Consider the following 57,671-nt stretch of genomic DNA (forward strand, 5'->3'; position numbering starts at 1 on the left):
ATGATGGAGGGCTCCTTAGCTGTGGATGCCCAGGGACGACCCGGAGGAACAAGGCCCGGAACAAGCAGAACGCCCCGGGCCTTGTCGGCCCGGGGCGCCTGGGAAGTCGCTTGTCAGTTGCTCAAGCAGCACGACCATGGCAGCCGGCGGGCCGGATGCCATAGGTAAAGACGAAGGTCGGGTGCTTGCGCATGGCGCTCAGTATGCCTTCCGGCCCGGTGCGGGGCCAGCCGGGCGGCCGGGTGATTCGGATGGTGAGACGAAGAGCGGTCCGGCGCCGCCGGTAGAATCAACAAACAGAACCCCTCCCTGCACGCCGGAAGGCCGCCGTAGTGTCCTCAGCGCCCACCGCTGCCGCGCCAGACAACGACAGCCCGGACGTCGTCCTCGTTGTCGACTTCGGCGCCCAGTACGCCCAGCTCATCGCCCGCCGAGTCCGCGAGGCCCGGGTCTACAGCGAGATCGTCCCGTCCACCATGCCGGTCTCGGAGATGCTGGCGAAGAAGCCGGCCGCGATCATCCTCTCCGGTGGTCCCTCATCCGTGTACGAGGAGGGCGCCCCCAAGCTCGACCGCGCGCTCTTCGAGGCGGGCGTGCCCGTCTTCGGCATGTGCTACGGCTTCCAGCTGATGGCGCAGAGCCTCGGCGGCACCGTCGACAACTCCGGCGCCCGTGAGTACGGCCGTACCGCGCTGCACGTCAGCAAGCCCGGCTCCACCCTCTTCGAAGGCACCCCGGCCGAGCAGCCGGTGTGGATGTCGCACGGCGACGCCTGCTCCGCCGCGCCCGAGGGCTTCGCCGTCACCGCGTCGACCGACGTCGTCCCGGTCGCGGCGTTCGAGAACGACGAGAAGAAGCTGTACGGCGTGCAGTACCACCCCGAGGTGATGCACTCGACGCACGGCCAGCAGGTCCTGGAGCACTTCCTCTACCGGGGCGCGGGCATCGAGCCCACCTGGACCACCGGGAACGTCATCGAGGAGCAGGTCGCCGCGATCCGCGAGCAGGTCGGCACCAAGCGCGCCATCTGCGGGCTGTCCGGTGGCGTGGACTCGGCCGTCGCCGCCGCCCTCGTACAGAAGGCCATCGGCTCCCAGCTGACCTGCGTGTACGTCGACCACGGCCTGATGCGCCAGGGCGAGACCGAGCAGGTCGAGAAGGACTTCGTCGCCGCGACCGGTGTCTCGCTGAAGGTCGTCGACGCACAGGAGCGCTTCCTGAACGCGCTCGCCGGGGTGTCCGACCCCGAGCGGAAGCGCAAGATCATCGGCCGGGAGTTCATCCGGGTCTTCGAGCAGGCGCAGGCCGAGATCGTCGCCGAGGCGGGCGCGCACGGCGGGCAGCCCGTGCAGTTCCTGGTGCAGGGCACGCTCTACCCCGATGTGGTGGAGTCCGGTGGCGGTTCCGGAACCGCGAACATCAAGTCGCACCACAACGTCGGCGGCCTCCCCGAAGACCTTGAGTTCGAGCTGATCGAGCCGCTGCGCAAGCTTTTCAAGGACGAGGTCCGGATGGTCGGCCAGGAGCTGGGCCTCCCGGAGGAGATCGTCCACCGCCAGCCCTTCCCTGGCCCCGGCCTCGGCATCCGTATCGTCGGCGAGGTCACCAAGGAGCGCCTGGACCTGCTGCGCGAGGCCGACGCCATCGCCCGTGAGGAGCTCACGGCGGCCGGTCTCGACCGCGAGATCTGGCAGTGCCCGGTGGTCCTGCTCGCCGACGTCCGCTCGGTCGGCGTCCAGGGCGACGGCCGCACCTACGGCCACCCGATCGTGCTCCGTCCGGTCTCGTCCGAGGACGCCATGACGGCGGACTGGACCCGGATGCCGTACGAGGTGCTGGCCAAGATCTCCACCCGCATCACCAACGAGGTCGCCGACGTCAACCGCGTCGTCCTCGACGTGACCTCGAAGCCCCCGGGCACCATCGAGTGGGAGTGAGCCTCCCCGCGAGTCAACGCCGGCGCCGTCGCTCATTCGTTTGAGCGGCGGCGTCGCCGTTCGCGGTGGGTAGTCTGATCGCACGGACCAGACTCACGGCCATGGGAGCACTCATGAGCGCAGAGATCTCGCGCCACTGGCCGGTGCCGCCGCGCGACGGCTACACCGTGGACGACCTGCTGACCCTGCCCGATCTCCCGCCGCACACCGAGCTGATCGACGGGAGCCTGGTCTTCGTGAGTCCGCAGCGCTATTTCCACAGCCTCGCGACCGACCTGCTGGTGCACGGACTGCGGAGCACTGCGCCTCCCGAGCTGAAGGTCGTTCGGGAGATGACCGTGGTGCTCGACAAGCGCAACGGCCCCGAGCCGGATGTGGCGGTCGTCCGTGCCGCTGCGGCGCGGAACCGTACGCAGACGTACTTCCAGGTGCGGGATGTGCTGCTGGCGGTCGAGGTGGTCTCCCCGGACTCCGAGGCCCGCGACACGGACACCAAGCCCCACAAGTACGCCGGTGCCGGGATCCCCTACTTCTGGCGGGTCGAGATGGCCGGTGAGGACGAGCAGCCGGTGATCCATGTGTATGAGCTCGACAGGGAGTCGCGCGTCTACGTACTCACCGGCACCTTCCGCGATCGGCTCAAGGTCTCCGTGCCCTTCGACATCGACATCGACCTCAGCGGGATCGACCGGCTCTGATCCTCAAGGTACGTGGCTTCTCTGGTCAGTTGGGGAGCACGGCGCTACCTTCCGCCGCATGGACGAGATCCCGGCGAAGGCCCCCGCGCCTGTTTCCGTGCCCGCTCCCGTACCCGTCGACCAGCTGCGGTTCGCCATGCCGCCCGTACACGAGTCCATCGCCGACGAGCGGGCGCACCGGAAGCAGCGGCTCGCCGGGGCGCTGCGGGTGTTCGCCGGACTCGGATACGAGGAGGGGGTGTCCGGGCACATCACCGCGTGCGATCCCGAGTTCGACGACTGCTACTGGGTGAACCCCTTCGGGGAGCCGTTCGCCACGATGACCGCGGGCAAGCTGGTCCTGGTCAACGGGGAAGGGCAGGTCGTCGAGGGCGCCCAGCGCGTCAACCAGGCGGCGTTCGCCGTTCACGCGGAGGTGCACCGGGCGCGGCCGGGGATCGTGGCCGTAGCGCACACGCACTCCGTGCACGGGCGGGCGCTGGCCGGGCTCGGGGAGCTCATCGAACCCATCACCCAGGAAGCCTGTGCCTTCTATCAGGACCATGCCCTGTACGACGCCTACACGGGGGTGAGCGTGAACGCCGCCGAGGGGCGCAGCATCGCCGCCGCACTCGGCGATCGCAAGGGCGTCATCCTGCGCAACCACGGTCTGCTGACCGTCGGGGACTCCGTCGACGCCGCCGCCTGGTGGTTCATTGCCATGGAGCGCTGCGCCCAGGTGCAGCTCGCGGCCCGGTCGGCCGGGAAGCCGGTGCTCATCGCACACCGGGACGCCGTGGCCACCCGCGAGCAGCTGGGCGGGGATCTCGTCGCATGGATCAGCTATCAGCCGCTGTGGCGCCAGGTCGTGGGCGCCGCACCCGAACTCATGTCGTAGTACGTCAATTTGATCGTGAGGCAATCACCCTCGCATTCCCCGCGTATCGTCTTGTAAGGCCCGTCCGACGACCGCCCGTACGGCACAATTCCTTGTAAATACAAGGCGGTTGCTCAGCTCTGGTGGAAGGGTGCGTCGCTGTGGCGGTGCAAGAGGCGGGACACAGCGTGCACGGCGGCGGTTGCACCTGCGGGGACTGTCCCCATGGCGCACGAGAGGGGCACCGGCGTGCGGTCGCCGAGTTCGGCGCGCGCCGGGACGAGCTCGCTTCGGGGCGGGGGCTGCCCGCGCAGATCGCCTACTCCGAAGGGGCATCCCGCCAGTGGATCTCGGATGAGCTGACCGCGTCGGCCCGTGCCGTCGCCGAGCGCAGCAGGGCGGCGGGAGCGGCCTGGCTGCACCGCGTCTGGTGGCGCACACTGCTCGCGGTGTGGGGCTGTGCCGGTCTGTCGCTGACCGTGCTCGCGGTGACCGCCATCGGTACCGGCTGGGGTCCGACGCGTACCGCGGCGCTCGCCGCCGCGCTCTCCGCCGCTGTCCTGCTCACCGGCGCCGCATGGCTGCACCGTGCTCATGGCGGGCTGCTCGCCCCGGTGGTAGGCGAGGACAACCGGCTGTCCACCTCGCGGGTGGTCGCCGCGGCCTGGGCGTTGTTCGCCGCCTCAAGTGTGCTGTTCCTGGCCTTCCGGCTGGCTGTGGCGGGGGTGTCGCCGGACGCGCCGGGGGGTGGGCCGGGCGGCGGACCCGGTGGCGGATCCGGGCTTGCCCGGGGTGCCGCCCTCCTGGTCGTGGTGGCCGTCGTCTGCCTGATCGCCGTGGTCGTACGCCGGGTCGTCACCGTGCGCATCCTCACCCAGCGGGTGCAGAAGGTGCAGGCCGACCATCCGCGTACTGCCGATCTGCTGTGCGACGACGGCGGGCGCGGCAGTTTCACGGACACCCAGTACGTCCTCGTCGGCGCGGCGAGTCTGAGCTACGCCGCCGTCGTCCTCGTCCGGGACCCCGGAGGACTGCCGCGGCTCCCCTGGAGCGTGACCGCCCTGGCGCTGGTCTCCGCGTTCGTCTATCTGGCCGGGAAGTACGCCGAGGGCTCGCGGCCCGTCGTCCTCTCGGTGGTCCGTGCCCGTGAACCGGGCGACCTGGACGGCCCGATCAGGACCGGGGACGACATCGAGATCCGAGGGGCGGGCTTCGTCCCCCCGGGCGCGGGCACCCCGGACCGGCTGGCCCGCATGACGGTCCGCATCGGCCCCGTCCATGTGCATGTCCCGCTCGTCCCCGTGGCCGGGGGCTTCACCAACCCCACCGACGCCGGCATCAGGGTTCCGGTCCCGGTCGATGTCGAACCAGGCCGGGTCGACGTACAGGTGGTGACCGCGGCGGGCGCCGAGTCCAATCGCGTGAGCATCGACGTCACGGACTGAACCCCGCTGAGCCATATGGCCGTCAGCTGCGTAGTCATATCTGCGGATCGTGGGAAGAATCGTTCCAGCCGGGTACGACGCGGAGGCGACGATGGCGCATATGGACCGGACGACGACGATGGCAACATACGGACTGATCGACGAGCGGCGGGACGACGACGACGGCTGGAAGGGCACCGCGCAGCGGTACGCGCTGCTGCCCCTGAGGCTCTTCCTCGGCGTCACCTTCATCTACGCCGGGCTCGACAAGCTCCTGGACCAGGCATTCCTCTCGGCGAGCGGCACCGGCTCGATCGGCGAGCTCATGAGGTCGGTGCGGGGCTCCTCGGCAATCCCGGGCCTGGTGGATCTTGCCCTGAAGAACCCCTCGGGCTTCGGCTACGCCATCGCCATCGGCGAACTCGCCGTCGGCATCGGCACCCTGGTCGGACTGCTGGCGCGGCTCGCCGCGTTCGGAGGTGCGCTGATCTCGCTGAGCCTGTGGCTGACGGTGAGTTGGCAGACGTCGCCGTACTACTACGGCAACGACCTGATCTATCTGATGGCCTGGCTGCCGCTTGTGCTGGCCGGCGCCTCGGTGCTCTCCGCCGACGCGGCCATCGCGGAACGGCGCCGCCTGAGCCGGTAGTGCGCCAGAGCCACCGCACCGGCGAGGAACAGACCCCCGAAGACCAGCGGCAGAGCCACGAACCACGGGACTTTCCAGGCACCCGCCACCTCACCGAGATACGCCGCGGCGGCCGACATGGCAGCCGCACCGGCGATCAGCCGGGCGGGCCTGAACTCATGGAGCAGCACGGGTGACCTCCACCAGACCGAGCCCGACCTGAAGGTCGAGCGTGAGCGTCCCGGCCGGTGCTGCCTTCTCGCCCGGCCTCTTGCCTGTGTCTCCGGACGGGGAGAGCGTGACCGTGCGCCGCTGGTCCGGGCCCACGTCCACGCGCTCCCGCTGGTCGCCTGACAGCCGGACCGCGCCGAGACCGGTCTCGGCGGCGATCTTCACCGTGGCGTCCTGGGGCACGATCACCCTCAGCCGGCCCGCACCCACCTCCACCTCGGTGTGCACGGCCGACTTCGCCGGGATCTCGAGACCGCTCATATCGAGCCGGGCGTCACCGGTGCCGAGCTCATAGCGGGGGGCGACCGCCGCGACGGCAGTCGGCTGCCACTCGGTCCGCGTCCACCGGGTGCCGATCTCCTCGGGCAGCACCGCGGAGCCTGCCAGCAGCAGGGCGGTGACCATCGTCAGCAGGACCGTGCCGCCGCCCGTACGCCCGAGGAAACTACTGATCACCAGGCCCAGGCCGAACACCGCGAGGGCGCAGGCGAAGCCGGTCTCCAGGCTGGTGCCGAGCGGCTGCCCGTGCCAGCTCAGCCCGGCACCGAGACCGCCCGCGAGCAGCGCGAGCAGGAAGACGAGCCCCCCGATGCCACGCGGCCCGCGTGGGCGCGCGGTGGCCGGGACCGGGCCCGGGAACCCGCCCGGTATCCACTCCTGCGCCCGGCCGCGGTCCCCGCGCGCACCCGGATGCCGTGGCGCGGCCGAGGCCCAGGCACCGACCACCGCGTCGGGCGGTCCCCACAGATAGCCCGTGGCCACCGGGCCCGTCGAACCGTCCTTGACGATCGGATCACGCCACCACGAAGGCCCGCCCGGCACCGGCGGGGCCTTGGTCTCCGGCGGTGCCTCCTTGACGGCTTGCGCCGTCGCGGGGTCGAGCGGGCCGCCATCGGACGCGGCCAGGCTGCGACGCTGCGACCAGAACGCGGCGGCCGTCACGGCGATGGACAGCAGCGCGGCGAAGCCGAGCGTGCTGCCGTTGCCGAGCATCGACAGGAACAGTGCGCAGCCGAGCAGGGCCATCACCACGGCGATCAGCGCCGCGCCGTCGACCCGTCCCGACAGCGCACGGCGGGCCTCGTTCTCCTCCTCGCCCTCCAGCGGGATGAGCAGCCAGGCGAACCCGTAGAAGATCAGACCGACACCGCCCATCACCGCGAGCACCGCGATGACGATCCGGAAGATCACCGGGTCGATGTCGCAGTACCGCCCGAGCCCACCGCAGACACCGGCCACGACTTTCTGCCGCGGGGTCCGGCGAAGCTGGGGCTGCTGCTCCCGCGGTGGCGCTGGGGGCGGAGCGGTCGGCTGTGTCATGACTCCATGGTGACCGGCCCCGGCGCCCGGCGGCAGCCGTCCCGACCCTGGCCCGTCCCTGATATTCCCCTTCCGGGGTCCGGGGGTCAGGGTCGGTCTCAGGGGCGGCCCTGATGCCCGCGGCGGGACGGACGTGTGACCATCGGGGCATGTCAGCCGCAGCAGCCCGCCTGCCGGAAGCCGAAGAACCGCCCGTCCGCAAGCTGTACCGCAGCGCCGACGGGCGGTGGCTCGGCGGTGTGGCGCGTGGCCTCGCCGGCCATCTCGGGCTGCCGGTGGTCTGGGTCCGGCTGATCTTCTTCTGCCTCTTCATGGCCGACGGGCTGGGCGCGCTGCTGTACGCGGTGTTCTGGATCGTGGTGCCGCTCGGCGTCGGCGGCCGGTCCGCCGACCCGAAGCCGGTCTTCGAGACCACCGCCGACGGCAGACGGCGGCTGCGCAAGCCGGACAAGGGCCAGCTGTTCGCACTGTTCGGCCTGCTGATCGGGGCCGCCTCGTTCGTCGCCAACGTCGATCTGGGCGGCCCCGTCAACCGCTATGTCTGGCCGGTACTGCTGATAGGCACCGGCCTCGTCCTGGTGTGGCGCCAGGCGGACAACGCACGCCGGGCCCGGTGGACCGGCGACGGCACACGCCGCCGGCTGTTCCAGCTGGCGCGCGGTCTCGCCGGGGTCGCCCTGGTCGGCATGGGCCTGACCGTGTTCGTCGTCGTCCGGGGTTCGGCCGCCCAGTTCGGCAATGTCATGACGGCCGCGATCGCCGTGATCGTCGGGGTCGGTCTGCTGGTGGGCCCCTGGCTCGTTCGGATGACCCAGGACCTGTCCGAAGAACGTCTGATGCGTATCCGCGCCCAGGAGCGGGCCGAGGTCGCCGCCCATGTGCACGACTCCGTCCTGCACACGCTCACCCTCATACAGCGGCACGCGGACGACGCCGGCGAGGTGCGCAGGCTGGCCCGCGCCCAGGAGCGCGAGCTGCGGAACTGGCTCTACCGCCCGGAGGGCACGGGCAAGGAGGCGGACGAGGAGCCGGCCACCGTGTCCGACGCGGTGAAGAAGGCCGCCGCCGAGGTGGAGGACAAGCACGGTGTCCCGCTGGAGGTGGTGGTCGTCGGCGACTGCCCGCTCGACGAGCGGCTGGTGGCGCAGATGCAGGCCGCGCGTGAGGCGATGGTCAATGCCGCGAAGTACGGTGGCGAGGGCGGCCCGGTGCAGGTGTACGCGGAGGTCGAGGGCCGTACCGTGTTCGTCTCCGTACGGGACAGGGGGCCCGGCTTCGACCCTGACGCGGTTCCCGAGGACCGGATGGGCGTAAGAGAATCGATCATCGGGCGTATGCAACGCAACGGCGGCACCGCGCGGCTGCGCTCCGTGCCGGGCGGGGGCACCGAGGTGGAGCTCGAGATGGAACGCGGGACGGAGACCCGTGAGGGGACTCCACACGGCACTTCCCAAGGCACTTCCTCAGGACAGTGAGAGGCGGACGGACGAATGACCGAGCAGACCGACGGGGGCGAGCAGGGCGCGGAGCGTCGCGTACGGGTCGTGCTTGTCGACGACCACCGTATGTTCCGGGCCGGGGTGCAGGCCGAGATCGGCCGCACGGAGGCGACGGGAGTCGAGGTGGTCGGTGAGGCCGCCGACGTCGACCAAGCGGTCACCGTGATCACTGCGACCCGCCCGGAGGTCGTGCTGCTCGACGTGCACCTCCCGGGCGGCGGCGGGGTGGAGGTGCTGCGCCGCTGCGCGGGGCTGATGGGCGGGGAACGACCCGTGCGCTTCCTCGCGCTCTCGGTGTCGGACGCGGCCGAGGACGTGATCGGCGTGATCCGCGGCGGTGCCCGCGGCTATGTCACCAAGACGATCACCGGCAGCGATCTGGTCGACTCGGTCTTCCGGGTCCAGGACGGGGACGCGGTGTTCTCACCGCGGCTGGCGGGCTTCGTGCTGGACGCGTTCGCCTCGACCGACGCCCCTCCGGTGGACGAGGACCTCGACCGGCTCACCCAGCGGGAGCGGGAGGTACTGCGGCTGATCGCGCGCGGATACGCGTACAAGGAGATCGCCAAGCAGCTCTTCATCTCCGTGAAGACGGTCGAGTCGCATGTCTCGGCGGTGCTCAGGAAGCTCCAGCTGTCGAACCGGCACGAGCTGACGAGGTGGGCCACGGCACGCCGGCTGGTGTGACCGTGTGCGGCGGGCCGTTGCTGCGGATTCTGTTATGCAACCGCCGCACCGGGATGGCAACCAGAGCGTCCCGGTTTCCCTCTGACTGACCGTGATGAGCTTGACCGGGACGCCCTTCTTCATGGCCACGATCGTGCTGGCCGTGGTCGCCTTACTGCTGCCACTGGCTCTCTGGAGCCGGGTGCGCGGACCCGCACTGCTGCGCGGAGCCACCCGGCTGCTGATGCTCGGCTTCGCACAGGTGACCGCGCTGCTCGTGGTCTTCGTGGGCGTGAACAACAGCAACGGTCTCTACGGAAGCTGGGACGATCTGCTCGGCACCGGCGAGCACGTGAGGGCCGCCGAGGATCTCGGGCGGGACGGTATGGGCGGCACGCGGTTCGCCGATCTGCCGGCGTCCAAGCAGGCCTTCAAGCCCGCCGACGACCCCAACATCGGACCGGGCGTGCTGGTGACGGAGTTCACCGGCCAGGTCTCGGGCGCGGGGGGCGAGGTGTTCGTCTGGCTGCCGCCGCAGTACCACGACCCCGCTTACCGCAAGACGCGGTTCCCGGTCGTGGAGCTGCTGCCGGGCTACCCGGGTGCCTCACGGGCCTGGTTCACCTCACTCAGGGTCCAGGAGCAGCTCAAGCCCATGATGGAGCGCGGCGAGGTGGCTCCGTTCATCATGGTGGCCCCACGTACCACCCTGCTCCAGGGAATGGACACGGGCTGTGCGAACGTGCCGGGCAAGGTCAACGCGGACAGCTGGATCAGCGTCGACGTCCGCAAGGCGGTCATGGACAGCTTCCGCGCCTCGCAGCGCCCGGACGGCTGGGCCGTCGCCGGCTACTCGGCCGGCGGCCACTGCGCGGCCAAGCTCGCCATCGCCCACCCCGACCGCTACCGCGCCGGGGTCAGCCTGTCCGGCTACAACGACCCGGCCGCCGAGAAGGCGTCCATCACGGCCTTCGACCCCGAGCTTCGCCGGGCCAACAACCCGCTCGCCATCCTGGAGTCCGCACCCAGGGCCCCGCACACCTCGCTCTACGTCTCAGGGGCGAAGGGCGACGGCCTCGAAGCGGGCCTCGCCCTGCGTGCCGCGGCAAAGGGCCCGACGCACGTCGCGGTCGTCGAGGTCATGGGCCCTCATGACACCGAGGGCTGGAAGCGCCAGGTCCCGGATGTCTTCCGCTGGCTGACCAGCAAGCTCTCCGTCGAGGGGGCGCCGCGTATGACGGCGGCCGCGCGCTGAGGACTTCAGGGATGTGCGTCAGGCGAGGACAGAGCGTCGACGACCCGCGCAGGGCTGCGTCACACCACCCGCGTCGCGGTCACCCGGGTCGCGGTCACACCACCCGGGTCGCGCCGGCAAACGGCATCTGGTCGATGGGCGCGACCCGTACTGGTGCGCCCGGCCGCGGGGCGTGGATCATCTGTCCGTTGCCGATGTAGAGCCCCACGTGTGAGATGCCGGAGTAGAAGAACACCAGGTCGCCGGGTGCGAGTTGGGAGCGCGGTACGCGGCGTCCGGCGTCGATCTGGGTGTAGGTGGTCCGGGGCAGGGCGACCCCGGCCGACCGCCAGGCGGCCTGGGTGAGACCCGAGCAGTCGTAGGCCGTCGGCCCGGTCGCGCCCCAGACATACGGCCTTCCGAGTGCGCCGTAGGCATACGCGATGGCCTGTGCCGCACGGGGATTGGGGGCATCGGCGGCGGTGCCACCGGGGGCACCGCCGCGCGCGGTGTCGCGATCGGCCCGCCCGGGGGCTGTGCCGTCCTGGCTCGCGTAGCCGGCCCGCCCGGCGGGCGTCATCCGGGCCAGGACGGACCGGGCGGCGGTGAGCTTCTCGCGTACGGCCGTGCGGTGCCTGGCGAGCTCCTCCTGGCGTGCCGTCAGCTCGTCCAGCGTTCCGGCGGCTTCGCTCCGGAGCTGGGCCAGCTCCCGTGACTGCTTGCGGATCCCGGCCAGGGTGGCGGCCTGCCGGGCGCCAGCCCGCTCGGTGAACTCGGCGCCTGCCAGATAGCCGTCAGGGTCGGAGCTGAGCGCGAGCTGCACGGCCGGGTCGAGACCGCCCGCACGGTACTGCGCGGTGGCGATCGAACCGAGCGCGTTGCGGGAGGCGTTGAGCCGTTCCGTGCGACGGGCGGCCTCGTCACGCAACCCGTCGAGCGCCGTGCGGGCCTCCGCAGCCGCCTCCTTCGCGCCGTTGTACCGCTCGGTGGCCTCCTCCGCCTCCCGGTACAGGGTGTCGGCCTTCGCCCTCAGCTGCTCGGGTGTGGCGCCGGGCTCGGCGTGCCCGGCGCCCTCGAAGAGAGTGCCCGTCGCGGCACCCGCCAGCGCGACGGTGAGAGCGGTGCGGGCGGCAGTGCCGCCCAGGGTGCGCTGCTTGGGTCTGCGGTGCGCTGCCACGAGGGCGAGTCCTTCCGGTGTCCGGCAGGTCGTTCCGTGTGGTTCCGGCGGCGGTCCGCCCAGGGGAAGCGGCCCGCCGCCGGATCCTTCGGCGTGGCGGTCGATTCTGCTGACCGGTATGAAGTCGGCAGGTCGATCGCCTGGGGGAGGACGCTAGACCGACGCGGTGCGCCGCTGGGACGGAATGACCGATATTGGCGGAAGTCGCCCCGCTCGGGTCGGTTTCCGACCGGAGAGCTAGGCTCCGGTGCCATGGACGTACTCATCAATGTCTTCGTCGCGCTGCACATCATCGGTATCGCCGCGCTGCTCGGCGGTTTCCTGACCCAGATGAAGGCCATGGGCGCCGGGACGGCGCGCTTCACTCCGCCGATGCTGCACGGTGCGCTGACGATGCTGGTCACGGGTGTGGCGCTGGTGGGGCTCAACGAGGCGGACGGCCAGGCCGTGAACAACCTCAAGGTCGGCGTCAAGCTGGCGGTGCTGGTGGTGATCCTCGGCCTCGTCTACGTCAAGCGGGACGAGGAGACGGTGGACAAGGCGGTGTTCGGTGTCGTGGGCGGCCTGACCATCGCCAACATCTTCATCGCGACGCTCTGGACCTGACCGAGCGCGTATTTCCAGCCAACTATTGGCCAGGAGTATCGGCCCCTAGGCCTCTCCCTTCACATTCACCTCACAGGAAACTCCCAGCATGAGCATGGCGTTTGCGCACGCCGGCCTCGAACCGGCCCGGAAACTGGCCCCGTAAGGGGGCTCCGGGTACGGAAATCGCCCCTTGTCGCAACGGATCGAACTGCGACTATGGTGAGCGCCGCGCGCGGACGAGGGTCTTGACCGACTCAGCCGTGGCGCGCGTGCACATCACTGGCGGCCGGGGGGGAACAACGCCGCCACGGGGGAGAGGTAAAACGTTCATGCCGCCATATCGGCATCAGCAGCTTCGGCATTGGCAGCGGCTCACGGTGCGTACCGCAGCGGTCGGCGCGACCATCCATTGCTCCCGTCTCCACGCCGGGACGGCCGGCTGACCAGCGCTTGGCGCCACGCCACCGCTCTCTCTTCCGGCGGCCACCCCCGCCTGCCCACGCTCGCTGTGAAGGATGCCCCTTTTGCGATTCAGACCGGGGTTGTTCAGCCCCAGATCACGCTCATCCACCACTCTCACCACCGCCATCACATCCGCGGCCGCGCTGGCCGTTCTCGGCGGTCTGGCCGTGCGGCCGGACGCGGTCAGCGGCAACGCCGAACCGCGCATGACCACGGTGGGCAACGACTACGACTGGTACGTGGAGACTCCCTCGGAGGAGCTGCGGCAGGACCAGTGTCTGATGTCCGACGTACTGCGCCTGGGCGGCACGTCGATGTCCGCGACCGCGCAGGACGGTCTCAACCAGTCGCAGGAGAAGCTGCATGAGCTGGCCAACCGCCAGCACTGGGAGGACACCCCGCTCGCCCAGGCGTTCGAGAAGGACCGTGACGCCGCGGACAAGGAGCTGGATGTCCTCCACGCGCAGCGGGGCACCTGGCAGAAGCCGCTGGACGGGCTGGAGACTCCCGCCGGGTTCACGGTGGCAGGGTTCCACTGGCCTCCGGGGTCACCTGGCGACGGCCAGCAGGACTTCTACAGTCAGACCGGTCTGACGAAGTGGGTCGCCGACCGGTTCTGGAAGAGCGAATCCGACTTCTACGTGGACCCCACGCCGAGGGCTGACGAGGCGACGGTGAAGGCCGTCAAGGACCTCGGCGGGCCGCTGTACGGCAAGGACCCGGTGGCCGCCGGCAACCCCAACTGGAACCGGGACCTTTCCGAGCACGACGGGTTCGAGCATCTGACTGCTTGGTCCCTGGAGCCGACGGGGGCGGACAACGCCCGGATCTTCCTCGGCTCAGGCGGCTTCCCCCGCACGGCGCCGCAGCCGGGCACGGCCGAGTACCGGGTCGCGGTGGAGGACCTGAAGACACGGTTCGCGTCGTGCGCGTGGCGTGACCCCATGGATCCGAACAAGGTCCTGGGTGACCTGTCGGTCACGGCCGGGCAGGAGTGGCAGAAGGAGGTCGCCTCCCAGGCGATCCAGCGCAACCAGATCCTGACCGCCAACAAGGACGCCACCAAGTCCCTGGCCGCAGGTGCGAAGACGCTGGGTGACCTGCTGGGCCACTCCTGGATCGCCGACCGTCTGGCCCGCTGGCAGGACTACTGGTCCGCGGGCGGCGTGGGCTGGATCGGCGACAGCTATGTGGCGATCGAGGTACCCGGTGCCAAGGGCAGCTGCCTGGACGTCCAGGGCGGCGGCAAGACCAACGGCACGGCGGTTCAGATCTACACCTGCAACGGCGGTGCCGCGCAGCAGTGGACGATCGAGGGCAGCGAGGACGACCTCCACCTCCGTAATGTCGGCTCGCAGAAGTGCCTGGACGTGGCGGGGAACGCGTCGGCGAACGGCACGAAGATCCAGATCTCGGACTGCTACAAGTCCAAGGGCCAGTCGTGGAAGGGCGATGTCCGCGCCTCCTCGCCGCTGAAGAGTGTGTCCACGGGCAAGTGCCTGGATCTGAGCGCGTTCACGAAGAGCACGGACGCGCGGCTGTGGGACTGCAAGGACGCCAGTGCGCAGAAGTTCCTGATCAAGCCGACGGGTCACAAGGGCACGGACAGTCTGTCCTATCCGGACAAGGCGCAGTTCGACAAGGCGAAGAAGGGTGTCACTGACACGCAGGCGGCGGCGAAGAAGCAGCTGGCCGCGCTGAAGGTGCAGTTGGAGAGCGCCAAGAAGTCGGGCACCGCGTCGGACGCGGCCGAGCAGGCGGCGTACGGGATCGCGGATGCGGCGGGTGCGCCGCGGGGTCGTGGTCTGCTGGTGGGTCAGCAGAAGGCGCAGGTCACCAAGGGTATCGTGGCCGCGTTGACGGCGATGGTGAAGGCGGGTGAGACCGCTGAGGCGGCCACCCGTGCTTCGGCGAGTGACAGCGACACGATCGCGCAGCGGGCTTTGGCGCAGGCCGCGCAGGTCAATGCGGAGTTCCGTAAGGAGGCCGCGCACAAGGCCGAGTTGCAGGCGAAGGCGGCGGCGGATGCGGCGAAGCTGCACCGGGACAACGCGAAGAAGGACAAGGAGACGGCGGAGGCGAAGCTTGTCGTCGCGCTGAAGGCGGAGGCGGACGCGAAGGCGGCGGCTGCTGACGCGCACGCCAAGCGGCTTGCGGCCGAGGCCGAGGAGAAGACGGCCAAGGCGGAGAAGGAGACCGCCGCTGCCAAGCAGGCCGAAGCCAACCAGCACAAGAAGACCGCGCAGGCCGAGGCGGCGAACGCGCAGGACGCCAAGGAGAAGGCGGAGGCCGCCGAGTCGACCGCGGTCGCGCGGAAGAACGACGCGGTCAAGGCCCGTGACAACGCCCGCGATCTGAACGAGGACGCGTGGGACGCGGCGCAGAAGGCGGACTCCGCCCGGGCCAAGGCCGACGCCAAGGAGGCGTTCGCCGAGGCTCATGAGTCCGACTCCAGCGCGCAGGAGTCCCGGGCGGCGGCCAACGCCGCGGACGGGTACGCGGATGACGCCGAAGCGGCTGCCGGCCGGGCCCGTACGGCGGCGGATGCCGCGTCCCAGGCGGCGGCCGAGGCGGACGCCGCGGCCACCCGCGCCGAGGCGGCGGCCAAGCGGGCGCGTTCGAACGCGGACGCCGCCCAGGCCGCCAAGCTGCGCGCCGACGCCGCGGTGAAGACCGCGACCAGCGCCGTGGCCGATGCCATCGACGCCTCCCAGCACGCGATGGCGGAGGCAAAGACGGCCGTCGCGCTCGCCGACGAGGCGGAGAAGCTGGCGAAGACCGCCAAGTCCGAGGCGGACGCGGCGAGCAAGGAGGCCGTCAAGGCACTGGAGGCTTCGGCGAAGGCCGCGGGCTTCGCCCATGTCACCGCGCAGGCCGCGGTCGACGCGGGCAACGCCGCCGCCCAGGTCGCCAAGCCCGCCAACGACGCGATCCAGCGCGGGTCCCCGTATGTCACCAGTGACTCCGCGGCCAGTCTGGTCGTGCTGACGGGGCAGGCGTCGAAGTCGATCGCCGACCAGCAGAGGGCCGTCGCCGACGCCCACGCCAAGAACGCGCTGGCCGAGGCCGCAGCCGCGAAGAACCTCGCCGACCAGGCCACGGGCGATGCGAAGATCGCCTACCAGTACGCGGCCAACGCCGCCGGCCACGCCGCGAACGCCCGCACCTACTCCAAGGAGGCCCTGGGCTACGCGGCCGATGCCGCAAAGGCAGCGTCGGCAGCATCGGCGTCACTTGCCCGCACGGTGGAGTACGACCGCCAGGCGACCGCGGACGCGGCTGCCGCCGACCAGGCGGCCGGACGCGCCGAGGGCTACGCCAAGGAAGCCCGGGAGTCCGCCGACCAGGCCGCACTCGACGCCCAGGCCGCACGCGAGGCCGCAGCCGCGGCCGAGCAGGCCGCCAAGGACGCCCGCGCCGCCGCCACCCGCGCCGACGCAGCCGCCACCGAAGCCGAACAGGCCGCCAAGGACGCACTCAAGTACGCCCAGCAGGCCCAGAAGGCAGTGGAGGAAGCGGCCCGCAACGCCGCGAACAAGCAGATCTCGACCGGCGCCGGCACCGGAGTCGGCGGCACCTGGTACGTCGTCAACGAAGACACCATCGAGATCACCGACGCCAAACAGCACAACCCCTGCGTGATCACCGTCGGGTTCGAAGGCTGCACCACCACGTTCACGGTCACCTTCAGCGCCGTGGTCGACTTCTTCCTCTGCGCCAACCCCGACGCGATGGCCAGTGGCAGGGCCTGCCCGCGCCAGGACACCCTGCTCATCGAGAGCAAGCGCATCCCAGGGATGAAGCAGGAAGTCACCCGGTACTTCTCGAAACTGGAACTCATCGAGATGACCCTGGCCTACCAGGTCATCAAGGCGGTCCTGGTCCAGGACTTCGTCGACTGCTGGCACGGCAGCGCCAGCGGCTGCGCCTGGGCGCTGAGCAACTTCATCCCCGGCAAGGCGTTCGGCAAGGTCTTCGAAGGGATCCGGGCCCTGGACGCCGCCATGAAGACCGGCGTCGGAGTCCGTGATGCGTTCCACGCGCTCAAGGTCCTCGACCTCGACCCCGGGACCATCGCCAAGCTCAACAGCACCATCAACGCCTACGAGGACCTGTACACCGCCTGCAAGACGAACAGCTTCCCCGGCACCACCCAGGTGCTGATGGCGGACGGCTCACACCGGCCCATCAGCCAGGTCGGCGTGGGCGACCTCGTCAGGGCCACGGACCCGGCTTCCGGCCGGCTGCGGGCCCGGCAGGTCACCGACACCTTCAAGCACGACACCCAGCGACTGGTGGACATCACCGTTGCCGACGGGGGGAAGCTCGCCAGCACCGCCGGCCACAAGTTCTACGTGGCGGATCGCGGGTGGACGCTGGTCTCCGACCTGCGCGTCGGTGATCGCCTGCGCACCCCGGACGGCTCCGTCCGTCCGGTGACGGCACTCCACGACCGCTCGGGCCTGGCTCCGCGCACGGTCTACGACCTCACCGTCGACGACCTGCACACGTTCTTCGTGCGCACGACGGGAGAGCGCCCCGACGACGTTCTCGTGCACAACTGCAAGGTGGCCTTGGGGTGGCAGAATAAGGGGAAGCTCGACGAATGGGCCGGGCTTCCCGAGAACAAGTTCCAGACCTTCTCCAACGCGTCCCCGAGGGACTTCGCCCGGATCGCGGAAATGGCCATCGCCGACCCGAACGTGGCGCTCCACGTCAACATGACGGGACTGAACGAACTCGGTGGCTTCATGAAGGCCGCCCAGCGCGGCCTGAACGCCGGTGAGGCCGGACATGCCACGGACTACGAGATGTCCATGATCGCGAGGGCCGTCATCAACGGTCAGCGCCCGTGGAGCTCGATCAAGTTCTACTCCCCGTCGGGTCCAGGAGGAGCCATGAAGCTGGATCCCCCGACGGACATGCCGGACCTTTCGGTGCTGAAGGGAGATCTTGGCCCCGTGAAGGGTTCGGTCATCGGATCCTGCCACTGCTGAGGAATCGAGTATGGGAACCGATCAGAAGGACCTGTACCCGGACGTGACCGCGTCGGGTGGCCTTGGACCAGCCATGAAGGAGGCAGCGGAACTGCGCGGATGCGACATCGGGCTCTCACCCTGGGACGTCGACGCGATCAGCGTCGAGACGGCGAGGGGGGTCGTGTCAGTCGATCCCGTGGCCGATGAGCGACTGTTCCGGATGCGCGTCCACATTCCCGGGTTCACCTGGCAGCTCGGCTCGACGGACGATCTCGGATTGCTCGCGGAGGCGGTCGCCGCATGGCGGGAGGGTGTGCCGCTCGAAGAACTGGCGGCGAGGTTCACGTTCATGGAGCTCGACGAGTTCGCCAGGGCGCTCGACAGCGGGGAGCCCACTTCCTCGCAGTGGTCCGACCTCCTGTCGTCCGATTCCCACCGAGGACAGTGGAACCTTCTGCGTCGCCTCCATGCGGATGACGTGCTGCGGAACATGTTCCCGACTGTCTCGCACGGGGCCGTCCGGCTGCGGGTGGATCCGTTGGACGGAACGAGCCGTCAGGTCCTGGTGCACGAGCTGGACGAGGAGCGCCATGAGGTCATGCGCGTGGGGGTGCCCGGGGCCACGTGGACCGAGGTGCCGACCGGCGATCTGATCGCCTGTCTGCGAGCTGCCTTGAACAGGGAGTGATCCCGGCAGCCCGGTGAAGCCGAACCCCGCCAGGTCGTCCCTGGCGGGGTTCTTCGCGCTCATGCGTTCGGCCCGCACGCAGCGGCCAGGTCACCCCGATCGACGGGGCCGCGGCGCCGCTCGCCGTGCCGGGGAACGCCGTGCCGGGCCGGATCCCGCTCAGGCCGGGCGCACGCTCCCGTAGATCGGCATGTAGTAGATCGATTCCTCGCGGACGTTCGCGCCCGGCTTCGGGGCGTGGATCATCTGCCCGTTGCCGATGTAGATCCCGACGTGGCTGATGTCGTCGTAGAAGAACACGAGGTCGCCGGGGACGAGGTCCTTCGCCGCGACCCGCTGTCCCACCTCGACCTGGTCCCAGGTGGTGCGGGGCAGATCGACACCGGCCGCGCGCCAAGCGGCCTGGGTGAGGCCGGAGCAGTCGTAGGAGCTGGGTCCGGTCGCGCCCCAGACGTAGGGCTTGCCGATCTGGCTGCGGGCGAAGGACAGCACCTGCTGCGCCTTGGCGGCGTACGAGCCGGCGGAGGTGCCCGCGCCGGTCCCCGTGCCCTGCTGCTCCTGCTGTGCCCGGCGTTGGGCCTCGGCCTCCGCTCTGGCCTCTGCCTCGGCCCTGGCCTTCGCCTCCGCCTTGCGGTGTGCCTCTTGCTCCCGCTGACGCTCCAGTTCCGCGAGCCGTGCCTTCTCCTCCGCCGTCAGCTTCGACAGCAGCTCCCGTGCCTCGGCGAGCTTGCGCTGCACCGTCTCCTTGGTGGTGCGCAGCGATGCCTGTGAGTCGCTGAGCTTCTCCAGGCTCCTGGTCGCCTCCACGCGCTGCTCCGCTGCCGCAGACCGCTGCTCCTCGAAGTCGGTGACGGCTTCACGCTGTTCTTCGGACAGCCGGTCCATCAGGCGCGTCTGGTCGAAGTACTCCTGCGGGCTGTCCGCGAGGAGCAGCGCGGCGGTCGGTGTGACCGTTCCGGTGCGGTACTGGGCGGCGGCGTACGAGCCGAGTGCGCGACGGGCTTCGTTCAGGGACTCCGTGCGCTCCGCGGCGTTGTCGAGGAGCTGGTCCACCTCGCGGCGCTGCTGCGTCGTTTCCTCTTTGGCGCGGTCGTACTGCTGGGTCGCGGTTCCGGCCTGGCGATAGAGGTCGTCGACCTTCTTCTGGACCTCTTCGACACTGGGCTGCGGTTCGGCCCGGGCGCTCTGCGTGGACAGCAGGGTGACGCCCGCGATGGCTGCCGTCGTGAACCCGACGGCGGGATTCTTCGTACGTGTACCCGTAAGGGCACGCGCCTTGCGATGCGATGCCAAGGCAGGCATCTCCTTCCGTTTGCCGCCTACCGGGTTAGCTGTCGGGTTCGGACGGAACGGAAGGTTGTCCTACGGGCCTTGCTGAACGTGGCCCGATTCACCCCGGTGGGGCCCCTCTTGTGCCGGTGGGCACAAAAGAGTTGGGTCCCCGGTTCCTCACCTTCCTTGCGGAATGGTCGGATTCGGCGCGAGCTGCCCGATTGGCGTTGGTCGCCGCGGGGGTACGGGCTGCCTTGGCGAGCACGCTAGCCAAACTGTGGCGCTCGTGTGAAGGTCGGTGCGCATTATGTCCGATACATTTCCGTTACCTTGGCGTGTCGTGGCCGCGACTTCACGGAATGTGACGAGCTGGATTGGCGTGATCGCGACGCGTGATTCAGGCGAAGGCGGCGGCGGGCTGTCAGTGCGGCGGCCTAGACTCGTAGAGCGATGAGCAGCCTCTTTGACGACAGCTTCCTGGCCGGCCTCCAGCGCTCTGCAGCCTCGGAGGAGCCCCCGCCTCCGGAGCCCGACGAGCACGCCCCCGCCGAGGACGTCCCGCACGACCTCTTCGGGGGTCGCTTCGACGTGCCTCCGACCAGGGACGAGTACTACCGCAGTGGTGTGCCGCGCCCGGCCGTGGACCCCGTCGCGCTGCTGGAAGGCCTGAACGAACAGCAGGGCGCCGCCGTCGCCCACACCGGCTCGCCGCTGCTCATCGTGGCCGGAGCGGGTTCCGGAAAGACGCGGGTGCTGACCCACCGGATCGCCCACCTGCTGGCGACCCGCAATGTCCACCCAGGGCAGATACTGGCCATCACCTTCACCAACAAGGCCGCGGGCGAGATGAAGGAGCGGGTCGAGCAGCTCGTCGGCCCCCGTGCCAACGCGATGTGGGTCTCCACCTTCCACAGTGCCTGCGTCCGCATCCTGCGCCGCGAGAGCAAGAAGCTCGGCTTCACCTCGTCGTTCTCGATCTACGACGCCGCCGACTCGAAGCGGCTGATGGCCCTGGTGTGCCGCGATCTCGACCTCGACCCGAAGAAGTTCCCGCCGAAGTCGTTCAGCGCCAAGATCTCGAACCTCAAGAACGAGCTGATCGACGAGGAGGCCTTCGCCGATCAGGTGGCCGGGGGCACCTCCCAGGCCGGAGGCTCCGGGGGAGGCTTCGAGAAGACGCTGGCCGAGGCGTACCGGATGTACCAGGCGCGGCTGCGCGAGGCCAACGCCCTGGACTTCGACGACATCATCATGACCACCGTTCATCTGCTCCAGGCGTTCCCGGACGTGGCCGAGCACTACCGGCGCCGCTTCCGGCACGTCCTGGTGGACGAGTACCAGGACACCAACCACGCCCAGTACACCCTGGTGCGCGAGCTGGTCGGCGAGGGATACGAGGACCTGCCGGCCGCCGAGCTGTGCGTCGTCGGTGACGCCGACCAGTCGATCTACGCCTTCCGCGGCGCCACGATCCGCAACATCCTCCAGTTCGAGGAGGACTATCCGGACGCCACCACGATCCTGCTGGAGCAGAACTACCGCTCCACCCAGACGATCCTCTCCGCCGCCAACGCCGTCATCGAGCGCAACGAGAGCCGTCGTCCCAAGAACCTCTGGACGAACGCCGGCGCCGGAGCGCAGATCACCGGCTATGTCGCGGACACCGAGCACGACGAGGCGCAGTTCGTCGCCGACGAGATCGACCGGCTGACCGACGCGGGCGAGGCCAAGGCGGGCGATGTCGCCGTCTTCTACCGGACCAACGCCCAGTCCCGTGTCTTCGAGGAGATCTTCATCCGCGTCGGCCTGCCCTACAAGGTCGTCGGAGGAGTGCGCTTCTACGAGCGCAAGGAAGTCCGGGACGTCCTCGCCTATCTGCGGGTCCTCGCCAACCCCGAGGACAACGTCCCGCTGCGCCGTATCCTCAACGTCCCCAAGCGCGGTATCGGCGAGCGCGCCGAGGCGATGATCGACGCCCTCGCGCTGCGCGAGAAGATCACCTTCCCGCAGGCGTTGCGGCGCGTGGACGAGGCGTACGGCATGGCGGCCCGTTCGGCCAATGCCGTGAAGCGCTTCAACACGCTGATGGAGGAGCTGCGCACGATCGTCGAATCGGGCGCGGGCCCCGCCACCGTCCTCGAGGCGGTGCTGGAGCGCACCGGATACCTGGCCGAGCTCCAGGCATCCACCGACCCGCAGGACGAGACCCGTATCGAGAACCTCCAGGAGCTCGCGGCGGTCGCCCTCGAATTCGAGCAGGAGCGGGGGGCCGACGAGGGTTCCGGCACGCTCGCCGAGTTCCTGGAGCAGGTCGCACTCGTCGCGGACTCCGACCAGATCCCGGACGAGGACGAGGAGGGCAGCGGAGTCATCACCCTCATGACGCTGCACACGGCGAAGGGCCTGGAGTTCCCCGTCGTGTTCCTCACCGGCATGGAGGACGGGGTCTTCCCGCACATGCGGGCGCTCGGCCAGGCCAAGGAGCTGGAGGAGGAGCGGCGGCTGGCGTATGTGGGGATCACCCGAGCCCGTGAGCGGCTCTATCTGACCCGCTCGTCGATGCGCAGCGCCTGGGGCCAGCCCTCGTACAACCCGCCGTCCCGTTTTCTGGAGGAGATCCCGGACGCGCATCTGGAATGGAAGCGGACGGGACCGATGGCCGCCCCGGCGGGTCCGGTCTCCGGGATCACCTCCTCGCTCTCCTCGTCCCGGTCGCGTTCCGGCCCCTCTGGATTCGCGACCAGGCGGGCGGCTGACAAGCCCGTCATCGCGCTGGCGGTCGGAGACCGGGTGACACACGACCAGTTCGGTCTCGGCACGGTGATGGCGGTGACGGGACTGGGCGCGGACGCCCAGGCGACGATCGACTTCGGGGACACCAAACCGAAGCGGCTGCTACTGCGGTACGCGCCGGTCGAGAAGCTGTAGCGAGAGGGGCCGGGGTGCGGTGAAAGCCGCACCCCGAAGGGGCGGAGGCGGAGCGCGGGGCGTCGTACGTCCGCCTACGTCTGTGCCGGATCAGGTCGGGTCGAGACCGTGGCCGCGCAGCCACGACAGCGGGTTTATCGCGGAACCGCCGCCCGGACGTACCTCGAAGTGCAGATGCGGGCCGGTGGAATTGCCCGAGTTGCCGGAGAAGGCGATGACGTCACCGGCTTTGACCGATCCTGAGCGGATCTTGGTGCTGCTGAGGTGGCAGTACCAGGTCTCCGTGCCGTCAGCGGCCGTGACGATCGCCATGTTGCCGTAGGCGCTGTTCCACTGGGTGCGCACCGTGCCATCGGTGGCGGCCTTCACCTGCGTCCCGTAGGAGACGGGGAAGTCGATGCCGGTGTGCATGGACATCCAGTTGACGCCCGCCTGACCGAAGTAGGCGCTGAGCCCGTGCTGGCTGACGGGCAGGGCGAACTTCGGGCGCAGCGCCTCGCGGCGGGCGGCTTCCGCCTCGCGCTTCTTGCGGTCCGCCTCCTGGCGCGCCTTGAGGTCGATTCGCTCCTGGGTGCGGCTGGCGCGGTCGCCGAAGTCGCGGGCGTCGGCGCTCAGCGCGGCGAGCTGGGTATCGAGCTTGGAGTTGGCCGGCACCGACTGCACCGATGTCGGATCGGCAGCCGCGACGGTGGTCTTGCCGCTGCTCTCCTCGCCTCCGGAGAGACCGCCCACCGATGCCGCTGCCACGCCGGCGACACCCATGACGCAGGCGGAGGGGACTGCCACGGTGAGCATGGCGGAACGCTTGGCCGGGGTGCGGCGGCGGCCACGGGTGCCACCGCGGCGGACGGGGCGGGGCGCAGGGATGGACACCGCCGGGGCGGCCATCGTCCTGGCCGCGGCAATGAACTCGGCCTCGTCGTAGCCCTCGAAGCTCTGGTCGTCGGCTTCCGGGGCGGGGTCATCGGTGTCGGGTCCGGCCGCGGGATGGTCGGCCCCTGCCGGGAACTCGTCCTCGGGGGAGAACTGTTCGGGCGGTGTCACGGGCTCGGCGTAGTAGCCGGTGTGCTCGGCGTACTCGCTGTCCGCGGCGTATTCGTTCTCCGCGGTGTAATCGGCGTGCTCGGTGTATCGAGCGGGCTCGGCGTGCGCCGCGTAGTCGGTATGCGCCGCGTACTCGCTGTACTCGAGGTACTGCGTCTGGGCCTGGACCTGGGTCCGGTAGGCGTCGGCGGCCTGTTCGGCACCCAGGCCGGAGCCGGTGTCCGTGCCCGAGTTCCAAGCGGTCGCGTCGTATGTACCGGTTTCATAGGCCGGGGTGCTGTACCCGCCCGCCGCGGGCCACTGGCCTGTCGCGTCATGGGCGAAGGCGGCCGCGGCGGTCTCGAACTGCCCCGTCTGGTTCCAGGCGTTGGCGTCCCACTGGCCGGTGGTGTCGTACTGCTGCTGGTGTCCCTCGGCGGAGGCGTAGCTGTCGTACGCCGTCGTCGCCGACTGCCACTGCGTCGCGTCGTACTGGTCGGTGCTATCGGTGGCCGCTGTGTCGTAGGCGTAGCTGCCGGGAAGGGCGCCGAAGAGCGGGTCGGTGTCGAAGCTGCCGGCGGCGTAGGAGTCATACCCGGCGTCGGGGTGCTGGTCGTTCACCAACTTCTCTCTCGCCTCGGCAGCAGGACCAGGATCCGGAGTCACCCGCGGCGGGGGACCCGAGGAACGCAGTGGGCGCGACTGTACCCGGCAGTATGCGACGCCGACAATCTTCCGTTGGTTTTGGGTGGGCGGGAAACGGGCATTCGGCTGTCTTTCGACGAGGTACAGGAAGAGCTTTGGCCTTACGTTCGATGATTGTTCGAAGGCCGTTGGGGTGCCGGGCCTCAGGCCACGGACACCACCCCGGATGCTGCCGATGCCGCTTCCGCCTCCGGCGCCGTGCCCCTCTCCGACGGCTCGAGCACCTCGCGGATGATCGCCGCGACGGCCGGGTGCACAGGGAGGGCGAGATGGCCGATACCGCTGACGCGTATGTTCCGCACCTGTAGATCAGGGTGGTCGATGCAGGCCGTTTCGAGCGGCACCATCAGCTGGTCGAGGTCGCTCCAGAAACTGACGAAGCGCGTGCGGCAGCCGGGAGCGGGCAGTCTCAGTTCCTCCACCACATCGGAGCCGGGGCGCATCTGGCGCACGAGGGGGTGAGCGCTCGCGAGCGGGACGACACTCGTGCCCGAATGGGGGGTGCCGAGGGTGACCAGCGTGCGGACCCGGCGGTCGCCGCCGAGCCGCTGGACGTAATAGCGGGCGATCAGCCCTCCGAGGCTGTGTCCGACGATATCCACCTCGGGCCGGCCGGTGCGGGTGCAGACCTCCTCGACATGGCGGCCCAGCAGCTCGGCGGCACTGCGTATGTCACAGGTCAGCGGTGAGTAGTTGAGCGACTCGATGGGCCGCCGCCCCTGACGGGCGAGGTGGCGGCGCAGAAGGACGAACACGGAACGGTTGTCGATGAAGCCGTGGAGGAGGACGGCCGGGGGGAATGCGGTGGCGGCCGACGTGGGCAGCGCACTTGTCTCCTGCGCGGCGCGTCCGGACTCGACCGTGCCGGGGCGATCGGGGTCCCCGGAGCCGCCGGGGCTCCCGCGCCCGGGGCGGCCCGGCCGCTCCTGGCTGATGCCCGACGGGTACAGCACGAGGTGCCCCGCGAGGATCGCCAGCTCAAGGGCGGTGGCGCGCAGCAGCGCCACGGGCAGCCGGAATTGTCCGAAGCGCAAGAGCGGCAGCAACCCCATGGCCGACCTCCCGAATGGCGCACGGGTCGACGGCTCCGTCCCCCGTATGCCCTCGTGGGGATGCCGACGCGCCGCCTCACCCCGGCACGCGGCTGCGGCACGGCACTGCGGCGGTCCTCTGACGGCTCCCCTGGCGCGCTCTCCCGGCCCCTGACGTGTGTGGCCCGGCCGCGGACGACTGCGGACCGACCGGTACGGGCCCGGGTGCGGCGCGTGGCGAATATGTCCCACGTGTGATTTCCCCCTCGCTGTCCACCGTGAAACGAGCGGTTGCGGGATGCTGTAGATAACGTTCGTTCACCTCCCCGGTGCTGTCCGGTGCGGGGCGCGGGGTTCGTGCCGATGGCGGCACAGCCGGGATGTGGAGGCAGTGATGGGTGTGACCGGTCCGATCCGCGTGGTGGTGGCCAAGCCTGGTCTCGACGGCCACGATCGCGGCGCGAAGGTGATCGCACGAGCGCTGCGCGATGCCGGTATGGAGGTCATCTACACCGGGCTTCACCAGACCCCGGAACAGATCGTGGACACCGCGATCCAGGAGGACGCCGACGCGATCGGCCTGTCCATCCTGTCCGGCGCCCACAACACGCTCTTCGCCAAGGTCCTTGAGCTGCTGAAGGACCGGGACGCCGAGGACATCAAGGTCTTCGGCGGCGGCATCATCCCGGAGGAGGACATCCCCCCGCTCAAGGAGAAGGGCGTGGCTGCGATCTTCACTCCGGGTGCCACGACGTCCTCCATCGTCGAATGGGTCAACGCGAACGTCCGCCAGCCGGCCGACGCCTGACTCCTGCCGAGGGCCGGCTGCCGACAGCCACCCGCCATCGAGGGCGTGGCCGGGCTCCCTGCCCTCGCCGCGTCCGCTCGTCCGCATGCCCCGCGCCGTACGGATCCACGGCCGGTGCCGGGCAGCCTGGTGACCCGGAGCAGGGCTATTCCGGAGCCAGCTCGGCGTGCATCACCGCCCGCAGCCGCAGGGTGGAGACCAGGCGCTGGAAGGCCTCCGACCAGTAGCCTCCCGCCCCCGGGGACGCCCCTTCCGGTTCGTCCGGTGTGGCCGTCAGCAGATCCAGGCGGGCCGCTTCCCCGGGATCCAGGCAGCGTTCGGCGAGGCCCATCACTCCGCTGAAGCTCCAGGGGTAGCTGCCCGCGTCGCGGGCGATGTCGAGTGCGTCCACCACAGCGCGGCCCAGCGGCTCGGCCCAGGGCACCGCGCAGACACCGAGCAGCTGGAACGCCTCCGACAGGCCGTGCGCGGATATGAATGCCGCGACCCAGTCGGCACGCTCCCGCTCCGACAGGGCCGCCAGGAGCTTCGCCCGCTCCGCCAGGGACGAGGTGCCGGGGCCGCTCGCCGGCGGTGCGGCGGGTGCGCCGAGGAGCGCGCGGGACCATTGCGGGTCCTGCTGGCGCACCGCCGCTCGGCACCAGGCCGCGTGCAGCTCATCGCCCCAGCCGTCGGTGACGGGCAGAGCCACGATCTCCTCGGGCCTACGTCCCCCGAGCCGGCCCGGCCAGATCGTCAGCGGAGCGGACTCGACCAACTGCCCGAGCCACCATGATCGTTCACCGCGGCCCGAAGGGGGTATGGGCGCGATACCGTCGCGCTGCATCGCCGCATCGCATTCGTGCGGTGCCTCGACGGCGATCGTGGCCGTGCTCCCGGACCGGTCCAGGGCTATGCAGGTGGCCGCCCGCTCGGCCATCCGCCCGGCGAGCGCGGAGTGCGGTAGCCCCGACAGCAGCTCGGCAGCGGTGGTCCGGACATTGCGGCTCCGGTCGGACAGCGCCAGCTCCAGGAAGGGCTCGTCCGCGTCGGACAGACCCGTGCGCAGTGAGTCCAGGAACATCAGGCGGTCCTCGGCCCGCTCGGTCGACCAGGTCCCGGACAGCAGGGCGAGTGCCGCCGCGGGATCGTGGGCCCGTACGGAAGTGAGGACGGCCACGCGTTCCGCGAAGAGGCCCTCGTCCCACAGCTTCCGCACGCCGATCGCGTCGTCCGGCGCCGGCAACGCGGCGCCTCCCCCTGGGCCGCTCGCCGCGGCGGATCCCCATGCCCCACGCAGCGCGAACTTCCAGTCGCTGTTCAGCCGGGCGAGCCACAACCCGCGCGCTCCGGCGAAGCGCAGTGCCGCAGGGCGCAGATCGGTGCGGGCGCGCGCCGCCTCGAGCAGTGCGGGCAGCGTGGCAGCGGGTGCGCGATACCCCTTCTCATTGGCGGCGGCCAGCCATTGCGGCAGCAGCTCCGTCAGGTCCGGGGCCGCACCGCGACGGCCTCCGGAGCCCGTGTGCGCCGCGCGATCGGCCAGCAGCCCGGTGAGCCGCCGCCGGGCGGCCTCGGGCAGCGGGGGCCGGGAATCCTGTGGTGCGGGCTCCGGAAGCGGCCGTGCCACGGCCGGTGTCAGCCCGGCCCGGCGCCGCACGGTGTGCAGCGCCGCCACGTCCAGTAGCGCCGTCGCTGCGTCTTTGCCGGTCAGTACGGCGGCGGGCGGGGTCCGCCGATCGGTGCCGAGAAGAGCCGAGGTGACGAGCTCTTCCCAGTCCGTGGTGCGGGTGGTGCCGGTCATCGGGTCCTCCGTGGTGCGTCATACGAGTCGGCGTTTGGACCAGGGGGCGTACGGTCGGTGCCTGTGGCCCGGCTCTCCGCTAGGCCTCCTGCCGAGGAACCCCGACGCGTCACGGGCAGGCCCGAGCGGGCACCCGTGCCCCTGGCTTCGGAGAGTCCCCACTCAGCTCACGCGCCCGTGAGTGAGACCGTCTCGGCGGTCTCTTCCGACCAGGCGGCCAGCGGCGCGAAGCCCCGGTGGCCGAGTTCGCCGAAGACCGTGACGGGGCCGCCACCTGACAGCGCGGCGAGCCTCCACAGTGCGGGGCGGGACAGCGCGGTCGCGGTGATGGGCAGCGCTGAGCGGCCGTCGGCATCGGACAGCTGCCAGCCCTCGTCTCCCGGCACCGGGACAACGTCGGACAGCGTGCACGGCCAGGAGTCCAACCAGGGATCCTGGCTCAGGGCCGTCCCGTAGGCGGAAAGCCCTTCCACCACGGTGCTTCCCGTTGGGCGAGCGGTGATCGGGGCCGGGGACCCGAACTGCCGGCCGATGTCGGCGCGCAGCTGTCCCGCACCCCCGTACGGCATCAGCTCGGCGTCGATCATCAGCCCCACCGGCAGTGCCAGCTGGGGGGCCCTTCCGGCGGCACCGTAGGCGAGGAGCAGCGCCGGGCGGCCGGTCTTCCGGCCGTGCAGCCATATGCGGCGGGTGGTGATCTTGCCGTCTGAGGTGTCGTACTGGGCGAGCACCAGCCAGTCGTCCCTGACTGCGGGGCCTTCCGGCGGAGTGTTCAGCCCGACCCTGGTGCGCACGGTCGCCGCCAGCGGTTCCGGAAGCCGCTCACGCTCCAGCCAGGCCCGGTCGAGCAGGTGGATCAGCGAGCACTCCTCGAGCAACCGCACCGGCCAGCCCGGTCCGGAGGCCGGAACGGCTCCCAACTCGCGTACCCGTGCGGCGAGTCCGGGCGCCTGGGCGTCGACCATGCGGGCGGCCGTCTCCTCCCACAGCCCGTATCCGGCCTGCTCGGCGGGCGCCAGCCCGCCCCGCAGCACGTCGGCCAGCCGCTGCTCCAGCTCCGTCGTCCCCGCGGTGATCCGGGCTGCCCGGCGGTCGGCCCGGCGGCGTGCGGCCTCCGGGTCGGCGGGCTGCGTGGACTGCCCGCCGTCCGTGCCCTGCTCCTGTTTCTGCGCGGCGCGCTTGCGCCGCCCCGACAGCCACTCGCCGGCCCAGTCCGGCACCTCCCCGTCCGCGACCGCGGCCTCGTCTCCCGCCCAGAGCAGCAGCAGCCCCAGCGCGTGCTTGCACGGAAACTTGCGGCTCGGGCAACTGCACTTGTACGCGGGCCCTGTGGCGCCCCCGACATCGACGATCGTCTGATACGGCTTGCTGCCGCTTCCCCTGCACAGACCCCAGACGGCGCCGGACGCGCCGCAGCCCGTGCCCGACCACGGCCCGGCCGTGCCGAGTTTGCTTCCCGCCTTGCGTGACGTCGCGTCAGGAGACAGAGCCAGCACCTGCTCAGCCGTCCAGCGCACCCCCTGCTGATTCATGGCAAAGACGCTACGGCGCCCCACTGACAATCGGGCTGACAAGCGGATTCTCCGGCCCGGTAAGGCCCGTGGCGACAAGAGTCCCGGCTACCGCATCCCGTCCCGCTCCTCACGCGCCAACGCGCTCAGCACACTGCCGACTTCGGCCGTGGTCCGCGGAAGCGGCCCGATTGTCAGTGGCGTGGTGCACGGTGGAATCACATCCGGTCGAACGATCTGGAGGGGGATACATGTCCATGCCCGAAAACCGTGCCGAGGCAGATACCGCAGTCCTGCGGCCACATGCCGAAGACGCCTTCGCCGACGAGCTCAAGGCCCTCGCCGCGGCCGACGACCGGCCGCGGCCGGCCCGCTGGCGGCTGTCGCCGTGGGCCGTGGCCACGTATCTGCTCGGCGGCACCCTGCCCGATGGGACCGTGATCACGCCGAAGTACGTGGGACCGCGCCGGATCGTCGAGGTGGCCGTCACCACACTCGCCACCGACCGCGCGCTGCTGCTGCTCGGTGTGCCCGGCACCGCCAAGACCTGGGTCTCCGAGCATCTCGCTGCGGCCGTCAGCGGAGACTCCACCCTGCTGGTCCAGGGCACGGCGGGCACACCGGAGGAAGCCATCCGCTACGGGTGGAACTACGCCCAGCTGCTCGCCCAAGGTCCGAGCCGGGACGCGCTCGTGCCCAGCCCCGTGATGCGGGCCATGTCCGAGGGCATGACCGCCCGGGTCGAGGAGCTCACCCGCATTCCCGCGGACGTTCAGGACACGCTCATCACGATCCTTTCGGAGAAGACCCTGCCCATCCCCGAGCTGGGGCAGGAGGTCCAGGCGGTCGGTGGTTTCAACCTCATCGCCACGGCCAACGACCGGGACCGCGGCGTCAATGACCTGTCGAGTGCGCTGCGCCGCCGCTTCAACACCGTGGTGCTGCCGCTGCCCGCCACCGCGGACGACGAGGTCGGCATCGTCTCCCGGCGCGTCGACCAGATAGGGCGCTCGCTCGATCTGCCTGCCGTGCCGGAGGGCATCGAGGAGATCCGCCGTGTCGTCACGGTGTTCCGTGAACTGCGCGACGGGGTAACCGCCGACGGCCGTACCAAGCTCAAGTCGCCTTCGGGGACGCTCTCCACGGCCGAGGCGATCTCCGTTGTCACCAGCGGCCTCGCACTCGCCTCCCACTTCGGAGACGGAGTGCTGCGGTCCGGCGATGTGGCGGCGGGCATTCTCGGAGCGGTGGTCCGCGATCCCGCGGCGGACCGTGTCATCTGGCAGGAGTATCTGGAGACGGTCGTACGTGAAAGGGACGGCTGGAAGGACTTCTACCGTGCCTGCCGCGAGGTGAGCGCATGACGACAGCCGTCACCACGGCCGGGCACGGCGCCGGAGCCGCCTCTGCCACCGCTCCTGGAGGGGAGAAGCGGTGGCAGGGGCGAGAGCCCCTGGTGCTGGGGGTGCGGCACCACGGGCCGGGTTCGGCGCGGGCGGTGCAGACGGCGCTCGACGCCGCCATGCCCCGCGCGGTGCTGATCGAGGGACCGCCGGAGGGTGACGCCCTCCTGCCGCTCGCCGCCGACGAGTCCATGGTCCCGCCCGTCGCCCTGCTCGCCCATGCCGTGGACGATCCGGGACGCGCCGCCTTCTGGCCGATGGCCGCGTTCTCACCGGAGTGGGTCGCCATCCGCTGGGCCCTGGCGCACGAGGTGCCGGTCCGCTTCATCGACCTGCCCGCGGCCCATTCGCTGGCCGCTGCCTCGGACCCCACCTGGGGCGACGAGGACGAAGCCCAACCGGGCAGCACGGATGAGGCGGCGCTGCGGATCGATCCACTGGCGGTGCTCGCCGATGCCGCCGGGTACGACGACCCGGAGCGCTGGTGGGAGGACGTGATCGAGCACCGCGGTGGGAGCGCCGTGGCCGACCCGTTCGCGCCGTTCGCGGTGCTCGGGGAGGCCATGGCCGCCCTGCGCGAGGAGTACGGACACGGCGGGCGTGACCGCGACCTCGTGCGCGAGGCCCATATGCGGGTCCAGCTGTACGTGGCACGCAAGGAGTTCGGTCATGAGGTCGCCGTCGTCTGCGGCGCCTGGCATGTCCCCGCACTCACCGCGAAGTCCACGGTCACCGCGGACCGCGCCCTGCTGAAGGGCCTGCCCAAGGTGAAGACGGAGACCACCTGGGTGCCCTGGACCCACCGCAGGCTCGCCCGCCGCACGGGCTACGGCGCGGGAATCGACTCACCCGGCTGGTACGCGCACCTGTTCGGCGCCCCGGACCGTCCTGTCGAGCGCTGGATGACCAAGGTCGCGGGACTGCTCAGGGACGAGGACCGGTTCGTGTCGTCGGCGCATGTCATCGAGGCCGTACGGCTCGCCGGCACCCTGGCCGCGATGCGGGGCCGCCCGCTCGCCGGGCTGAGCGAGACGACCGACGCGATACGGGCCGTGATGTGCGACGGCTCCGAAGTGCCCCTGGAGCTCGTCCAGGACCGGCTGATCATCGGTGATGTGCTGGGTGAGGTCCCGGAGTCCGCACCCGCCGTCCCGCTCCAGCGCGACCTGGCCCGCCTCCAGCGCAGCCTGCGGCTCAAACCCGAGCTGCTGGAGCGGGAGCTGGAGCTCGATCTGCGCAAGGAGACCGATTCCGGCCGCAGCCGGCTGCTGCACCGGCTGCGGCTCCTGAGCGTCGACTGGGGCGCCACTGCGGCCGGCCGGGGCTCCACCGGCACCTTCCGGGAGACCTGGCGGCTGCGCTGGGAGCCCGAGTTGTTCGTCAAGGTCGCCGAGGCGGGGATCTGGGGGACCACGGTGCTCGCCGCGGCCACCGCCCGTGCGGAGTCGGAGGCCGCTTCGGTGACCGCGCTCGCCGAAGTGACCGCCCTGGCCGAGCGCTGTCTCCTGGCCGAGCTGCCCGATGCCCTCCCGGTGGTGATGAAGGCACTCGCGGACCGGGCTGCGCTGGACGCGGATGTGGGTCATCTCGCCCAGGCCCTTCCCGCGCTCGCCCGCTCCCTGCGCTACGGGGATGTGCGGTCTACCGACACGGCTGCGCTCGGGGAGGTGGCGACCGGTCTCGCCGAGCGGATATGCGTCGGTCTGCCGCCCGCCTGCGTGGGACTCGACGCGGACGGCGCCGCCGAGATGCGCGGCCACCTCGACGGTGTCCACACAGCTGTCGGCCTGCTGCCGGAGAGTGAGGAGCTGAGCGCCCGCTGGACGGAGGTGCTGCGCAGGCTGGCGGTGCGCGACACCGTGCCCGGGGTGATTCGGGGGCGCGCGGCACGGCTGCTGCTGGACGACGGCCGTCTCGAAGAGGACGAAGCGGCACGGCTGATGGGCCTCGCCCTCTCGCCCGGCACCCCGCCCGCCGACGCCGCCGCCTGGATCGAGGGCTTCGTCGGCGGCACGGCCGGCGGGGGCATGCTCCTCGTCCACGACGAGCGGCTGCTCGGACTGGTCGACGCCTGGCTGGTGTCCGTCCCCGGCGACGCGTTCACGGACGTACTGCCGCTGCTGCGGCGCACGTTCTCGGCGTATGAGCCCGGTGTCAGGCGCACCCTCGGCGAACTGGTGCGCCGCGGACCGGCGGCGACGGGCACGGCGCCGGCCGCAGGGGAGTCCGGCGTGCCCGGTTTCGGCGCCGGAATCGACGAGGCACGGGCCGATTCCGTGCTGCCCGTACTGAGGCTGATCCTGGAGGGGGAACACGTATGACCACGGCAGCAGTCGGCGCGATGGCGGCCGGCGACGAGCGGCTCAGGCGCTGGCGGCTCGTGCTCGGCGGCGGGGCGGCCGACGGCACCGGCTGCACCCTGGGCGGTACGGACGTCGGCATGGACGCGGCGCTGGGCGCCCTCTACGGCAGGGGGAACCGCCAGGAGCGCGGCACCGGCAAGCGTTCGGCCGGTCTCGACGGCTCGGCCCCCAATGTGGCGCGCTGGCTCGGGGACATCCGTACGTACTTCCCGAGCTCCGTCGTCCAGGTCATGCAGCGTGACGCGATCGACCGGCTCGGCCTCAGCACCCTGCTGCTGGAACCCGAGATGCTGGAGGCGGTGGAGGCCGATGTGCATCTCGTCGGCACGCTGCTCTCCCTCAACAAGGCCATGCCCGAGACGACGAAGGAAACCGCCCGGGCAGTGGTGCGCAAGGTCGTCGAGGACCTGGAGAAGCGGCTGACCACCCGCACCCGTGCGACCGTCACCGGTGCGCTGGACCGCAGCGCCCGTGTCAACCGGCCGCGCCACAGGGACATCGACTGGGACCGCACGATCCGGGCGAACCTGAAGAACTACCTGCCGGAGCACCGCACGGTCATCCCCGAGCGGCTCATCGGCTACGGACGCGCGGCGCAGTCGGTGAAGAAGGATGTCGTGCTGTGCATCGACCAGTCCGGTTCGATGGCGGCGTCCGTGGTGTACGCCTCGGTGTTCGGCGCGGTGCTCGCGTCGATGCGTTCGATCGCGACCCGGCTTGTCGTCTTCGACACGGCGGTCGTGGATCTGACGGACCAGCTGGCCGACCCGGTCGACGTGCTGTTCGGCACCCAGCTCGGCGGCGGCACCGACATCAATCGCGCGCTGGCCTATTGCCAGTCGCAGATCACCCGGCCTGCGGACACCGTCGTCGTCCTGATCAGCGACCTCTACGAAGGTGGCATACGGGACGAGATGCTCAAGCGGGTGGCGGCGATGAAGGCATCCGGGGTGCAGTTCGTCGCCCTGCTCGCGCTCTCCGACGAAGGCGCACCCGCGTACGACCGGGAACACGCGGCGGCACTGGCAGCTCTTGGCGCACCGGCCTTCGCCTGCACCCCCGATCTGTTCCCGGAGGTCATGGCCGCCGCGATCGAGAAGAGGCCGCTGCCCATACCGGACATGGCGACTCATCAGTAACAAGGGACTTGCGCGACCCCCTGAGTCCCATGCGAGCATCATGCCCATCGCCACCGGAGGAGCATCCTCCGCTACCAGAGAAGGCCTGCCGCTTTGTCGTTGACCGCTGCACTGCCCCTAGTGCCCCCAGCCGCCGTGCGCCGTGTGCGCGTCGCGGTTCGGCGGCACGCGGTGCGCGCGGTACAGGTGTTGCTGTTCGTCGCCGGACTGCTGGTGCTGGGGCTTGTCCTCGGTGGCGCGGCGCAGGCGGCGGAACGGACGGGCGCCGAGAGCTCGCTGGAGCGCGTCGTCGCGGACGATATGACGGACAGGCTCGATGGCACGCTGACGGCAGCGCCGGTGAATCCGGTGGAGCCGGTGAAGCCGATGGCTGGGCGTGTGAGGGAGCCGGTGGCACGTGGGGCGGGTGCGGCTGCCGTCGAGCCGGCCGTGAAGCGAGCGGCCGCACCGGTCGCCGAGCGGATCGTCGAGCCGGTGGGCGACCACTTCGCCGAGCCCCTCGGGCAGGCAGTGGCCGTCGCCGTGCAGACGGCGGTTCAGAGCATGCCCGAGCGGCCGATGCCCGCCTCCTCCGTGGAATGGCCCGGTGCCGGGCAGGTCGTACCCACGGCTGTTCCCGTCCCTGTCGCCGCCCCCGCTCAGATCCCCGCAGCCCTGCCCGTTTCCGTACCCGGGCAGCACCTGACTCCCGAAGGGCCCGCCGCCGCGGACGCTGCGCTCACCGCGCCCTCCCCGCAGTCGCCGGACATGACCTCGGGTCAGCACCGGGCACCCCTGGCCGCCGCGTTGAGCGGGCGCGAAGGGCGGCTTCCGCCGGCACCCGGCCACGCACCGGCCATGCCCGGTGGAAGCGCAGTACTCCAGACCGCCGGTGACGGGCACATGCAGCGCGTGGTCGATCCGAAGGGCGCGTGGTTCTCACGGGCCGCTTCGTGTGCCCGCATACCCGGATCCCGGCAGCCAGCCGGTGGCGCCGGGCCGCGGGAGCGCCACCGCGACATCCTCGAATTCCCCGGATAGGGCAGGCCGTTCCCCCCGCCTGAGACCTGCCGCGCGGGGGCGGAGCAGGTCTGCCCGACTCCCGGAATCCAAAGGAAACACCCGAAATGAACAAGAACATCCGCCGTTCCATAGCCGTCGCAGCCGGTGCAGCCGGTATGTGGGCCATCGGTACGGCCGCCGCCAGCGCGGACGAGCTGCCCTCCCTCTCCCTGTCCACGCCGGACCAGGCCGCCGGAATGGCCCAGGACAAGGCCGCAGACCTCGCGGACACGCCGGCCGTGTCCACCGCCACCAGTACGGCGACGGCCACCGCGCAGGGCGTCACCCAGGACGCCGCCGTGGCGACGGCCGAGTCGGCCGCGGACCAGGCCCGTCAGTACGCCGAGTCCGGCCTGCCCGCCGCCGACACCGAGATCGACTACCTGTTCGGCCCGCTGTCCGCGTTCGCCCCGGAACTCGAGCAGGCCCCGGCCCGCGCCGCCCGTGCCGCCACTCCCGTCGTGGACGAGACCGCGCAGGACGCCCTGCCCCCGATCGCCGACCGCTCCGTGGACAGTGTCGTCCCGGTCGCCGGTCAGGCGGTCGGCGACGCCGGTGGCCTCGCCACGAGTGTCGTCGGAGACGTGTCCCCCTTCGCGGGCGGCGTCGCTGCCGGGGTGGCACCCTTCGCCGGTGGGGTGGCCGGGGCGGTCGCACCGGTCGTCGAGACCGTCGCCGACCAGGTCCAGCCGGTCGCCCACGGCGTCGGCGGCTCCGCCGGCACCTTCGCGGACGGTGTGACCGGCCAGGTGCGGCCCTTCGCCCAGGACATGACCGGCACGGTCACCGCCACTCCGGTCGCGGCTCACGCGGTCTACGGTGTCCAGGGCGCGGCCACCGCGATCACTCCGAGTTACGCAGACGGCGTCACCCAGTACCTGGCCCAGGGCATCTGAGCCGAGACCGCTGACCTGGGGCGGGCGATCGGCGGATTCCCCCGTCCCCCAAGCACTGCGGGCGGTCCCCATTGGGGTGGGGACCGCCCGTTCCGTACCCCGGCCGGATGCGTCCTGTAACCGCACAGTTCCGCCACGTGCGCGATCTGTGACCGGTATCACCGCCGCTCTGTGATCTGCGATTTAGGGACCCACGGCCCACGGGGATACTCTGCGAGACGGACATGCCGCGTACCGGCCACCGTGTACGCCTCCCTAGTGACAGCGCAGTCACGTTGCCCTTCGCGGCACGCCCACGCAGACAACGAACCGCGAATCACAACTGCGACGATTAGAAGCAAAGGGACGGACGCGCGTGGACCTGTTCGAGTACCAGGCGAGGGACCTCTTCGCCAAGCACGGTGTACCGGTGCTGGCCGGTGAAGTCATCGACACGCCTGAGGCGGCGCGCGAGGCGACCGAGCGCCTGGGTGGCCGTTCGGTCGTGAAGGCCCAGGTGAAGGTGGGCGGCCGCGGCAAGGCCGGTGGCGTCAAGCTGGCCGGCACGCCGGACGAGGCCGTCGCCCGCGCCACGGACATCCTCGGTATGGACATCAAGGGCCACACGGTCCACAAGGTGATGATCGCCGAGACGGCTCCCGAGATCGCCGAGGAGTACTACGTCTCGTACCTCCTCGACCGCACCAACCGCACCTTCCTGGCCATGGCCTCGGTCGCGGGCGGCATGGACATCGAGGAAGTCGCGGCGACGACGCCCGAGAAGCTCGCCAAGATCCCGGTCGACGCCAACGACGGCGTGGACCTGGCGAAGGCCCGCGAGATCGTCGAGGCCGCGAAGTTCCCGGCCGAGGTGGCCGAGCAGGTCGCCGAGATCCTCGTGACCCTGTGGAAGACCTTCGTCGCGGAGGACGCCCTCCTCGTCGAGGTGAACCCGCTTGCCAAGGTCGCCGACGGCCGTGTCATCGCCCTCGACGGCAAGGTGTCCCTGGACGCCAACGCCGAGTTCCGCCACGCCGACCACGCCGAGCTCGAGGACAAGGCCGCGGCCAACCCGCTCGAGGCCGCTGCCAAGGCCAAGGGCCTCAACTACGTCAAGCTCGACGGCGAGGTCGGCATCATCGGCAACGGCGCGGGTCTGGTCATGTCGACCCTCGACGTCGTCGCGTACGCCGGTGAGAGGCACGCGGGCGTCAAGCCGGCCAACTTCCTCGACATCGGTGGCGGCGCCTCCGCCGAGGTCATGGCGAACGGCCTGGAGATCATCCTCGGCGACCCGGACGTCAAGTCCGTGTTCGTCAACGTCTTCGGTGGCATCACCGCGTGTGACGCGGTCGCCAACGGCATCGTGCAGGCCCTGGAACTCCTCGAGTCCAAGGGCGAGGCTGTGACGAAGCCGCTGGTCGTGCGGCTCGACGGCAACAACGCGGAGCTGGGTCGTCAGATCCTGGACGACCGCAACCACCCGCTCGTGCAGCGTGTGGACACCATGGACGGCGCGGCCGACAAGGCCGCCGAGCTGGCTGCGGCCAAGTAACAAGGGACGAGGTCACAGACTCACCATGGCTATCTTCCTCACCAAGGAATCCAAGGTCATCGTCCAGGGCATGACCGGCTCCGAAGGCCAGAAGCACACCAAGCGCATGCTGGCTTCCGGCACGAACATCGTCGGTGGCGTGAACCCGCGCAAGGCGGGCACCACGGTCGACTTCGACGGCACTGAGATCCCGGTCTTCGGCTCCGTCGCCGAGGCCGTCGAGAAGACCGGCGCCGACGTCACGGTCATCTTCGTCCCGGAGAAGTTCACCAAGGACGCGGTGATCGAGGCGATCGACGCCGAGATCGGCCTCGCGGTCGTCATCACCGAGGGCGTCGCCGTCCACGACACCGCCCAGTTCTGGGCGCACGCGGGCGCAAAGGGCAACAAGACCCGGATCATCGGACCGAACTGCCCGGGCCTGATCACCCCCGGTCAGTCGAACGCGGGCATCATCCCGGCCGACATCACCAAGCCCGGCCGCATCGGTCTCGTGTCCAAGTCAGGCACGCTGACCTACCAGATGATGTACGAGCTGCGGGACATCGGCTTCAGCTCCTGCGTCGGCATCGGCGGTGACCCGATCATCGGCACCACCCACATCGACGCCCTGGCCGCCTTCGAGGCCGACCCCGACACCGACCTGATCGTGATGATCGGCGAGATCGGCGGCGACGCCGAGGAGCGTGCCGCCGACTTCATCAAGGCGAACGTCACCAAGCCGGTGGTCGGCTACGTCGCGGGCTTCACCGCCCCCGAGGGCAAGACCATGGGTCACGCCGGCGCCATCGTCTCCGGCTCCTCCGGCACCGCCCAGGCGAAGCAGGAGGCACTGGAGGCCGCCGGCGTGAAGGTCGGCAAGACGCCGACCGAGACGGCCAAGCTGGCGCGCGAGATCCTCGCGGGCTGAGCCACCTCTGCCTGAAGCGAGGGCCCGCATCCCGGGAGACCGGGGTGCGGGCCCTCGCCGCTTTCCGCGGCGTTCTTCGGTGTCCCCCGCACGCCGTGTGCGCTTGCGCATGCCCGCCGGCTCAGCCGGAACCAGGAATGAGGCGTTCCGGTCCCTTCAGCGGGTGCTCCCGCAGTGTCAACCGCAGGTCGGGACTGCCAGGGGACTCAGCCATGGGCCCTGGGTTCGACGGCACCCCACCGACCGAGCGGCCTGGCGTGCGCGGAGCCTCGTAGCTCGCCCTACCGAAGATCATCGTCAGTAGCGAGGCGCCCAGCACGGCGGCGGCGAGCCCGTACGAGGCACGGGTCCAGAACTGCGTGCGCTTCTCGGTGCACGCCCGCACCTCACTCGCTGGTGCGAGCTCGGGTGCCGGTATGGCCGCGGCGAGATCGGCCAGCCGTTCGTGCAGCGCGTCCGGCTCCCCCAGCTCGGGGATGCGCTCGGCGACGGCCGCGCGGGCGTTCAGCAGACGCGTCGCGGCGGCAGGGGTGCTCGCCTCCGTCTCGGCGGCCGTCTCGGGGAGGTCGAGGCCGAGGCCGTCGTACAGCAGCAGGGTGCGTCGGTACATGGGCGGCAGCGCGAACAGGGTGTCCCGGAGCGACTGGCGTGCTGAGCTATCGGCGTCGCCGGGAGCCTTCTGGTGCTCCGGGGGGTCGGGCTCCGAGGGGTGGCCGCGGCGCAGCCGGTGCCAGGGCGACATGGCGTACTCGTACGCCGCCGTCCGCAGCCAGCCGGGTGGGTCGGGGTCGACAGCCACCTCCGGCCAGCGCTGCCAGGCGCGGTGGAAGGCGTGCTCGACCGCCTCACGGGCGAAATCCCTGTTGCCGGTGAGCAGATAGGTCTGGCGCACCAGACAGGAGGCCGTGCGCCGGTAGAGCACATCGAACGCCTGCTCGGCAGTCCTGGGCGGGGGTTCGCCCACGGGGTACGGCGAAGGGTGCAGCAGCTGGGCGGCGAGCTGTGCCAGGTGACGGTGGCCGGGGTCCCCGCGCCGAGAGGTGTGCGCCGTTGCTGCGGGCTCGCTCTCGGGTTCGCGGGTCCTTCCGGCGGCTGCGGTCCTGCCGGGTTCCCCCGTGTTCGCGGGGTCCCCGGCCCTCCCGGGCTGCTCCCCGGGTCCCGCGGTCTTCCCTGGCTGCTGCCAGGTCTGTGCCGCCGGTGGGCGTTCCGGGTCGATCTTCGGCAGCTCCAGGGTGTCCTCGGTGGCGCCCCGCCCGCCCTCGTCCTTCCCACCGCGGGTGGCCTCCGCCCAGCGGGCCTCCCGCTCGGCCTGGGCCTTGGCCGCCTCTTTCGCCGTGAGCTCCGCCTGGTACGAGGCGAGTGCCTTCGCGTACGCCTCCCGCTTGCGTCCGCGCGGGTTGGTCCGGCCGGTCTCCCAGGACCGGACCGTCGCCCGGGTGACCCCGACGGCTCGTGCGAGCTCCTCCTCGCTGAGGGACTTGGACTCGCGCAGCCTGCGTCGTTCCTTGGGGGACGGCAGATCGTCGGCGTTCTTTGCGGTCCTCGGGTTCACGGCGTGATGGGCGTTCTCGGCGGGGTCCGGGGCGCTTCGCCTCATGGAGGCTCCATGGGGTCGGTGACGGTACCGTCACAAACAGTACATAATAGTATCTTCCGCGACACCACGGCTGTTTGCCTGTTAACCGGATAGAACGGGCCGTCTTGGCAGCATGGCCGGGTGACCGAGATGACCGACCACAGGCCTGTCCCCACGGTGGCTGTACAGGGCGCCCGGCCACCCGCCGTCCTGTTCATGGCGGCCGTACTGCGCGGTGTGACGGCGGCCGGGCTGGGCCTCGGCGCGCTGGCGGTCCCGGTGATCCTGATGTGGATCAGCTCGCCGTATCCGGACAGCGGCCCACGCGGGGCGCTGCACGTGGCCGCCGGGCTGTGGCTGCTGGCGCACGGCGCGGAACTGGTCAGGGCGGAGACCCTCTCGGGCGCCCCCGCGCCCGTCGGGGTCGTGCCGCTGCTGCTGATGGTGCTGCCCATCTGGTCGGCGCATCGCGCCGTACGTGACACGCTCGAGTCAGGGGCTGGGGCCCGGGGTGCGGTGGGCCTCGTGGTGTCCGGAGTGACCTGTGGCTATCTGCTGATCGCCACGACGGTGGCGATGTACTCCACCGGTGGGGCCCTCGAGGCCGAACCGCTCAGTGCGGCGGTGCACCTGCCCGCCGTGACCGTCCTGTCAGCCACGGCGGGTGCCTGGACGGCGTGCGGACGACCGCTTGGGCCGCTTCCCGCATGGGTTCCCGCGGGACTGCGCGGCTCAGGCACGCGCACCCGGTGCGTCGTCGCGCTCCGCGCCGCGGGTGCGGCGACGGCGACACTGGTCGCCGGCGGCGCCCTGCTGTTCGCGGCGTCCCTGGTGTGGCACGCGGAGGCCGCGGGGGATCAGCTCGTACGGCTCGCGGCGGACTGGCCGGGGCGCTTCGCGGTCGTGGTGCTGGCGCTGATCCTGGTGCCGAACGCGGCGGTCTGGGGCGCCGCCTACGGCCTCGGCTCCGGCTTCGCGCTCGGTACGGCCGGCACCGCGACGCCTCTCGCGGTCGCTGAAGGTGCGACGCCACCCCACTTCCCGCTGCTCGCCGCCGTACCGACGCAGGGCCTCGAGACGCCGCTGATCTGGGCGTGTGCCGCCGTTCCGGTGGCGGCGGGCGGTGCCGTCGCGTGGTGTACGAGTCGTGCGGCGCGCGACGCGTGCACGGCGGACGGCGGAGGCCGGGGGGCGGCCTGGGGTCGCCGTGAGACAGCCCTCGTCGCCCTGCTCGCCGCCGCGCTGTGTGCGGTGCTCATGGCGCTGCTGGCGGCCTGGGCGGGCGGGCCGCTGGGGACGGCGGGACTGGCCGACTTCGGTCCGGTCTGGTGGCTCACGGGTGCGGCGGCATTCGGCTGGACGGCGGCCGTCGGCGCCCCGGTCGCGGTCGGTGCTCACACCTGGCACATGCGTCGTGCGACCAGCGGCAGCAGGCCTGACCCGCGTGAGGTCTGCCGCGCTGCCTCGAAGCGGGCGGTGCAGGGGCTCCTGGGCCTGGTGCGGGGCGTGGCGGGCATGCCGGGGCCGAAGAGCCCGGATGCCGGTGCCGCGCCCCCGCCGGTCGCCGAGCCGGAGGCACCCGAGCAGGACGAGCCGGCACCTCCAGCGACGGACCTGGATGCGTCCGACCCGGCCCCGGCCAGGGACCTGGATACGTCTGCCACGGGCCCGGCCGTGGACCTGGATGCGTCCGACCCGGCCAAGGGCACGGCGGGGGCCGCGGCCGGCCAAGACACCGACGAAGGTGCAGGGGCGTATGCAGCTCCGGATGCCGAGAGGGGCACGGGCGGGCCCGGCACCGACATGTGTGCGGTGAAGGGTGTGGACGCGGGTGCCCCGGACGTGGACGTACGTGCGGAAAGGAATGCTGCCCCGGACGCCGACTCGAAGGGCCAGGGCGGCCGGCCCTGACTGGCCTACTCCTGAACGCCGACCAGCTTGCGCAGCGGATCGGGCAGGAGGTCGTTGCACGCGAGCTGGCCCGACTTGGTGAGGGCATCGTCGCGGCAGGTGTAGAAGTCGCGGTAGACGAGCTGCATCGTGAAGGTCATCGCGACGATCACGAGCGCGACCGCCGCCATCACCATGCCGCTGACCGCGGCTGTGACCTGAGGTCTGCCCCCGCCCGCCTGGGCTCCCGCACCGGCGGTGCCCGCCGTACCCATGGCGCCCGCCGTGCCGGCTGCTCCCACTGCCGGCTCAGCAGCCTGGCGGCGTGCCTTGGCGCGCAGGGAGCTGCCGCCCCAGTACAGCGCGAGCGCGCCGAGCAGCAGGGCGATCTCGCCGAGGTCGAAGAGGGCGAAGAAGAAGGCCCACATGCCCGCGAGCAGCGCATAGCGGGCACGACGCTGGGCCGGGTCCGTCGGGTCCCAGCGAAGGCTGCTCCCGGGGCCGCCCTCGGAGCCGCCCTGTCCGCTCTGCCCGCCGGGCCTGCCGCCGAAGCCGCCCGATGAGCGTCCGGGCTGGCGGCTGCTCCACTGGCCCCAGCCCGACGACGGACGGCGGCCACTCTGACGGCCATCGTCATCGCCCTCGCCGTCACCCTCGCCACCACCGGTGCCGTGATCTCCGGCGCCCCGCCGCGGCTGCCACGGCTGGTCGGGGGAACCCTCAGGCGGCGGTGCGAAGGGGTTGTCGTCTGCGGACCCCTCCGCCGGTTCCGTGGACTGGCGCTCCCGCAGCAGCGGGGACCCCGGCATCAGGGAGCCCCGCTCGCGGGCGAGCGGGGAGCGGAGAGCCATGCGACGGTTTCGGACCGGCGTGGACGGCATGTGACGAGTGACTTCCCCTCTGGACTGCTGCTGAGTACCGCTGGGTACCCGCTGTACTCGGGCTCCGTATGCGGATGAGCCCTGCCCCAGACGCTACCTCCCGGCCACGCCCCCGTCCCGCGGGGGCCGCTTGGTGTGCCGGTATCGTTGCTGACGGTCGACGGCTTCGTAGAGTTCCCCGTATCGCCGGACTCGTTTTATTCGTATGACCACACAAACGTCATCACGCCGCAAACGCAACACGAAAAGAGTCCCCGTGGCTGCCGCCCGCCTCGTCGTCCTGGTCTCCGGATCCGGCACCAACCTCCAGGCGCTGCTCGACGCCATCCACGACGATCCCCGGGGCTCCGAGGGCTTCGGGGCCGAGATCGTGGCGGTCGGCGCCGACCGCGACGGGATCGCCGGCCTCGAACGGGCCGAGCGTGCCGGGCTCCCGACCTTCGTGTGCAGGGTGAAGGACCATGCGACCCGTGAGGAGTGGGACCGCGCCCTGAGCGAGGCCACCGCCGCCTACGAGCCGGACCTCGTGGTGTCGGCGGGCTTCATGAAGATCGTCGGCAAGGACTTCCTCGCCCGCTTTGGCGGCCGGTTGGTGAACACCCACCCCGCCCTGCTCCCCAGCTTTCCCGGGGCCCACGGCGTCCGCGACGCGCTCGCGTACGGCGTGAAGGTCACCGGATGCACCGTCCACTTCGTCGACGACGGCGTCGACACCGGCCCGATCATCGCGCAGGGCGTGGTGCACGTCCGGGACGAGGACGATGAAGCCGCTCTGCATGAGCGCATCAAGGAAGTCGAGCGTCAGCTGCTCGTCGATGTCGTGGGGCGTCTGGCCCGCAACGGCTACCGCATTGAGGGACGAAAGGTAGTTATCCCGTGACCGCCGAAACCATGAAGCGGCCCATCCGGCGCGCGCTGGTCAGCGTCTACGACAAGTCCGGTCTGGAGGAGCTCGCCCGCGGTCTGCACGAGGCCGGGGTGGAGCTGGTCTCCACCGGCTCCACCGCAGGCCGAATCGCCGCCGCCGGGGTCCCGGTCACCAAGGTCGAGGAGCTGACCGGCTTCCCCGAGTGCCTCGACGGCCGGGTCAAGACGCTGCACCCGCGCGTGCACGCCGGGATCCTCGCCGATCTGCGCCTCGACGCGCACCGCGAGCAGCTCGCGGAGCTGGGCGTCGAGCCGTTCGACCTCGTCGTGGTCAACCTCTACCCGTTCCGCGAGACCGTCGCTTCCGGCGCGAGCCCCGACGAGTGCGTCGAGCAGATCGACATCGGCGGCCCCTCGATGGTCCGCGCCGCCGCCAAGAACCACCCGTCGGTGGCGGTCGTCACCAGCCCCGGGCGGTACGCCGACGTGCTCAGCGCCGTGGGGGCGGGCGGCTTCGACCTGGCCGCCCGCAAGCGCCTCGCCGCCGAGGCGTTCCAGCACACGGCCGCGTACGACGTGGCCGTGGCGTCCTGGTTCGCGTCCTCGTACGCCCCGGCCGACGAAAGCGGCTTCCCCGACTTCATCGGCGCCACCTACCAGCGCTCCAACGTGCTGCGGTACGGCGAGAACCCGCACCAGGACGCGGCGCTGTACGTCACCGAGGCGGGCGGCGGGCTCGCGCAGGCCGAGCAGCTGCACGGCAAGGAGATGTCGTTCAACAACTACACGGACACGGAGGCCGCGCGGCGTGCCGCGTACGACCACGCCGAGCCGTGTGTGGCCATCATCAAGCACGCCAACCCCTGCGGTATCGCGATCGGCGCCGACGTCGCCGAGGCGCACCGCAAGGCACACGCCTGCGACCCGCTGTCGGCCTTCGGCGGGGTGATCGCTGTCAACCGCCCGGTGTCCGTGGCGATGGCCGAGCAGGTCGCCGAGATCTTCACCGAGGTCATCGTCGCCCCGGGCTACGAGGACGGCGCGGTCGAGGTGCTCGCCCGCAAGAAGAACGTCCGCGTGCTGCGCTGCCCCGACGCTCCCGCGGCCCCCGTCGAGGTCAAGCCGGTTGACGGCGGAGCTCTGCTCCAGGTCACCGACCGGCTCCAGGCGGACGGCGACGACCCGGCGAACTGGACGCTGGCCACCGGCGAGGCCCTTGACGCCGCCGAGCTCGCCGAGCTCGCCTTCGCCTGGCGTGCCTGCCGCGCGGTGAAGTCCAACGCGATCCTGCTGGCCAAGGACGGCGCTTCGGTGGGCGTGGGCATGGGACAGGTCAACCGCGTCGACTCCGCGAAGCTCGCGGTGGAGCGCGCGGGCGCTGAGCGTGCGCCGGGTTCCTACGCGGCCTCCGACGCGTTCTTCCCCTTCCCTGACGGCCTGGAGATCCTGACCGCCGCCGGCGTGAAGGCGGTGGTGCAGCCGGGCGGTTCGGTGCGTGACGAGCAGGTCGTCGAGGCGGCGAAGAAGGCCGGCGTGACGATGTACTTCACGGGGACGCGGCACTTCTTCCACTGAGGTGCACAACGCGCTGAGGTGCTGGTGCCGTTGGCACCAGCACCGCTCCCTGTCCACCCGCCATGAAGTCCGTTGCCTGGCGGCGGACTCAGGACCGGGCACACACGACGGCGGCGGGCCCCGACGGAATCGTCGGGGCCCGCCGCCGTCACTGAGTCGCGTCAGGCGCGCACGACCACCGTGCTGCACACCTTGTCGGCGAAGGTCTGCTTCTTGCTGTCCCAGATCGGCCACAGCCAGCCGATGTAGCAGGCCAGGCTGTCGAGGAAGTGGGCCAGCTTGCGGACGAAGGCCATGCCGAAGCCGAGCGTGGAGCCGTCGGCCTCCTTCAGCAGGCGGATCTTGAGGGCCTTCTTGCCGATCGACTGACCGGTCGTGCCCTCCAGGTAGAGCTGGTAGAAGAACATGCCGATCAGGTACACGAAGCCCAGGATGCCCAGGACGGCGAAGCCGCTGTCGTTCGCCGAGCTGCTCATGGCCACGCCTATGCCCGCCAGCAGGTAGTACGGACCGACGATGATCAGCATGTCGAGCAGGTAGGCGCCGAACCGCAGACCCCAGTGGGCGAGTTCCGGCATCTGCCCGTACCCGGGCTGCTGGCCGTATCCGGCCTGGGGGTACGCAGGCGCCTGGGGATACTGACCGGGCTGCTGGGGGTAGCCGTAACCCTGCTGCGGCACGCCCTGCGGGGCCTGCTGCGGGTAGCCGTATCCGGGCTGGCCCTGCGGGGGCTGCTGGGGCTGCTGTCCGTAGGGGTTGTTCGGGTCGCCGAAGCTCATGGCGAGGGTTCCTCCGTTGGTTTTGCGGGGACGGCGCGGTCCTGACGGAGGAGAATCACAAAAATCGTGCGGTGTGCCCCCCGACACTGCCCGCGGCACTGCGCCCGGACATCGTGGTCGTAACGCCGGTTTTTTGTCCAGTCGATAAGAGTATGTGTTGCATAAGTGCAACCTCGTGTCACCGTGTGGTGTCCCTAATTGGAACAGGGCAGGGGTCATCCGCGAGGATGGGGTCATGACCGCCCAGATTCTCGATGGCAAGGCCACCGCAGCCGCTATCAAGTCCGATCTGACCGCCCGTGTGGCGGCGCTCAAGGCTGCGGGTGTCACTCCCGGCCTGGGGACGCTGCTCGTCGGTGAGGACGTCGGCAGCCAGAAGTACGTGGCAGGAAAGCACCGTGACTGTGCGCAGGTGGGCATCGCGTCCCTCCAGCGCGAACTGCCCGCCACCGCCTCGCAGGAGGAGATCGAGGCGGTCGTCCGGGAGCTCAACGACAACCCCGAGTGCACGGGCTACATCGTGCAGTTGCCGCTGCCCAAGGGCATCGACACCAATCGCGTGCTGGAGTTGATGGACCCGGACAAGGACGCGGACGGACTCCACCCCATGAACCTGGGGCGCCTGGTGCTCAACGAGAAGGCGCCGCTGCCCTGCACCCCCGCGGGCATCATCACGCTGCTGCGCCGCCATGGCGTGGAGATCAACGGCGCGCATGTCGTGGTCGTGGGGCGCGGGGTCACCATCGGGCGGCCGATGCCGCTGCTGCTGACCCGGAAGTCCGAGAACGCGACGGTGACGCAGTGCCACACCGGCACCCGTGACCTCTCCGCCCAGCTTCGGCAGGCCGACATCATCGTCGCCGCCGCGGGTGTGCCGCACCTGGTGAAGCCGGAGGACGTGAAGCCGGGTGCGGCGGTCCTCGATGTGGGCGTCAGCCGTGACGAGACCGGGAAGATCGTCGGCGACGTGCACCCCGGCGTCACCGAAGTGGCGGGCTGGGTCGCCCCGAATCCCGGTGGCGTCGGCCCGATGACCCGGGCGCAGCTCCTGGTCAATGTCGTCGAGGCGGCAGAGCGGGCCACGGCCGGCGCTGCGGGCTGAGCGGTCATGGGAAAGCCCGCACCGGGGCCGGACACCCCGGATCGTGACGCCGGCGGCGCACACGAGACGCCTGACGAGATGCCTGAGGAAACGCCCGGCGAGGCGCGTGACGAGGCATGTGACGAGGCGCGTGTGACAGGCGATCCGGTCGCGTCCGGAGGAGAGCGTGGGAGAAGTCACGAGGGGGACCGGGACGAGGGCGACCTGGGGGAAGCCCGGCGGGGGAGCGGGTCCCGGTCCCGTCGTCCGCCCAAGGTCACCCGCGACACCGCCCGTCCGGAGGGTGGTGGTCGGGCAGCGCCCGGCGACGCCCCCGCCCCTGCCCGCCAGTGGCCGCTGCTCACGGTGATCGGGATGGCGGCGCTCGGACTGCTGATCGTCGGCGCCGACCCGTTCCCGCAGTCCTTCCGTGTCGGCACGATCCTCGTCGGCGTCGCCCTGCTCACCGGAGCGGTGCTGCGCCGCGTGCTGCCCTCCGTGGGCATGCTGGCGGTGCGCTCGCGGTTCACCGACATGATCACGTACGGGCTGCTGGGCATCGTGATCGTGCTGCTCGCGCTGATGGCCCAGCCCAAGCCCTGGCTGGAGGTCCCGTTCCTGGAGGGCGTGGTCCGCATCACCGTCCGCTAGGTACCTCCGCGTCGGCTTTTCCGGTCGGCCTTCTTCGGCCCCCGCCCCGTCCTGTACGGCGGCGGGGGTCGAAGCCTTTCAGCAGGAGGAGGCCGAGCTGATGCGGATCTTGTCGACGACCCACGAGTTGAAGTACGTGGTGTTCTCGGGCGGGGTGCACCAGGTGTTGCCGTTGGTGAAGTGGGTGTAGACGATGTCGTCGCGACGTGTGTTCACCATTCGGTCGGCACCCTTGCTGGCGCCCAGGTTCTGCCAGCCGCTGGTGACGTCCTTGAACTGACCGGTCTTCGTGCTCCCCTTGTAGAAGCAGACGTACGGCCAGTTGCACGAGGCCTGGAGCCCCGCGTCCGACTGGGAACTCGCCCCGGCCGTGGGGGCGAGCGAAAGGCCGGCGCCGATGGCTGCTGCGGCGACGGCGAGCACGATGCGCTTGCGGACGGCGTTCATGTATCTGTTCCCTCCGTTGTCCGCCCGGGCGTGGTCACCCGGCACGGAATCCGACTGTCGCGCGCCAAGTCCGCCTCTCTCCAGGGGAATCCGGTGGGTCGAGACCTTGTGGGACGTCCTGCGCGCTGAGCTGCCGGGACGCGTTCATGCATGACAACACCGTGGGACGCAAGGGTCTTGTCGTCTTCTCGCCAAAGCCGCGAATGGGGTGGAATCGTCACTGTCGGTAGTGATCTCATGGGGGTGGAGCAAACCGGAGGAACCGGCCGGGAATCGGGGGTGTGCCATGTCCAGATGGAAGGAACTGCCGGCTGCGCTGGCCGACCACGAGCGCAGGCTGATCGCCCAGTTGCGCAGGCTCAAGGACCACAGCGGGCTCAGTCTCACCGCACTCGCGGACAGGACCGGCTACAGCCGCTCGTCCTGGGCGCGCTACCTCAACGGCAGGCAGCCCGTGCCACGGGGCGCTGTCGAGGAGCTGGCGCGGGTGTGTGCCGTGGAGCCGACGCGGCTGGTCGTGCTCTGTGAGGTCGCCATACGGGCCAGGGGGCGGGCAGGGGGCGGCATAACCGGCGGGGCGCGCCGGTGACGAGCCGCCCCGAGTGTGAGCAACTGGTCGGCGAGCTACGGCGGCTGCGGGCGCGGTCGGGGCTGAGTCTGGCCGCCCTGGCGGCCCGTACCCCGTACAGCAAGTCGTCCTGGCAGCGCTATCTGGGCGGCGAGCAGCCCGTGCCGCGTAGTGCCGTGGAGGCTCTCTGTGCGGTCACTGGTGAGCCCCCGCGCCCGCTGCTCGCGCTCTGGGAGCTCGCGGACGCGGTGTGGAGTGGCAGGGCCGTCCGGGCCCGGGAGGCGCCCGTCGATGGCCGAGGCGGGCGAAGTCCGGTCGGGCCCTCACCGGAGGGGGAGGTGCTGTCCGGGGTGCCCTGGTTCGAGGCGGCCCGAGTCCCTCGTCGCGTCTGTGTGGCGACTCTGCTGACCTCGCTCGCGACGGCGGTGGTGGTCGCGTTCGGAGTCGTACTCGTCCGCCGCCTGTGTCGTGCTCGTCCGGCATGACCGCCGCCGTGCAGTGACGGGCCCATCCTCTCCCCCGTGGGAGGACGGGCGCCGTCGTGGGCAACAGCGTCATGCACGCGCCAATCGCGATGCAAGCGGGTTAGGTGTCCGTGGCACGGAGGTGGCGGTTCCGCTGTGGTGTGATCGTGGCTCGGCGGATGCGAGACTGATTCGGGCTTCGGGGCAGGGGCGCACGCGGGGGAGTGCGCAAATGTCCCGAATGCTCCCCGTGCGCCCCAGCCGCAGGAACTGACATCCTGGCTCTGCGCATCCCTCCGGGCGAGTCCGGAGGCGTGGCAGGGGGCACCACAGCGCGGGGCACATCAGGCACGTCGGGGGGACAAGGGGGAAGCAATGCCTCGTTGGAAGGCGCTACCGGAAGAGTTGGACCCTCAGGTCAAGGAGTTCGCGAGCCAGCTGCGCAGGCTCGTGGACCGCAGCGGGCTGAGTATCGCGGCCGTCTCGGACCGGACAGGGTTCAGCAAGACGTCGTGGGAGCGCTATCTGAACGGGCGGCTGCTCGCACCCAAGCGCGCGATCGTGGCGCTCGCCGAGGTCACGGGGACGAACCCGGGCCACCTCACCACCATGTGGGAGCTCGCGGAGCGCGCCTGGAGTCGCGCCGAGATGCGGCACGACATGACCATGGAAGCCATCCGCATCTCGCAGGCGCGTGCGGCACTCGGGGAGTTCGGCGCGGACGCGCCGGGCGGGCCCGGCGGCATGGCCGGGTCCTCGAGGACGGCGGCGCCGCCGTCCGGCCCGGGCGGGGAGGCGTACGGCTCCGCCGGTCCCGCCCAGGGCGGGGGCCGGCGAGCCATTCCCCAGCAGCGAGGCGGAGGGCACGCGGCCGCTCCGGGCTCGGCGGACCGGGGGCGCGGCCGTGGTGGGCGCAGCAGGGTGCCGCTGTTCATCGCAGGCGTCGTCGGCGCGCTCCTGGTGGTCGCGGCAGCCGTGCTGCTGACCGACCTCGGAGGAGGCGGCGAAGAGAAGAAGGGTGGCACGGTGGCCGAGGCGCCGTCCGCCACCCCCAGCACCAGTGCCCCCGAGCTGCCCGCCGGGGTCAAGTGCACCGGAGCCGACTGCACCGGCCAGGACCCGGAAAGCATGGGGTGCGGCGGTCAGCTCGCCACCACGTCCGCACGGGCCACCGTCGGTACGGCTGTCGTGGAGGTCCGCTACAGCGAGACCTGCGCGGCTGCCTGGGCCCGGATAACCAAGGCGGCGGCGGGGGACAAGGTCTCGATATCCGCGGGCGAAGCGGCGGAGAACGGCCTGGTCAACGCGGACGGGGACGCATACACCCCGATGGTCGCGGTCGCCTCGAAGGCGGATGCCGAGGCCTGCGCGACCCTCACGAGCGGCACGAAGGGATGCACGACCGAGCAGTGAGCGAGGGTGGCGGTGCGCGCGGTGAACAGCGGTGCGTGCCGTGAGCGGCGGTGCGCGCGGTGAGTGGCGCGCTTGCCCGCCCGGGCGGAGTCCGGCCCGAGTGAGCCGCGCCACAAGGCGGTGGCACTCTCAGGGGGCGGCAGTGGGGCGGCCCCCGGGTCGGATAGCCTGACGCCGGATATCTCTTCACGTCGAGAGATCGATCAGTACGGTGGAGGTATCCAGCACCCGGGGCAGGGAACCCCACCGCCAGCTGTCTTACGGAGATCGCTATGACCCGCACTCCCGTGAATGTCACCGTCACCGGCGCGGCCGGCCAGATCGGTTACGCACTGCTCTTCCGCATCGCCTCCGGCCAGCTGCTTGGCGCGGACGTGCCGGTCAAGCTGCGCCTGCTGGAGATCCCGCAGGGTCTGAAGGCCGCCGAGGGCACCGCCATGGAGCTCGATGACTGTGCCTTCCCGCTGCTCCAGGGCATCGACATCACCGACGACCCGAACGTGGCGTTCGACGGTGCCAATGTCGCGCTGCTGGTCGGCGCCCGTCCGCGGACCAAGGGCATGGAGCGCGGTGACCTGCTCTCCGCCAACGGCGGCATCTTCAAGCCGCAGGGCAAGGCCATCAACGACCACGCCGCGGACGACATCAGGGTCCTCGTCGTCGGTAACCCGGCCAACACCAACGCCCTCATCGCGCAGGCCGCGGCTCCGGACGTTCCGTCCGAGCGCTTCACGGCGATGACCCGGCTCGACCACAACCGCGCGATCTCGCAGCTGGCCGCCAAGACCGGCGCCGCCGTCTCCGACATCAAGCGCCTGACGATCTGGGGCAACCACTCCGCGACCCAGTACCCGGACATCTTCCACGCGGAGATCGCCGGCAAGAACGCCGCGGAGATCGTCAACGACCAGGCCTGGCTGGCCGACACCTTCATCCCGACCGTCGCGAAGCGCGGCGCGGCGATCATCGAGGCCCGTGGTGCCTCCTCCGCGGCCTCCGCCGCCAACGCCGCCATCGACCACGTCCACACCTGGGTCAACGGCACCGCCGAGGGTGACTGGACCTCCATGGGTATCCCGTCGGACGGCTCCTACGGCGTCCCGGAGGGCCTCATCTCCTCCTTCCCGGTCACCTGCAAGGACGGCGAGTACGAGATCGTCCAGGGCCTGGACATCAACGAGTTCTCCCGCACCCGCATCGACGCGTCGGTCGCGGAGCTGGCGGAGGAGCGCGAGGCGGTCCGCGGTCTCGGCCTGATCTAGCTTTCTGCGGCTTCTGCCGCAATCGCCTCTGGGGCGCCACACCGCGGTGTGGCGCCCCAGAGCACTTTGAGGGCTCCTGTGCCAACCTGGGCCCATGACTCCCGGTACCGGAAGCGGACACGAGCAGGGCGGCCCCCGTCTGGTGCTGCTGCGGCATGCCAAATCCGCCTGGCCGGAGGGTGTCGAGGATCATGAGCGCCCGCTTGCCCCGCGGGGTCGCAGCGACGCCGCGGAGGCCGGTCGGCTGCTGCGTGAGATGGATTGCGTGCCGGACCTGGTGGTCTGCTCTCCCTCCCGCAGGACCCGCGAAACCTGGGACCTCGTAGCCGCCCCGCTGGGTGGCGCGCAGCTGCCGGTGACGTACGACGAGCGGGTGTACGCGGCCGAGCCTGACGAGCTCATCACCGTGCTCCGCGAAGTCCCCCCGGAGACGGGGACCGTGCTGCTGGTGGGCCACAACCCCGGCATCGAGGAGCTCTCCGCCGCCCTCAGCGGCGACGCGGACCTGGATTCCCTCGCCTGGATGACGGAGAAGTTCCCGACCTCCGCCTTCGCGGTGTTCGCGCTCGGCACAGGCTGGGCGGCACTGGTCCCCGGAGCGGCGCGGCTGGTGTCGTTCGTCGTCGCCAGGGCGTCAACGGACTGAGCGTGCCCACGGCCCCCACGGCCGGGCACCGGGCCCGGTCAGTTTCGGCCTGATCGCAAGTCCTGGCCGACCCCGCTCTATCGAACTCCTGTGCGATCTCGTGCGGCTGCTCCGCCGGGCGCGGCTGTCGCACCGCCGCTCGGGCCCGCTCGCCGGGCTATCCGGAGTGAGGCCGACCACTTCCAGCCACCCGTCACGCATGCTTTGCCCGCCCCGGGGCAGGCGACCCGTTCACCAGTCTTCGCTGGTGAGAGACATACCGGGAATGGAAGGCCAAACGCGACGTGTCGGTACAACTGACCATCCACGTGGACGGAGATTGGCGCAAAGCCGACTCCGGAGCCACGCGAGAGATCCTCGACCCCGTCGACGCCACCGCCTTCGCCATCGTGGCGGAGGGTGGTGCCGCGGACACCGATGCCGCGATCGCCGCCGCGCGCCGCGCGTTCGACCAGGGGGACTGGCCCCGTACACCGGTGGCCGAGCGGGCCGCGCTGCTGCGGCGGGTCGCCGGGCTGCTGCGGCGGGACCGCGAGGAGCTCGGGCTGCTCGAGAGCCGGGACGCCGGTAAGACCGCGGAGGAAGGGCGCATCGACATCGACTGCGTCGCCGACGCGTTCGCGTACTTCGCCGACCTGGTCGTGAACGAGACCGGACGTGTCGTGGACGCGGGCTCCAGCGAGATCCACAGCGTGGTCGTGCACGAGCCCGTGGGCGTCTGCGCGCTGATCACGCCCTGGAACTATCCGCTGCTCCAGGCAAGCTGGAAGATCGCCCCGGCGCTCGCCGCGGGCAACACCTTCGTGATCAAGCCCAGCGAGCTCACCCCGCTGACCACGGTCGCGCTGATCCGCCTTCTCCAGGAAGCGGGGCTCCCCACGGGCGTCGCCAACATCGTCACCGGCGCGGGCCACACCGTCGGCGCCCGGCTCGCCGAGCACCCGGATGTCGACCTCGTCTCCTTCACCGGTGGCATCGTCAGCGGTACCAAGGTCATGCGCGCCGCTGCGGAGACCGTCAAGAAGGTCGCCCTGGAGCTCGGCGGCAAGAACCCGAACGTGGTCTTCGCCGACGCCTGCACCACCGGCGCGGGCTTCGACACCGCGGTCGACCAGGCCCTGAACGCCGCGTTCATCCACAGCGGCCAGGTCTGCTCGGCCGGTTCCCGGCTGATCATCGAGGAGTCGCTGCGCGAGCGCTTCGTGGACGAGCTCGCCCGCCGTGCCGAGAAGATCCGTATCGGCCGCGGTACGGACGACGGCGTCGAATGCGGTCCCCTCGTCTCCGCCCAGCAACTCGCCAGGACCGAGGAGTACGTGGCCTCCGCCCTGGCCGAGGGCGCCGTACTGCGCGCGGGCGGCACCCGGCCCGAAGGTCCCGGCTACTTCTACCGCCCGACCGTCCTCGACCGCTGCCACCGCGGCATGCGCGTCATCCGCGAGGAGGTCTTCGGGCCGGTCCTGACCGTGGAGACCTTCCGCACCGAGGACGAGGCCGTCGCCCTCGCCAACGACACCGAGTACGGCCTCGCGGGCGGCGTCTGGAGCGGCGACCCCGGACGCGCCAGGCGGGTCGCCGGCCGGCTGCGTCACGGCACGGTCTGGATCAACGACTTCCACCCCTACCTCCCCCAGGCGGAGTGGGGCGGCTTCGGCAAGTCCGGTATCGGCCGGGAGCTCGGCCCGGCCGGGCTCGCCGAGTACCGCGAGACCAAGCACATCTACCAGAACCTCGCCCCGCGCCCCGTGCGCTGGTTCGCAGGCTGAGACAGACGCGGAGCAGGACACACCATGAACAAGCCCAAGCACATACCCGAGTACGACTATGTCGTCGTCGGGGGCGGCACCGCGGGTTCGGTGATCGCCTCGCGGCTCACCGAGAACCCGGGCACCACCGTCGCCGTCATCGAGGGCGGCCCCAGCGATGTCGGCCGGGACGACGTGCTGACCCTGCGCCGCTGGATGGGTCTGCTCGGCGGGGAGCTCGACTACGACTACCCGACCACCGAGCAGCCGCGCGGCAACTCCCACATCCGGCACAGCCGCGCCCGGGTACTCGGCGGCTGTTCGTCGCACAACACGCTGATCGCCTTCAAGCCGCTGCCGTCCGACTGGGACGAGTGGGAGGAGTCCGGCGCCGAGGGCTGGAACGCAGCAGCCATGGACCCGTACTTCGACCGGCTGCTCAACAACGTGGTGCCGGTGGACGAGGCCGACCGCAACGCCATCGCCCGCGACTTCGTCGACGCCGCCCAGGCCGCGCTCGGCGTCCCCCGCGTCGAGGGCTTCAACAAGAAGCCGTTCGACGAGGGCGTGGGATTCTTCGACCTCGCCTACCACCCGGAGAACAACAAGCGGTCCTCGGCTTCGGTCGCCTACCTCCACCCGGTGATGGACGAGCGTCCCAACCTCACCATCCTGCTGGAGACCTGGGCGTACCGGCTGGAGCTGGACGGCACCCGCGCCACCGGCGTGCATGTCCGTGGCAAGGACGGTGAGGAGCAGCTGATCACCGCGCGCCGCGAGGTCATCGTCTGCGCCGGCGCGGTCGACACCCCGCGCCTGCTGATGCACTCCGGTATCGGACCCAAGTCCGACCTGGAGGCGCTCGGCATACCCGTGGTCCACGATCTGCCGGGCGTCGGCGAGAACCTGCTCGACCACCCCGAGTCGGTGATCGTCTGGGAGACCCACGGGCCGATCCCGGAGAACTCGGCGATGGACTCCGACGCCGGCCTGTTCGTGCGCAGGGACCCCGAACACCAGGGCCCCGACCTGATGTTCCACTTCTACCAGATCCCGTTCACCGACAATCCGGAGCGGCTCGGCTACGAACGCCCGCCGCACGGCGTGTCGATGACCCCGAACATCCCCAAGCCGCACAGCCGTGGCCGTGTCCACCTCACCAGCGCCGACCCGGCGGTCAAGCCCGCGCTCGACTTCCGCTACTTCACGGACGAGGACGACTACGACGGCCGCACGCTCGTGGACGGCATCCGCATCGCCCGCGAGATCGCCAAGGCCGAGCCGCTGGCGGGCTGGCTGAAGCGGGAGGTCTGCCCGGGGCCCGAGGTGACGGGCGACGAGGAGCTGAGCGAGTACGCGCGCAAGGTCGCGCACACCGTCTACCACCCGGCCGGCACCTGCCGCATGGGTGCGGCCGCCGATGAACTCGCGGTGGTGGCGCCGGACCTGAAGGTCCGGGGCCTGGACGGAATCCGTATCGCGGACGCCTCCGTCTTCCCGACGATGCCGGCCGTGAACCCGATGATCGGCGTCCTGATGGTGGGCGAGAAGTGTGCCGAACTGCTCAAGGAAACGGGGAGTGAGACCCGATGACCGAAACGACCAATGCGACCGTGACGGACGACTCGACCGCCACGGACGACTCGCCTGTGTTCGCCGTACGCAACCTGTGGAAGGTCTTCGGGCCCAAGGCCGAGCGCGTCCCGCAGTCGGCCGAGCTCGCCGGTCTCGACCCGGCCGAGCTGCGCGAGCGCACCGGCTGCACCGCCGCCGTACACGACGTGAGCTTCGACGTGCGCCGCGGCGAGGTGTTCGTCGTCATGGGACTGTCCGGCTCCGGCAAGTCGACCCTCGTCCGCTGCCTGACCCGGCTGATCGAACCGACCTCCGGTTCGATCGCGATCGACGGCGAGGACGTGCTGTCGATGGACAAGGCACGGCTGCGTGAACTGCGCAGGCACCGGGCCTCGATGGTGTTCCAGCACTTCGGCCTGCTGCCGCACCGTTCCGTGCTCGACAACGTGGCGTACGGCCTGGAGATCCAGGGCCTCGGCAGGTCAGCCCGCCGCGCCAAGGCCGCCGAGTTCATCGCCAAGGTCGGCCTCGACGGCATGGAGCACCGTCGCCCCGGACAGCTCTCCGGTGGCCAGCAGCAGCGCGTCGGCCTCGCCCGCGCCCTGGCCGTCGACCCCGAAGTGCTGCTCTTCGACGAGCCGTTCAGCGCGCTCGACCCGCTGATCCGACGGGATATGCAGGACGAGGTCGTCCGGCTGCACCGCGAGGAAGGCCGCACGATGGTCTTCATCACCCACGATCTGAGCGAGGCGCTGCGCCTGGGTGACCGGATCGCGCTGATGCGGGACGGGCGGATCGTGCAGCTCGGCACGCCCGAGGAGATCGTGGGTTCGCCCGCCGACGACTACGTACGGGACTTCGTCCGCGATGTGCCGCGTGAGCAGGTCATGACCGTACGTACGGCGATGCGCCCGGCCGAGGACGCCAAGGAGGCCGAGGCCGGTCCCGCCGTGGCACCCGACGCCACCGTCTCCGAGGCCATCGAGGCGGTCGCCCGCGTGGGCATGCCCGCCCGGGTGATGGAGAAGGGCCGCTGCATCGGCGTGGTCGACCACGCCGCGCTGCTCGCCGTGGTCGCCGGCACCGACATACAGGCGGTGGCGGCATGACGAGCAGCAGGAAACCCGGGCCGGATACCGCGACTCGGAAGGTGAGGTGGTGCGGATGAGCGGCGTGACCGTGGACTCGGTGACCAAGACCAAGAAGCCCGACGCAGTGGGGTCGGCACTCGCGCCGCCCGGTGGCCTCGGCGACTTCGTACGCCGCCGCCGCGGACTGCTCGCGGGCGGCGCCGTCCTGGCCGTGCTCGTGGTGCTCGGCGCGCTGCTGCTCGGCGGCGGAGGCTGGCCCTCCGCGCTGACCGTCGACATCTCGGCGCCGCTGGACGACGCCAACGACTGGGTGATCGACAACCGCGACACCCACCCCTTGTTCCTCTACTTCCTGCTGCATCTGTCCAACACGGCCACCGACGGGGTCAACGCCGTGTACCAGGGCCTTGACGCCCTCGGCTGGCTCGG

Annotated in this window: 45 protein-coding genes, 1 pseudogene and 1 riboswitch (2 of these 47 cut by a window edge); of the genes and pseudogenes, 34 read left to right on the plus strand and 12 right to left on the minus strand. The window is 70.8% G+C overall.

Annotated elements, in window-relative coordinates:
- On the minus strand, window positions 1-2 hold a 2-nt sliver of the coding sequence (locus tag ABZ532_RS07260) for a chorismate mutase (protein ID WP_361280185.1). The gene continues 307 nt to the left of window position 1, outside the view; just 2 of its 309 coding nucleotides fall inside the window; its start codon straddles the left edge of the window (only 2 of its three bases are visible, at window positions 1-2); the stop codon falls past the left edge of the window.
- Window positions 3-332: 330 nt separating this feature from the next.
- Here ABZ532_RS07260 and guaA point away from each other — a divergent pair, with 330 nt between their 5' ends.
- From guaA to ABZ532_RS07285, 5 genes are all read left to right on the plus strand, one after another.
- On the plus strand, window positions 333-1,937 hold the full coding sequence (gene guaA, locus ABZ532_RS07265; RefSeq protein WP_361280186.1) for a glutamine-hydrolyzing GMP synthase: 1,605 nt from the start codon (window positions 333-335) through the stop codon (window positions 1,935-1,937).
- A gap of 113 nt (window positions 1,938-2,050) precedes the next feature.
- On the plus strand, window positions 2,051-2,635 hold the full coding sequence (locus tag ABZ532_RS07270) for a Uma2 family endonuclease (RefSeq protein WP_361280187.1): 585 nt from the start codon (window positions 2,051-2,053) through the stop codon (window positions 2,633-2,635).
- Window positions 2,636-2,693: 58 nt separating this feature from the next.
- Complete coding sequence (locus ABZ532_RS07275) at window positions 2,694-3,512, plus strand: class II aldolase/adducin family protein (protein WP_361280189.1); 819 nt, start codon at window positions 2,694-2,696, stop codon at window positions 3,510-3,512.
- A gap of 140 nt (window positions 3,513-3,652) precedes the next feature.
- Window positions 3,653-4,936 (plus strand): hypothetical protein, encoded by a 1,284-nt coding sequence (locus ABZ532_RS07280; protein ID WP_361280190.1) that lies wholly within the window; start codon window positions 3,653-3,655, stop codon window positions 4,934-4,936.
- 118 nt (window positions 4,937-5,054) lie between these two features.
- Window positions 5,055-5,564 (plus strand): TQO small subunit DoxD, encoded by a 510-nt coding sequence (locus tag ABZ532_RS07285; protein ID WP_361280462.1) that lies wholly within the window; start codon window positions 5,055-5,057, stop codon window positions 5,562-5,564.
- Between the two features lie 156 nt (window positions 5,565-5,720).
- Here the strand turns inward: ABZ532_RS07285 and ABZ532_RS07290 are convergent, their stop codons facing one another.
- On the minus strand, window positions 5,721-7,094 hold the full coding sequence (locus tag ABZ532_RS07290) for a PspC domain-containing protein (RefSeq protein WP_361280192.1): 1,374 nt from the start codon (window positions 7,092-7,094) through the stop codon (window positions 5,721-5,723).
- Between the two features lie 149 nt (window positions 7,095-7,243).
- Between ABZ532_RS07290 and ABZ532_RS07295 the strand changes: the two genes are divergently transcribed.
- The 3 genes from ABZ532_RS07295 (at window position 7,244) to ABZ532_RS07305 (ending at window position 10,514) form a co-directional block, all read left to right on the plus strand.
- Window positions 7,244-8,569 carry a PspC domain-containing protein gene (locus tag ABZ532_RS07295; RefSeq protein ID WP_361280194.1) on the plus strand — a complete coding sequence of 442 codons (1,326 nt, stop codon included), beginning with the start codon at window positions 7,244-7,246 and terminating at the stop codon, window positions 8,567-8,569.
- Between the two features lie 15 nt (window positions 8,570-8,584).
- On the plus strand, window positions 8,585-9,280 hold the full coding sequence (locus ABZ532_RS07300; RefSeq protein ID WP_361280195.1) for a response regulator transcription factor: 696 nt from the start codon (window positions 8,585-8,587) through the stop codon (window positions 9,278-9,280).
- A gap of 94 nt (window positions 9,281-9,374) precedes the next feature.
- On the plus strand, window positions 9,375-10,514 hold the full coding sequence (locus ABZ532_RS07305; RefSeq protein ID WP_361280197.1) for an alpha/beta hydrolase-fold protein: 1,140 nt from the start codon (window positions 9,375-9,377) through the stop codon (window positions 10,512-10,514).
- Between the two features lie 94 nt (window positions 10,515-10,608).
- Here the strand turns inward: ABZ532_RS07305 and ABZ532_RS07310 are convergent, their stop codons facing one another.
- Complete coding sequence (locus ABZ532_RS07310; protein WP_361280198.1) at window positions 10,609-11,670, minus strand: NlpC/P60 family protein; 1,062 nt, start codon at window positions 11,668-11,670, stop codon at window positions 10,609-10,611.
- Window positions 11,671-11,922: 252 nt separating this feature from the next.
- Between ABZ532_RS07310 and ABZ532_RS07315 the strand changes: the two genes are divergently transcribed.
- From ABZ532_RS07315 to ABZ532_RS07325, 3 genes are all read left to right on the plus strand, one after another.
- Window positions 11,923-12,276 carry a hypothetical protein gene (locus tag ABZ532_RS07315; protein WP_361280199.1) on the plus strand — a complete coding sequence of 118 codons (354 nt, stop codon included), beginning with the start codon at window positions 11,923-11,925 and terminating at the stop codon, window positions 12,274-12,276.
- A gap of 725 nt (window positions 12,277-13,001) precedes the next feature.
- Entirely contained in the window at window positions 13,002-17,717 is a 4,716-nt protein-coding gene (locus ABZ532_RS07320) for a ricin-type beta-trefoil lectin domain protein (protein WP_361280463.1), read from the plus strand.
- Window positions 17,718-17,727: 10 nt separating this feature from the next.
- The gene (locus ABZ532_RS07325; protein WP_361280200.1) at window positions 17,728-18,387 is read left to right on the plus strand and encodes a hypothetical protein; all 660 of its coding nucleotides are present in this window, start codon (window positions 17,728-17,730) and stop codon (window positions 18,385-18,387) included.
- A gap of 159 nt (window positions 18,388-18,546) precedes the next feature.
- On the opposite strand, the gene ABZ532_RS07330 is transcribed toward ABZ532_RS07325, so the two are convergent.
- Window positions 18,547-19,689 carry an NlpC/P60 family protein gene (locus ABZ532_RS07330; RefSeq protein WP_361280202.1) on the minus strand — a complete coding sequence of 381 codons (1,143 nt, stop codon included), beginning with the start codon at window positions 19,687-19,689 and terminating at the stop codon, window positions 18,547-18,549.
- Window positions 19,688-19,878: riboswitch (cyclic di-AMP (ydaO/yuaA leader) on the minus strand. (Overlaps the previous gene by 2 nt.)
- Before the next feature lie 231 nt (window positions 19,879-20,109).
- On the opposite strand from ABZ532_RS07330, the gene pcrA reads away from it, so the two are divergent.
- Window positions 20,110-22,587, plus strand: a complete 2,478-nt coding sequence (gene pcrA, locus ABZ532_RS07335) for a DNA helicase PcrA (protein WP_361280204.1) — start codon at window positions 20,110-20,112, stop codon at window positions 22,585-22,587.
- 90 nt (window positions 22,588-22,677) lie between these two features.
- On the opposite strand, the gene ABZ532_RS07340 is transcribed toward pcrA, so the two are convergent.
- Window positions 22,678-24,231, minus strand: a complete 1,554-nt coding sequence (locus tag ABZ532_RS07340; protein ID WP_361280205.1) for a M23 family metallopeptidase — start codon at window positions 24,229-24,231, stop codon at window positions 22,678-22,680.
- 227 nt (window positions 24,232-24,458) lie between these two features.
- Window positions 24,459-25,367 (minus strand): alpha/beta fold hydrolase, encoded by a 909-nt coding sequence (locus ABZ532_RS07345; protein ID WP_361280207.1) that lies wholly within the window; start codon window positions 25,365-25,367, stop codon window positions 24,459-24,461.
- 373 nt (window positions 25,368-25,740) lie between these two features.
- On the opposite strand from ABZ532_RS07345, the gene ABZ532_RS07350 reads away from it, so the two are divergent.
- On the plus strand, window positions 25,741-26,154 hold the full coding sequence (locus ABZ532_RS07350; RefSeq protein ID WP_361280208.1) for a cobalamin B12-binding domain-containing protein: 414 nt from the start codon (window positions 25,741-25,743) through the stop codon (window positions 26,152-26,154).
- 145 nt (window positions 26,155-26,299) lie between these two features.
- Here the strand turns inward: ABZ532_RS07350 and ABZ532_RS07355 are convergent, their stop codons facing one another.
- Both ABZ532_RS07355 and ABZ532_RS07360 read right to left on the minus strand, forming a co-directional pair.
- Window positions 26,300-27,934, minus strand: coding sequence for a DUF5691 domain-containing protein (locus ABZ532_RS07355; protein ID WP_361280209.1), 1,635 nt, complete (start codon window positions 27,932-27,934; stop codon window positions 26,300-26,302).
- Between the two features lie 167 nt (window positions 27,935-28,101).
- A complete protein-coding gene (locus tag ABZ532_RS07360) occupies window positions 28,102-29,466 on the minus strand; it encodes an SWIM zinc finger family protein (protein WP_361280211.1) in 1,365 nt (454 codons plus the stop codon).
- A gap of 230 nt (window positions 29,467-29,696) precedes the next feature.
- Here ABZ532_RS07360 and ABZ532_RS07365 point away from each other — a divergent pair, with 230 nt between their 5' ends.
- From ABZ532_RS07365 to sucD, 7 genes are all read left to right on the plus strand, one after another.
- Window positions 29,697-30,809 (plus strand): AAA family ATPase, encoded by a 1,113-nt coding sequence (locus ABZ532_RS07365; protein ID WP_361280212.1) that lies wholly within the window; start codon window positions 29,697-29,699, stop codon window positions 30,807-30,809.
- Complete coding sequence (locus ABZ532_RS07370; RefSeq protein WP_361280213.1) at window positions 30,806-33,169, plus strand: DUF5682 family protein; 2,364 nt, start codon at window positions 30,806-30,808, stop codon at window positions 33,167-33,169. The genes ABZ532_RS07365 and ABZ532_RS07370 overlap by 4 nt, the downstream gene beginning before the upstream one ends.
- A 20-nt stretch (window positions 33,170-33,189) precedes the next feature.
- Window positions 33,190-34,350 (plus strand): VWA domain-containing protein, encoded by a 1,161-nt coding sequence (locus ABZ532_RS07375; protein WP_361280464.1) that lies wholly within the window; start codon window positions 33,190-33,192, stop codon window positions 34,348-34,350.
- A gap of 144 nt (window positions 34,351-34,494) precedes the next feature.
- Entirely contained in the window at window positions 34,495-35,370 is an 876-nt protein-coding gene (locus ABZ532_RS07380; protein WP_361280215.1) for a hypothetical protein, read from the plus strand.
- Between the two features lie 86 nt (window positions 35,371-35,456).
- Window positions 35,457-36,287: a hypothetical protein gene (locus ABZ532_RS07385; RefSeq protein ID WP_361280216.1), complete on the plus strand. Its 831-nt coding sequence runs from the start codon at window positions 35,457-35,459 to the stop codon at window positions 36,285-36,287.
- A 355-nt stretch (window positions 36,288-36,642) separates the two neighbouring features.
- Window positions 36,643-37,821, plus strand: coding sequence for an ADP-forming succinate--CoA ligase subunit beta (sucC, locus tag ABZ532_RS07390; RefSeq protein ID WP_361280217.1), 1,179 nt, complete (start codon window positions 36,643-36,645; stop codon window positions 37,819-37,821).
- A 25-nt stretch (window positions 37,822-37,846) separates the two neighbouring features.
- Complete coding sequence (gene sucD, locus ABZ532_RS07395) at window positions 37,847-38,731, plus strand: succinate--CoA ligase subunit alpha (RefSeq protein WP_361280218.1); 885 nt, start codon at window positions 37,847-37,849, stop codon at window positions 38,729-38,731.
- Between the two features lie 121 nt (window positions 38,732-38,852).
- On the opposite strand, the gene ABZ532_RS07400 is transcribed toward sucD, so the two are convergent.
- A complete protein-coding gene (locus tag ABZ532_RS07400; protein WP_361280219.1) occupies window positions 38,853-40,328 on the minus strand; it encodes a helix-turn-helix domain-containing protein in 1,476 nt (491 codons plus the stop codon).
- A 129-nt stretch (window positions 40,329-40,457) separates the two neighbouring features.
- Here ABZ532_RS07400 and ABZ532_RS07405 point away from each other — a divergent pair, with 129 nt between their 5' ends.
- The gene (locus ABZ532_RS07405) at window positions 40,458-42,218 is read left to right on the plus strand and encodes a DUF6350 family protein (protein WP_361280465.1); all 1,761 of its coding nucleotides are present in this window, start codon (window positions 40,458-40,460) and stop codon (window positions 42,216-42,218) included.
- Window positions 42,219-42,223: 5 nt separating this feature from the next.
- Here the strand turns inward: ABZ532_RS07405 and ABZ532_RS07410 are convergent, their stop codons facing one another.
- Window positions 42,224-43,006, minus strand: a complete 783-nt coding sequence (locus ABZ532_RS07410) for a hypothetical protein (RefSeq protein ID WP_361280466.1) — start codon at window positions 43,004-43,006, stop codon at window positions 42,224-42,226.
- Window positions 43,007-43,283: 277 nt separating this feature from the next.
- Here ABZ532_RS07410 and purN point away from each other — a divergent pair, with 277 nt between their 5' ends.
- Both purN and purH read left to right on the plus strand, forming a co-directional pair.
- The gene (gene purN, locus ABZ532_RS07415; protein ID WP_361280220.1) at window positions 43,284-43,958 is read left to right on the plus strand and encodes a phosphoribosylglycinamide formyltransferase; all 675 of its coding nucleotides are present in this window, start codon (window positions 43,284-43,286) and stop codon (window positions 43,956-43,958) included.
- An 11-nt stretch (window positions 43,959-43,969) separates the two neighbouring features.
- Window positions 43,970-45,520 (plus strand): bifunctional phosphoribosylaminoimidazolecarboxamide formyltransferase/IMP cyclohydrolase, encoded by a 1,551-nt coding sequence (gene purH, locus ABZ532_RS07420; RefSeq protein WP_361280467.1) that lies wholly within the window; start codon window positions 43,970-43,972, stop codon window positions 45,518-45,520.
- A gap of 161 nt (window positions 45,521-45,681) precedes the next feature.
- Here the strand turns inward: purH and ABZ532_RS07425 are convergent, their stop codons facing one another.
- Window positions 45,682-46,299 carry an RDD family protein gene (locus tag ABZ532_RS07425; RefSeq protein WP_361280221.1) on the minus strand — a complete coding sequence of 206 codons (618 nt, stop codon included), beginning with the start codon at window positions 46,297-46,299 and terminating at the stop codon, window positions 45,682-45,684.
- A 235-nt stretch (window positions 46,300-46,534) separates the two neighbouring features.
- On the opposite strand from ABZ532_RS07425, the gene ABZ532_RS07430 reads away from it, so the two are divergent.
- Window positions 46,535-47,401 (plus strand): bifunctional methylenetetrahydrofolate dehydrogenase/methenyltetrahydrofolate cyclohydrolase, encoded by an 867-nt coding sequence (locus ABZ532_RS07430; protein WP_361280223.1) that lies wholly within the window; start codon window positions 46,535-46,537, stop codon window positions 47,399-47,401.
- Window positions 47,402-47,479: 78 nt separating this feature from the next.
- Window positions 47,480-48,031 carry a DUF3017 domain-containing protein gene (locus ABZ532_RS07435; protein ID WP_361280225.1) on the plus strand — a complete coding sequence of 184 codons (552 nt, stop codon included), beginning with the start codon at window positions 47,480-47,482 and terminating at the stop codon, window positions 48,029-48,031.
- A gap of 78 nt (window positions 48,032-48,109) precedes the next feature.
- Here the strand turns inward: ABZ532_RS07435 and ABZ532_RS07440 are convergent, their stop codons facing one another.
- Window positions 48,110-48,478, minus strand: coding sequence for a hypothetical protein (locus tag ABZ532_RS07440; protein WP_361280226.1), 369 nt, complete (start codon window positions 48,476-48,478; stop codon window positions 48,110-48,112).
- A 286-nt stretch (window positions 48,479-48,764) separates the two neighbouring features.
- Here ABZ532_RS07440 and ABZ532_RS07445 point away from each other — a divergent pair, with 286 nt between their 5' ends.
- From ABZ532_RS07445 to ABZ532_RS07485, 9 genes and pseudogenes are all read left to right on the plus strand, one after another.
- Entirely contained in the window at window positions 48,765-49,067 is a 303-nt protein-coding gene (locus ABZ532_RS07445; protein ID WP_361280227.1) for a helix-turn-helix transcriptional regulator, read from the plus strand.
- A pseudogene (locus tag ABZ532_RS07450) lies at window positions 49,064-49,309 on the plus strand (helix-turn-helix transcriptional regulator); the annotation flags it as partial. The gene ABZ532_RS07445 and the pseudogene ABZ532_RS07450, both read left to right, overlap by 4 nt.
- 576 nt (window positions 49,310-49,885) lie before the next feature.
- Window positions 49,886-50,923, plus strand: coding sequence for an XRE family transcriptional regulator (locus ABZ532_RS07455; protein WP_361280228.1), 1,038 nt, complete (start codon window positions 49,886-49,888; stop codon window positions 50,921-50,923).
- Window positions 50,924-51,195: 272 nt separating this feature from the next.
- A complete protein-coding gene (locus tag ABZ532_RS07460; protein ID WP_361280229.1) occupies window positions 51,196-52,185 on the plus strand; it encodes a malate dehydrogenase in 990 nt (329 codons plus the stop codon).
- 94 nt (window positions 52,186-52,279) lie between these two features.
- The gene (locus tag ABZ532_RS07465) at window positions 52,280-52,831 is read left to right on the plus strand and encodes a histidine phosphatase family protein (RefSeq protein WP_361280230.1); all 552 of its coding nucleotides are present in this window, start codon (window positions 52,280-52,282) and stop codon (window positions 52,829-52,831) included.
- A 284-nt stretch (window positions 52,832-53,115) separates the two neighbouring features.
- Entirely contained in the window at window positions 53,116-54,597 is a 1,482-nt protein-coding gene (locus tag ABZ532_RS07470) for an aldehyde dehydrogenase family protein (protein ID WP_361280231.1), read from the plus strand.
- 24 nt (window positions 54,598-54,621) lie between these two features.
- Complete coding sequence (locus ABZ532_RS07475) at window positions 54,622-56,169, plus strand: GMC oxidoreductase (protein WP_361280232.1); 1,548 nt, start codon at window positions 54,622-54,624, stop codon at window positions 56,167-56,169.
- On the plus strand, window positions 56,166-57,260 hold the full coding sequence (locus ABZ532_RS07480; RefSeq protein WP_361280233.1) for a glycine betaine/L-proline ABC transporter ATP-binding protein: 1,095 nt from the start codon (window positions 56,166-56,168) through the stop codon (window positions 57,258-57,260). The genes ABZ532_RS07475 and ABZ532_RS07480 overlap by 4 nt, the downstream gene beginning before the upstream one ends.
- 55 nt (window positions 57,261-57,315) lie before the next feature.
- Window positions 57,316-57,671 carry the 5' portion of an ABC transporter permease subunit gene (locus tag ABZ532_RS07485; protein ID WP_361280234.1) on the plus strand. Its footprint extends 1,627 nt past the window's final position, so 356 of the gene's 1,983 nt are visible here — the first part of the coding sequence; its start codon is at window positions 57,316-57,318; its stop codon lies beyond the right edge, outside the window.

It is taken from the genome of Streptomyces sp. NPDC019396 (assembly GCF_040632375.1).
Taxonomy (GTDB): Bacteria; Actinomycetota; Actinomycetes; order Streptomycetales; family Streptomycetaceae; genus Streptomyces.

Excerpts from the sequence above, each read along its gene's own strand:
- ABZ532_RS07270 (WP_361280187.1), top strand. The coding sequence starts at position 2,051 with ATGAGCGCAGAGATCTCGCGCCACTGGCCGGTGCCGCCGCGCGACGGC.
- ABZ532_RS07275 (WP_361280189.1), top strand. The coding sequence starts at position 2,694 with ATGGACGAGATCCCGGCGAAGGCCCCCGCGCCTGTTTCCGTGCCCGCT.
- ABZ532_RS07285 (WP_361280462.1), top strand. The coding sequence starts at position 5,055 with ATGGCAACATACGGACTGATCGACGAGCGGCGGGACGACGACGACGGC.
- ABZ532_RS07290 (WP_361280192.1), bottom strand. The coding sequence starts at position 7,094 with ATGACACAGCCGACCGCTCCGCCCCCAGCGCCACCGCGGGAGCAGCAG.
- ABZ532_RS07295 (WP_361280194.1), top strand. The coding sequence starts at position 7,244 with ATGTCAGCCGCAGCAGCCCGCCTGCCGGAAGCCGAAGAACCGCCCGTC.
- ABZ532_RS07300 (WP_361280195.1), top strand. The coding sequence starts at position 8,585 with ATGACCGAGCAGACCGACGGGGGCGAGCAGGGCGCGGAGCGTCGCGTA.
- ABZ532_RS07305 (WP_361280197.1), top strand. The coding sequence starts at position 9,375 with ATGAGCTTGACCGGGACGCCCTTCTTCATGGCCACGATCGTGCTGGCC.
- ABZ532_RS07315 (WP_361280199.1), top strand. The coding sequence starts at position 11,923 with ATGGACGTACTCATCAATGTCTTCGTCGCGCTGCACATCATCGGTATC.
- ABZ532_RS07320 (WP_361280463.1), top strand. The coding sequence starts at position 13,002 with ATGTCCGACGTACTGCGCCTGGGCGGCACGTCGATGTCCGCGACCGCG.
- ABZ532_RS07325 (WP_361280200.1), top strand. The coding sequence starts at position 17,728 with ATGGGAACCGATCAGAAGGACCTGTACCCGGACGTGACCGCGTCGGGT.
- ABZ532_RS07330 (WP_361280202.1), bottom strand. The coding sequence starts at position 19,689 with ATGCCTGCCTTGGCATCGCATCGCAAGGCGCGTGCCCTTACGGGTACA.
- pcrA (WP_361280204.1), top strand. The coding sequence starts at position 20,110 with ATGAGCAGCCTCTTTGACGACAGCTTCCTGGCCGGCCTCCAGCGCTCT.
- ABZ532_RS07345 (WP_361280207.1), bottom strand. The coding sequence starts at position 25,367 with ATGGGGTTGCTGCCGCTCTTGCGCTTCGGACAATTCCGGCTGCCCGTG.
- ABZ532_RS07350 (WP_361280208.1), top strand. The coding sequence starts at position 25,741 with ATGGGTGTGACCGGTCCGATCCGCGTGGTGGTGGCCAAGCCTGGTCTC.
- ABZ532_RS07355 (WP_361280209.1), bottom strand. The coding sequence starts at position 27,934 with ATGACCGGCACCACCCGCACCACGGACTGGGAAGAGCTCGTCACCTCG.
- ABZ532_RS07360 (WP_361280211.1), bottom strand. The coding sequence starts at position 29,466 with ATGAATCAGCAGGGGGTGCGCTGGACGGCTGAGCAGGTGCTGGCTCTG.
- ABZ532_RS07365 (WP_361280212.1), top strand. The coding sequence starts at position 29,697 with ATGTCCATGCCCGAAAACCGTGCCGAGGCAGATACCGCAGTCCTGCGG.
- ABZ532_RS07370 (WP_361280213.1), top strand. The coding sequence starts at position 30,806 with ATGACGACAGCCGTCACCACGGCCGGGCACGGCGCCGGAGCCGCCTCT.
- ABZ532_RS07375 (WP_361280464.1), top strand. The coding sequence starts at position 33,190 with ATGGCGGCCGGCGACGAGCGGCTCAGGCGCTGGCGGCTCGTGCTCGGC.
- ABZ532_RS07385 (WP_361280216.1), top strand. The coding sequence starts at position 35,457 with ATGAACAAGAACATCCGCCGTTCCATAGCCGTCGCAGCCGGTGCAGCC.
- sucD (WP_361280218.1), top strand. The coding sequence starts at position 37,847 with ATGGCTATCTTCCTCACCAAGGAATCCAAGGTCATCGTCCAGGGCATG.
- ABZ532_RS07400 (WP_361280219.1), bottom strand. The coding sequence starts at position 40,328 with ATGAGGCGAAGCGCCCCGGACCCCGCCGAGAACGCCCATCACGCCGTG.
- ABZ532_RS07405 (WP_361280465.1), top strand. The coding sequence starts at position 40,458 with ATGACCGACCACAGGCCTGTCCCCACGGTGGCTGTACAGGGCGCCCGG.
- ABZ532_RS07410 (WP_361280466.1), bottom strand. The coding sequence starts at position 43,006 with ATGCCGGGGTCCCCGCTGCTGCGGGAGCGCCAGTCCACGGAACCGGCG.
- purN (WP_361280220.1), top strand. The coding sequence starts at position 43,284 with ATGACCACACAAACGTCATCACGCCGCAAACGCAACACGAAAAGAGTC.
- purH (WP_361280467.1), top strand. The coding sequence starts at position 43,970 with ATGAAGCGGCCCATCCGGCGCGCGCTGGTCAGCGTCTACGACAAGTCC.
- ABZ532_RS07425 (WP_361280221.1), bottom strand. The coding sequence starts at position 46,299 with ATGAGCTTCGGCGACCCGAACAACCCCTACGGACAGCAGCCCCAGCAG.
- ABZ532_RS07430 (WP_361280223.1), top strand. The coding sequence starts at position 46,535 with ATGACCGCCCAGATTCTCGATGGCAAGGCCACCGCAGCCGCTATCAAG.
- ABZ532_RS07435 (WP_361280225.1), top strand. The coding sequence starts at position 47,480 with ATGCCTGAGGAAACGCCCGGCGAGGCGCGTGACGAGGCATGTGACGAG.
- ABZ532_RS07440 (WP_361280226.1), bottom strand. The coding sequence starts at position 48,478 with ATGAACGCCGTCCGCAAGCGCATCGTGCTCGCCGTCGCCGCAGCAGCC.
- ABZ532_RS07445 (WP_361280227.1), top strand. The coding sequence starts at position 48,765 with ATGTCCAGATGGAAGGAACTGCCGGCTGCGCTGGCCGACCACGAGCGC.
- ABZ532_RS07455 (WP_361280228.1), top strand. The coding sequence starts at position 49,886 with ATGCCTCGTTGGAAGGCGCTACCGGAAGAGTTGGACCCTCAGGTCAAG.
- ABZ532_RS07460 (WP_361280229.1), top strand. The coding sequence starts at position 51,196 with ATGACCCGCACTCCCGTGAATGTCACCGTCACCGGCGCGGCCGGCCAG.
- ABZ532_RS07465 (WP_361280230.1), top strand. The coding sequence starts at position 52,280 with ATGACTCCCGGTACCGGAAGCGGACACGAGCAGGGCGGCCCCCGTCTG.
- ABZ532_RS07475 (WP_361280232.1), top strand. The coding sequence starts at position 54,622 with ATGAACAAGCCCAAGCACATACCCGAGTACGACTATGTCGTCGTCGGG.
- ABZ532_RS07480 (WP_361280233.1), top strand. The coding sequence starts at position 56,166 with ATGACCGAAACGACCAATGCGACCGTGACGGACGACTCGACCGCCACG.